Origin of the sequence: Polynucleobacter difficilis (genome assembly GCF_003065365.1) — a bacterium.
GTDB classification, from domain to species: Bacteria; Pseudomonadota; Gammaproteobacteria; order Burkholderiales; family Burkholderiaceae; genus Polynucleobacter; species Polynucleobacter difficilis.
Window position 1 is genome coordinate 1544900 of the sequence record NZ_CP023276.1, and the last position, 57671, is coordinate 1602570.

Here is a 57671-nt window from a genome sequence, read left to right on the forward strand (position 1 = left end):
GATTTGGTAGACCGCTGCATCTTCATTATTCTCATTGCCGGCAAGCAAAGCGGCTGGTAGCGCGCGCAAAGGGGATGCCTTCAGAATGCTGCTTAAGACGCCGGGCGCAATTTTGCAGCCGCAGCCGCCGCCATGCGAGAGGGATGTTAGACGACCGTTATAGTACATACATGGGTAATTTCGAAAAGAAAGGACTTATTTTATGCGGTATCACCCGATAGCCCTAATCTTCAGAAAGAACCTAGCTTGCCGATGGCCACAAAATATAGATAAAAATACCCAACTGCAGCACATTGATCACCACGCTCAGTCCATGTAAAAGGCCAAAATGCTTCTTATCTTTGTTGTCTGACGCTTTATTGATCGCAGGGGTAAGAATGAATTGCGCTATCGCAAAAAGAATAGCGCATAGAAATGTGAGCGTACTAATCAGCGCATCACTTGCCAACAAGGAGGCAGCAATGCAAGTAAAGCATAAAAAAGCGTAGTACTTTGGAAAGAAACTACGCACATACTTACTGGACCATTCGGCTGGTAGCACCTTAAACACGGTGGGCGCTACTGCAATCGTAAAGAACACCATGATGCCGACCATGGCTGCAACAATGTAGAGGCTAATTAAGTTGGTTGACATAGCTGCTTTTCATTAACGGGTTAAAAAGATAAAAAATGGTATCGCAAAAAAGGCTGGCTCTAGGCATTAGTCTGGCTTTTTCAAGTCAATTTGCGCCGTCATCTTGCCGGCAAAAATCATATCCAATTGCACGCCGTCATTTCCTTGTACCACCTGAATGCCTTCTTTCTCAGACGGAGCCGTTTTTTCCACGGTCAGCATATTGCTAGGCCAGTCCACGCGTATTTTTGCTGCCATGGGCAAGTAGCCATCTAAGTAGCGGCGCATCAGAGGGCCAGCATTTAAGCGATATTGACCTGCTCCTACCTGATCCAAGGCTTTGGATTGCAAATCAATGCAAATCGATGCGCCACGCTCAACGTCGGTCAAAACCACTTGATTATTTTTTACTTCCGCTGAAGCCATCTTATCAATGCTTTTGACTGCAATCGCTTGAATACGGCCGGGATTAAAGACAATCACCACCTTACGGATGGGGTCGAGTTGGTAGTGGCATGTTGCAATCTGCACACTACCACTCTCCAAGCTGGCCGCAGTAATCTTGACTCGCGATTCATAGGAATAAGCATTCGGGTCAGGGCGTTCTTTTAAATATTTAATCTGGCCTTCCGTCGCAATATCCGAAAACTCCAACGCAAATACGGACGCACTACAGAACAGCAGAGTGACTAAAGATAGACTTTTAAACATATTAAAAATGATTGTCGATCACCATTTCTGATTTAGGAATGAATCCGGGCTTAGGCCATGCTGCCTGAGTTCCTTTGCCAATGACGAGCATTGCGGCAACTGCATAGTCTTTGGGCAGATGAATGAGCTCAGCAACCTTCTTAAAATCAAAACCGACCATTGGGCATGAGTCGTATCCCATCGCCTTTGCTGCCAACATCATGGTTTGCAATAGGATGCCGGCAGAGCGCATGGCCTCATCGCGTTGCAACTGCTCATTACCCGAATAAAACGGATTAATCCATGGTACCAAGATGTCTTGCGCTGCCTTCGGCGCATTCACCCAATAGCGTGCAGGATCTTTATCCCATGCTTTGATATCAACCGTTACTACGAATAGGAGTGAACCATCGGTAACCTGCGCTTGATCATGGGCTGCTGCGCGCAACTGCACTCGCAATGCTTTGTCTTTCACATTGACTAAGCGCCAGTGCTGAATATTGAAAGATGATGGCGCTTGCATCGCCAGATCAATTAAGGCGTCAGTTTCAGCGGGACTAATCTGGTGCGCAGCATCAAAGTGCTTTACTGCTCTACGCTGGCGAATGGCATCTAGTGTGTTCATACGGCTCCTATTAATTTTCTGGTAACAGCCTACTGTAATAGAAATTACGAAAATAGGACGGCTTCCTCAGGAAATCCCAGGAAAATCAGCGAAGACCGGTTTTGAGGCGTCTGAACAGGCAGATTCAGTAGAATAGCCACTCATGAAAAATACAGGCCATCTTCTATTTTTACTTGCTTTGAGCGTGCTCTTTCGCCCTGCCTTGGCGATTGACCTGCAGCCAGGTGACATTGTCGCCCCGCCACCCAATGTTACCGTGGCAACCCTATCGTACGTCAACAGCCAAAACAACGACTTATTCCAAAATGGCGTCAACACTGGCGCGGATCCCAAGCTCGAAAGCAATTCGGTGTTTTTACGGTTGACGCACACCTACTCGATTGGCTCACTGCCTGCAGTTAGCTTCGTGCAAACCGGAACTGGCGCCCTCTCAACCGATGGATCACTGTCGGCCTTTCCGGGCAGCAAGGGCATGACAGACTCCAGTATCGTGACAGCGATTTGGCCTTACTCTAATCATGCCACTAGAACATACCTTGGGCTTGCGGCTTACCTGTTTTTACCTACCGGCGAATACTCTAATGCCAAAGCCTTCAATTTAGGTAGCAATCGTTATGCACAAGCATTGCAAATGGGCTACCAGCGCCCCGTCACTAAGAATATAGACGCTGCAGTTGCCGTTGATTCCACCTGGTTTGGCGCCAATAGCGCCTGTGCCGCAGCTTGTTTATCTAATCAAAATCTGCAGCTGACACAAAAGCCCCTCTATACCGCCCAAGCCGGACCGATTTACAAGATCAATCAAACCTATACGGTAGGGGCAACTTACGTCTATGTCACTGGTGGTGAAACCGCATGGAATGGAGTTGAGCGAAACAATACCCTCGTTACCCAGCGCTATTTTCTCAGTGGCGTAGCCCACACGCGGGTAGGTCGATTTACCGTGCAATACGGCAACGACATCACCACCATGAATGGCTTTATGGAAAGCAACCGTTTTATAGTGCGTTATGCCAAGGCATTTTAGATGTCCATGCTACGTACTTATACTTTCCTTATTGCGACAATTCAAGTTGCTGTTTGTGAATTATTCCGTTAAGTGGATCACAAAGCACTGAGTCCTCATGAGGTTTAATTGAGACAACATCTATTTAAAATTGCTGCATTAATTACATCGTTACAGCTAATGGCTGGACTTGCTGTTGCATCGGAAGATGAAAACAAGTTTTCATCGCGCTTTGAAAACGTCTCGGAACAATATGCTCGAGATCGCATTTTAGAGTTTTGGGGCTACCATGACTCACAAGGGAGTGATGTCTATAAAAATACCATTCGGCTACGCTATTACCAGCCCCTGAACATTAATCGTTTTAGTGGCACCTTGCGTCTGGATACGTCGTATGTGCGGGAATACGGTGCTGGTATACCCATCACCTCATCCGATCGCTACAGTGAAAGCAACACGATGCTCACCTTCTGGGGAAACCATCCCAACTTCTTACCAAGATGGGGCGCAAATTTAGGCGCTCGGGTCATTTTTCCTTTTGGCAATAACGGCCAGTGGGCAGCTGGACCCCAAGTTGGTGCTAGCTTTAGGCCTAAGGGGAATAACCCCCTGGAGATTACAGACTTCTCGCCCCTAGCGCGCTATATATATGGCTTTGATACGAAAAGCAATTCGTTTCAAGTGAACCCCAATCAACCATCATTGATACGCAATCTCCAGCTCTATCCCACCGTTGGATTTCGATTAAGTGCTAATACACAACTGCGACTGTGGGATGAAAATGGCGCAGTCTATAACTCTGCCGGCGGGGGCTGGTTTGTCCCGATTGATGCGATGATGACACACCGGGTTAACAAACATTTTCTATTTGCTGTCGGCGCAAGTAAGCAGATTATCCAATCGTATCTTCAATACGATTGGTCTGTTTATAGTAAGGTGTCATTCAATTTTTAACCACGTACTACCTACTTAATAAAACCTTACCAAGCCTGTTTCTTACCATCCACCCAGGTTTGTTTAACCTTTATATCCCGAATATCTGCAGCAGGGGTCGTGCGCGGATTTTTTTCTAGCACGACAAAGTCAGCTTGCTTGCCTACCTCGAGACTGCCTACCTTATCGTCAGCAAAAATTTGGTAAGCCGCATCAATGGTGATGGCACGAATGGCGTCATCGACACTAATGACTTGATCCGGGCCCAATACTTTTTTGGGCGGTAACTGCCATACGCGGGTAACTGCTTCGGTTATGTAATTGAGAGGACCCACATTCGAAACTGGAGTATCGCTGTGCAATGTGAATTTTCCACCTAAACGCTTAATTTCAGCAGCGGGATCAATGCGCTTAGCACGGTCTGAGCCAATAATATGATTATCGAATGCCGACCCCCAATAATGCACATGGCCAATCGTAAAGCTGGGTACTACCCCCAGTTGCACGGCCTTCTTGGCCTGAGATGGATTATTTACGGTGAAATGCTCAATCCGCAAACGGCGATCTTGGGGCTTAGAATTGCCCGCGAGTAATTTAGAGTAGCTGTTCAGCGCCTGATCAATTGCCTTGTCCCCATTGGAGTGCGTTGAAATCTGCCAGCCCTGATCAAAGTAGGACTTCATCGAGGCTTGTATATCGGCATCTTTGTAATTGAGGGACCCACTCCACTTTGTGCCCTTGGGATAGCTATATGGCTCATTTAGTGCAGCAGTTAAGCCCTGAGTAGAGCCATCTGCCACGTATTTGATTCCAATAAAACGCAGCATGTCATCGCCATCATTGGGCTTAATCGTTTTATATCCAGGGGGCATGGCTTGGCTGAATAAATAACCACGCACGCGTATAGGAGAGGCATTCTTCGCAAAGATTGCCCTATAGATTGCAATTTCTTTATCCACACCGAAATTGCCGCCGACACTCATTTCTGAGGCTGTTGTTACTCCCGTCGCTGCAAAACGTTTCATTGTTTGCTGGACAGCGCCAAATAATTGCGCTTCGCTTGGAACTGGCATTTTGGCCATAAATGGTAAGTAAGAAGGTGGCTCAACCAATTTACCAGTCAGCTTGCCTTGTGCATCTTTTACATAGATGCCGCCACCAGGAGGATTGGGTGTTTTATTGGTAACGCCCGCAAGCTCAATTGCTTTGTTATTCACGTAACCGATGTGACCCGATTGATTGACGATAAAAATAGGAACGTCTTTGGAAACCTTATCTAAATCATCTGCCGTGAGTTCTGCCATAAATGGGCTAGTACGGGATGGATCAACGCCGAAGCCGAAAAGCCAACCCCCAGGAGGAATGGTTTTGAGGTGCGCCTTCATTTTTGCAATGAGGGTCTCCTTGGTATCGTAGGGCAAGGTAAAGTTACTGAGATTTAATCCTAGACCCTCAAATACTGCGGTGATCATGATGTGAACGTGGGGCTCTACAAACCCAGGCATCAAGGTTTGACCCTTGAGATCAATGACCTGAGTTGTCTTGGATTGCCAGTCTTTGGTAATCGCATCCTTTGTGCCAAGCGCAACAATTTTTCCGCCCTGCACAGCAATCGCTTGCACCTCTTCATTCTTCGCATTCACAGTAACAACCGGGCCACCATAAAAAATCGTATCGGCATTGCCTTTAGCAAGAGCAAATCCACATTGAGCGATTAGGGCGAGTACAAGGAATTTAGAAGTGAATTTCATTATTACCTTTTAGGAAGAAACCATAGACAACTTAGAATACCAAAAAGAACCATTCTAGAAAAGAATAGCTTGGGAGGCTTAATAAGCTATCCTAATCAACCTTAACTGGGTAATTGGGCTGCCTCTGCACAATTATTGGTTGCGGGCTTACCAGCCAAGCGATCTTTAATCCACTCGCGATACAAAGGTCCAGCGGTTCCAGGCGTTGTAAAGTGGCTTTGCGCTCCTGGCAACTGAACACGATTTACATTCGCGCCAGTCTGGCACTTTTGTACTTGATAGAGCTTGCCTTGAATAGGTGGCTGGGTAGTATCTTTGGTGCCCCAATAAATGACTACCGGCGCTACTGGATTCACAGGCGCTACGGAACTCTGAATAAATGCTTGAATCCAAGCTAGGGTATTGGTTGGTTTTGGTTTAAGTAGCTTGGTAAATTCTTTGCCGTATGCAAAAACAATCGTATCCGCTGCAGCATGTACGCATTTATTTGAATAAATTGCTTGAATAACTTTTGCGCCTTCATCTGTCAATATGTCCGTCAACTTGAGGTTGGAGTATGCAGACTGGGTGCCATACAAAGCCATCGAGAAATGCGCAAAGCTCAAAATGTCGGTTGAGAACGAGCTCTGCAATTGGCCCAAAATCTTATCGGCAGTAGCTTGGTCAATCTTGCCTTTAGGCAAACTTGCTGCCATATCGTAGGGAGCTAAGGCCACAAATCCTACAAAACCAATTCCGTCCGCAGCCGTTCCGGCCTGAGAAATATAGTCAGGCAGACTTGCAGCAGCTAAAACCGAGCCCCCGCCTTGAGACCATCCATAGGCAACCGCCTTTTTTCCAGCTCCTGTCTCCTGCATGGAACTAGCAGCACGCACAGAATTAATCAGATCGCGCGACTGTGTCGCTGCAACTGCATATTGGTGAATGCCGCCGCCACCCTGCCCTTGGTAGTCGGTTGCAACTACGACGTGCCCATCTTTAATAAACTCTTCCACGCTAGGAATGCCGTAATCGGTCCACGAATTTCCACCAACCAGGAAGTATTCATTAAGCGGTACTGCTGGGTTCAAAATTTGAGAAGGACCGCAATTTTGGGCAGCTCCTGTTGTGCCATGAGACCAAGCCATGATTGATCTACCCTCTTTCGGTGCAGGGCCCACTGGCGCAACGACTAATCCAGTTGAAATGGTTTTCTTACCCATGACATCCGATGAAATATAGGCTATTCTCCTGGCCTGCGCACCTTTCACGGAAGTCGCAATTTGCTCTTTAGCAATAACTTGCCCCAACTTACCCTCTGGTGCCATCTTCATGACTGAGGCATAAAAAGGTTGCATGGGCGGATTGGCGTGGGATGCTGAAAAACCAAAAAGGATGCTAAGGGTTAAGGTGACGAGTAGTTTATGCATACCAATATCCAAAAAATGTCAGGGTCGTTTTTGAGATCAAAAAAGTTGTTTATTTCAGAATAACTACAGTCGCCGTTGCCCGAGCGCCCCAACCCGATGGGCCGCCAGGAGTATTGCTGACGTAATACATTGGGCCCGCTCCAAACGAAAATGGTACGCCGCCAATCACCATTAATTTAGAGGCTCCAGCGTACAGCGGATTGGAGGTGCGGCGGGTATCGTAGTTATAAAGCGCTTCCATATTGACGGTATAAGTCAACGCCTCTTTCGTAGTGTAGGCAACAAAGGGTTGGCCGTATAAATTGTTTTGCGTACCAAAGGCGGCGTTACCGCCTGCATTCCACGACTGGTAGCCAAGCAAGCCATAAGTCCAAGGACCTGCGCGATTGAGAACAACACCAGTTACACCTAAACCAGTTTGCTGCGACCCAAACTTACCGCTATTACCGGATGGGGATTGTGCATAGGGACCAATACCCCAGATCCAAGAAGAATTAGTGTTTGGCGCATAAAAGGATTCGATGGTGACGTTCGCAATACCGTAACCAGAATAAGGTTGTCCCGTTGCGCCTTGAATATTCACCTCCCTAGCGCCCGCAATAATCGGACGCACGATGAAAGTATCTCCACCACCTAAATTAAACGGCATTACCGGCTGAAATAGCAATGTTTGCTCTGAGCCGCCCTGGGTTGCCCCTACGCCCCGACTGAACTCATACTGCAATGGCACTGAAATCATGTTAGCTATCGGGTTTGCTAATTTTTTTGCAATGCCCACCTTGTCAATATCGCCACCAGCTGCCGATGCGGTAGCGGTCTTTGCCTCTTGTGCGAATGCGGCACTGGTGGAGAGTAGGGCTACCAATACGGTAGCCTTAATGGTGTTAAAGGTGTTCATAAATGAAATGGAAGCGAGAATTAGAATTTAAAGGTGATGGCGACTTGGGGTCCAAGCATGGTGGTCTTTTGCAATACACCACCGTCTTTCATATCGTAATAAAGAGCGCGGTACGTTAGAGAAGCATCCACCACCTTATTAAATGTCTTCCCAATGCCGGCCATGGCCTGCCAGGTTAGATTGGTGGTGCCACCGCCACTGCCAATATCACCATAAAACGGGATATACCAGCTGGAATCGGCAATCCGGTAGCGGCCCTTGGCGCCAATAATCGGATCAACCGTGGAGGTCTTTTTAGAGATGGTTTCTTTGTCGGGTGTGCCCACTAAATTTCCGCTGAGTGTAGCCGTGATATCGATTGCACGAACGCCTAGCAATGCATCAACGTAGGCATCTTTTGTATTAGTAAGTGTGTACGTAAACGCACCCGTTAAGATAGTTTGCTGAAGAGTAACCTTATCTGCGACTGTGGCTGCGCCCTGGGGAGTCATGACCGGAATCGATCCCGAGTTTTGTAAGGTGGCAGAGATAAGGTCTCCCATGATTCCCCAATTACCTTTATGTGCCTCAGCAGCAATCATGCCGCCGGACTTTAGGTCGCTGAGAACATTACTAGATGACATCTCGGCAGACTTAGCCAGGCCATTATTCAGATTGACGGTGCCTCGAATGCCGGTACCCCATAAATAGGGCGTGACCTCAAAACGCCATTCATCTGAAACCTTAGGTATCGGTGAGGCATCAGCACTACCCTGGGCTAAGGTCAATGGGGTTACAAGCGCGATTGGAAGAACACAGAGGATTTTTGTAACTAGTTTCATGGTCTATAGATCTAATTAATAGGTGGGGGTTTTTGGCTTACGATAGGGGCTAGGCAATGTTATCAATTCTATATAGATTCTATAGGGTTATTTTTCCGAACTTGTATTTATCTAAACTGCACACTCAATATCTTAGGCATCCTCAGAGAATTGCTGAAACTATGGACGAACATACAGATCTTTACCATGCTTAATGGTCTTCACAATCTGAATATCCTTAATTTCCTCTGGTTTAACTTTTAATGGATTGCGCTCGAGCAGAACTAGATCAGCCAGTTTTCCGGCCGTAATGCTGCCCTTGGTTGCCTCTTCTTTGTACTGATAAGCAGCTACCGCAGTAAATCCACGCAGGGCAAGATACGGGTCAATTCGCTGATCAGGCCCCAAGGTGGCGCTCGCGTAAGTCTTGCGGTTTACCGCAGTCCAAATCGTAAATAATGCACTTGGGCCCGACGATGGGGTGTCGTTGTGAATGCCGAACTGCATCCCTTTTGCCTTGGCTGAATTGAGTGGCACCATGTTTTTCGCTCTGTCTTCCCCTAGAATCTTTCTATAGACGTCGCCATACATCCAAATGTGATTGGGCATAAATTGGGGAAGAATTTTATTGGCTTTATATTGATCTAATTGATCATCACGAATAAAAAAGGAATGGGCAATGGCGGTCCTACGATCCTCGGTAACGCCCGTCTCTTTAATTGCTTTTGCAATGGCAGAAAGCGTCATATCAATTCCAGCATCGCCATTGGAGTAGCCGTAATACTGGATGTTTTTTTCGTAGGCTAACTTGGCGTAACGATCAACAGTATCTTGAGTGATAACCGCCATACCGCGCCAATCCTTTGGGAGGCCGGTTGTATCGGTATAGGGCTTAGTAAAATAGGCTAAACGTAACTGGGGGGCGCCATCGGTGGATACCAAGATCCCAGCAACCTTAAATCCGCCATCGCCTTTGGTATAGATCCCAAATGGATAGCTTTTATTGCTTGCTAGTAATTGATCAACTACGTCATAGGTTGGCAAGGCAATCAGATCAAGGCTGATCAGCCTACGCTCCACAGCCTCACGCATATTCTGAATATCTTGCGTCGTGGTTTCATAACTTTGCGCAGTGGTAAATCCATTGGATGCATAAATTTCCTCAGCCTTACGGTAAGTCTCTATGGTTAAGTCCTTGGAATAGCTACCAAATACCTTCGCCGTTGCACTGATGTTTGGCTGACCAATCAATTCACCGGTGAGCTTTCCAGTTTTAGGATCAACCGGAATCATGCCTTGCTCTGCTTTAGTGGCTTTAGTAATTCCCAGCTTCTTTAGGCCTGCTGTATTTACGATCCCGGTCAAAGTAGAAATGTTATTCACAAACACGGGTTGATTTGGAAACGCTTTATCCAGCTGGGTAATCGTCAAAGGGCCGTCGGTCAGAAAAGCATCTGCATACTCTGCGCCAATAATCCAGCCATTAAATAGCTTAGCCTCGGCTTTCAAGCGATCGATGAGCTGCTTAGTTGTAGTCGGTGGATTCTTTGAAAAGTAGCCCAGATTAACGGCAAGCGTGTTCTGCGCTATCAAGGTGAAGTGCCCCCAGGCATCAATAAAGCCTGGCAACAAAGTCCGCCCTTTTAAATCATGCATCGCTGGGTTGGCGCCGGCTCCATTTAGAGCATCTCGCAAACTACCGGTAAAGGTGATCTTCTTACCCTTCACTACAACCGCTTCAACGTACTGTGGCTTGGCACCCTCCATCGTCAGGATGTCGCCATTGAAATAGATACTGGCAGTATCAGCAAATACTTGGGTGGTCAGCAAAAGGAGGCATGCGGCTAAATGCAGTTTGAGGATTTTCATGAGTAAATTAATTTTCCCTTGGTAGATCTGGGTTGCAATAGTGAAATTATGAACTTAAGCAATCAGCTACTCTGGCTCATTACCCTAACTCAAGCCAAAACAATAAAAAAGACCTAGGCACTTCTTCCTAAGTCCTTGATATTACTGACGAGCTAACAAGGGCTTGGGTCAAGGACTAAAGGGTTATGAGAGTAAGTATTAAAAAACCACCCGAAGGTGGTTTAGTGAGCTTCCTTATTTTAAGAACTCTGCCGTTAAGTCATTCTTGGGATACGGCATCTTATCAACCTGCCAAGTCTTTGATTTTCCGGACTTAAATACCTCATTCAGATTAATTTCAATGAAGTTCGTACGATTTGCATAATTTGCTATTCTCATCCGATTATTCTTTAAGTCCTTGAGATTGACCCACTGCGTGTAATCAGAAACAACCTGCTTGCCATCCGAAGAGCGAGCTACGCCAACCGGAATATCAACGTTGTTCAAAATATGGCCAACTGTTTGTATCGCTTCTGCGCTATTACTTGGCTGATAGGTGAACTGCTTTAGATAAGCCGCCCTAACGAAGCGCGATGGTGGGGTGTAATCTGCGGGTAAACCGAGTAAGCCACCGCCCTGACCTAATTCAGTAACGTTGGTATTACCTACCGCTACCGAAGCCGTTGCTGTGGTTGTGAGAGACAAATAATTACGCACATTATTCAGGTGCCAGTCATAGGTAGGTGCATTGGTCAAAACCCCTGCAATATTGTCATGGACCCTCATTTGACCTTTAACAAACTCGACAATAATACTGTCGCCTCCCCGATCCGTTAATACAAGATGCAACCAGGGTGGGGTTGGCAATCCTTTGACTTCGCTGGGATCAAACCACACCTTGTATTTAGGGAGCTCGCTACGTAATTCTTTCACCGTGCCGAACATGCCTAAAATAAAACCACCCAAGTTCAAGATAGAAACGTAGTTCTTATCTTGCGGTGTAACAGTTTGATATTCAGTAAAACCGGGTAAAAAATTTCCACTAATCGCAAGGCCTGCTTCATTTTGACCCTCAAGATAAGCGGGAGGGCCCGCTAAAACGCCAGGCGCAACTGCGACAAAAGCATATTTACTGGATAGGCTTGTTGCGGGCAACTTAAGGGAACTTGGGGCGCTGAGGGTAATGGGGGTGCCCTTCGGATTTGCGGTGAGCTGCCACTTCATATCAAAAGCCCATTCCATGGTTCTTCCCGCCACAACCGAGCCATCTTTTGCGACGATATTCACGGCGGTACACGCATGACTTGCCATCGGGGCAATTACCAGGGTGATAGAAACGGATGCAGCGACTATTTTTTTAATCATGGGCTGTTTCACGGAGATTCCTTAGGTCAGGTTCATTTAACGTGCATAGCATAGCATTCACAGGAGGCGATAGCTGCCGCCTCCCTAAGAATCATAAAATTTAATTCGGTATAGGGCTGCGCAATCGCCACTTAGTAAGAAGATTGAATCTACTGACCTACTGATAACTCAGTTCGCGTGCCTTACCCCAAAATACTCGGTACGAGTAGAAGGTATAAATCAAAATCGTGGGCAATACCACAATCGCACCCCAAAAAATGACATATAGCGATTCAGTGGCTGCAGCTGCTTGCCATAAGGTCATTTTTCCTACAATGACGTATGGAAAAATACTGTACGCAATGCCAAAAAAAGATAGCCAAAAAATGGCTACTACCGCTACAAACGGAACCCACTCTTTTTTGCTGGTACCGCTTTGTAATGCACTAACTGATTTCAGTACCACGAGAAATAATGCTGCAGTTAGTAATGGAATGGGTGATAGCCATAGGATGTTTGGCATCACAAACCATTTATTCATAATTTCTGGGCTGAAATACGGCGTGGCAATGGATACCAAGCCAACACCTCCGGCTGTCAGCCACAGGCTAACCTTAGCCCACCCCATTGCCTGCTTTTGCAATTCACCTTCTGTCTTTAGGATCAACCAGGTAGAGCCTAGTAAGGCATAGCCGGCAGGCAAACAAATGCCCACTAAGAAAGCAAAAACCCAACCCAAGAAACCAGATTCAAAGCCAACAATCAAGCGGCCGATCATGACTCCTTGCGCAACCGATGCAATTAAGCTGCCTAAATAAAATAGAAAGTTCCACAAGGGTTTTTGACTCGTATTGACTTTCACCCTGAAATCAAATGAAACGCCCCGCAGAATGAGTCCAATCAGCATGGCAGTCACCGGCAGATACAGTTCGGTGAGCACAACTCCATGTGCCAACGGAAATGCAACCAATAGCAAGCCAACGCCCAATACAATCCACGTCTCATTGGCATCCCAAAAAGGGCCAATGGAGGCAATCATCATGTCTTTGTTGTGATCCGCGGTGCGGTTAAGTAATAAACCGACGCCTAAGTCATAGCCATCCAATACAACGTAGGACAAAACAGCGATGCCCATGGCCACAAAGAAAAACAAGGGAAGCCATGCTGCGGGAGCAGTCAGATCAGGTGGCATTATTGGGCTCCTAATGGGTTTGTGGTGCTAGCCGATACAGGGATGATGCTTGGCTGAGCAATCGATTTATCGTCCACTTTGCGTGTTAAGTAAAACACCACCCAAATATAGGCAAACAGTAAGCCCACATAAACCGCAAGATACGCCAATAGACTGCTAAGTACCATACCCGTTGGCAATTTAGTAACCGCTTCTGCCGTAGTGAGAACGCCGGTCACTAAATAGGGTTGACGTCCAATTTCCGTGACATACCAGCCGGCGAGAACGCCAATCCATCCGGAAAATGTCATGAGTACAAGACCTTTTGCCATCCAGCGGGGTAACTCACGGCCGCCGCGGAGTTGCCAACGCCCCAGCCAAGAAGTGAGCAACATAAGTAGGCCAACGCCCACCATGATTCGAAATGCGAAAAACACAGGGGCTACAGGCGGAATCTTATCGCCGAAGTCATTTAAACCTTTGACCTCTCCATTCCAGTCATGCGTTAGATAGAAAGAAGCTAATTTAGGAATGCTGACTTCATATCGATTGGATTGCGTCTTTGGATCAGGTATGCCAATAAGAACCGCAGGAACACCTTTGCCGCCCTCCCAGATGCCCTCCATTGCGGCTAACTTAGCGGGTTGATGCTCTAGGGTATTAAGGCCATGCAGGTCACCCAACACAATTTGTACCGGCGTCAAAATCATGGCGGCGGTTAATGCCAGCTTTAATACCGCATGATTGGCACTCGCCCGGCAACCACGTAAATAACGATACGCCGATAAACCCGCCAGGAGAAAGGAGACCGTTAGGAATGAGGCGACCATCATGTGCAATAGTCGATATGGCATGGATGGATTAAAGATAATCGCAAACCAGTCGTCAGCAAACGCGCGGCCATCAACCATGCTGAAGCCTTGTGGGGTGTGCATCCATGAATTTAAGGCAATAATCCAAAATGCCGACAAGGTTGTGCCAAAGGCAACCAAGAAAATAGACATGGTGTGAACGCGTTGCGAAACGCGCTTGGCACCAAAGAGCATGACACCTAAAAAAGTGGCCTCAAGGAAGAAAGCGGTCAATACCTCGTATGCCAATAATGGGCCCGCAATATTACCAACGACCTCCATATAGCCTGGCCAATTGGTGCCGAACTGAAAGCTCATGGTAATACCACTTACAACACCTAGCGCAAACGTAAGGGCAAAGATTTTTACCCAAAACTGGTAGGCGTCTTGCCATGAAGGATCGCCCGTTTTGTTGTGCTGTAACTTGAAGTACAGCAAGAACCAACCGAGTGCAATTGATATGGTGGGGAACAGAATATGAAAGGAAATATTGGCGCCAAATTGAATTCGGCTGAGCAGGAGGGTATCGATCATGAACGGCCCTTTAAGTAAAACGATAGTTGGTGGTTATGAATGCATGCACACATTTAATAGTATGTACCTTTATTTTGAAAACAGTACTTTAGTAATAGCTGTAGAGCTAAAATAATATTATTTAATTATACATTATATTTTACAGTATATTATTAATAGCATGCGTGAATAATCAACACTTTGCAAACCATTAGGATTTCAAGAGCTTACATCTCCTAAACATCGGTGTGGTGATTGGTTTAGTAAAATATAAGATCATTCAAGAAATAGGCTCTTACCCTTTGGTTTTAAAAAACCACAGGTTGTTTAGAGCAATCCTCTAATACTTCGTTGCTCCAAACAGCCTTATATGCGGTTGGTAGGCATTACTTAAGGTGGCGCTTAAATGACCAATTCTCACCTTTTATCTCAAAACAAGTTTTTTAAAATTAGGTGAGTTTGGGTTCTCTCTGGTTATGAGTACCCTGCATTAATCAGCCTAGTCAGGGCCCCTATATAAATTAGGCTTTTTAAGGCATTCGTTGCAATAAAGAATTTAACCTTTAATCAACTGTCATTTTGGAAGTTTGAATCACCTTACCCCAGCGATCCAATTCTTTGCGGGTAAAGTCACCCAGCTCAGCAGGCGTCATCGTTTGAATGGTTGTTCCAGCGCCGTCCGCTCTAGCTTTAGCTTCTGGCGAGTTCAAAGCCGATCCAAGTGCTAGGTTCAGTTTTTGAATGATCTCTGGATTAGTGCCAGCAGGCGCAAACATAGCAAACCACGAATCTAATTCATAATTTGGCAAGCCCGCTTCATCTGTTGTTGGCATCTGTGGCAAAGCGCCAAGGCGCTTCTTTCCAGTGACGGCTAAACCACGCAACCGTCCAGCTTGAATTTGACTGACAACACCAGCTGGGGTTGTAATAAACATATCAACCTGCCCGCCCATTAAATCTTGAACTGCAGGGCCCGATCCGCGATACGGAATATGGGTAATGAATGTTCCGGTTTGTTGCTTAAAGAGTTCGCCTGCAATGTGCTGAATCGAGCCAGACCCTGAGGAAGCGTAATTTAACTTACCCGGATTCTTCTTTGCATACGCAATCAGTTCCTTCAAATTATTAATCGGTAGCTTGGGGTTAATTGCGATTACTTGCGGAGCCACCGTCATCATGCCGACTGGAGCAAAATCCCGAATCGGATCCCAGCCCGCCTGCTTAAACAAATGGGGGTTTCCAACATGGTAGCCGCTGTAACTCACGAGCAAGGTGTAGCCATCTGGCTTGGATCGTGCAACGAATTGATTGCCAATGTTTCCAGATCCTCCTGGTTTATTTTCAACCAATACCGGCACTCCTAGAGTCTTACTCATGGACTCCGCTACCAACCGCGCAGAAAAATCCGTGGTCCCTCCGGGCGCTGTTGGCACAACCAGGGTAATTGGCTTATTAGGCCAGCTTTGGGCGTGCACGCCAGCAGATGCGATAAAAATACAGATGAGGTTGATTGCAATTAGTTTGATATTTTTGAACATGGTATCTAGCCCTTATTTGATTAATTCGGAGATCTCAATCAAGTTCTGATCGGGGTCGCGTACGTAAACGGAATTGATTTTTTGAGTAGCGCCTGTCCGCATGACTGGTCCCTCAATAATTGGCCACTGCGCTTGATTCAGATTGGCTATCACCTCATTCAGCGGTCGATCAGCAATAAAACATAAATCCAAGGACCCCGGTGTTGGGATATCCGCTTTGGGCTCAAACTCTTTACCCTTAATGTGTAGGTTGATTTTTTGATTACCAAAGCGAAAGGCTTTACGCTCCACTGGCGGCGTTCCGCCAATAAAAGATTCCAACTGCATGCCGAGTACCCGCGTGTAAAAATCAATGCAGGCAGTTTCTTTTGCAGTTGTTAAAACCAGATGGTCTAAGTGATCAATCATAGCGCTCCCCCTATTGGCAAGGCGGCTCTGGATGCAAATCGTGAATGCGTCCGGCTTTAGCAACTTGACCTGGGACATCATGACCCACAATCTGCGGGAGTCTTTTTGCAATCGCCAGCAGCGCATCCACATCAATACCGGTATCGTACCCCATTGCATCCACCATATGAATGGCATCTTCACTGCATACGTTGCCGCTCGCTCCAGGAGCATAAGGGCAACCGCCTAAGCCGCCTAATGAGCCGTCAAAGCGCGTAATCCCAGACTGCACGGAAGCCAGTATGTTTGCCAAACCCATACCCCTCGTATTGTGAAAATGCATGGTGAGTTGCAAGTGTTTAAATTGCTTGTGAAGAGCGTCGATCATTTTTGTCACCTGTACCGGTTGAGCCATTCCCGTTGTGTCGCAAATGGTGACGCCACGAACGCCTAAATTATCAAAACGGCTTACGTAATCAATCACAACATCCTGGGGAACATCTCCCTCCATCGGGCAGCCAAATGCGGTGGATAAAGAGACGTTAATTGGAATTCTGCCGTTGATGAATTCAATCACCTCGCGCAAAGCCGAGAAGCTCTCTTCGCGTCCCATCCGCAAATTACTGCGGTTATGGGTTTCTGAAGTCGACATGACTAAATTCAGCTCATCCGCTTTTGAATCCAAAGCGCGCTGTGCACCCCGTAAATTAGGTACCAATACTGAATACTCTACTTTGGGATTGCGCTGAATTCGGCTCATGACCTCTTCAGCATCTTTCAGCATCGGAATTGCTTTGGGCGATGTAAAGGAAGTGACCTCGACCTTTGCATATCCGCATTGGCTTAAGGTGTCGATCAATTCGACCTTTTGATCGGTTGGGATAAAGTTTGGCTCAATTTGAAAGCCATCCCGCGTAGCAACTTCATTAAAGTAAATTCGGTTCATATTTATCTCAGTGCGTAAATGCAATGCCTTTCTCTTTTAACGCAGCAATCTGCTGGCTAGTGAGCCCAATCTCGCTCAAGATTTGATCGGTTTGCTCGCCCACCTCCGGTGCCAGTGATTTGATCGAGCCTGGTGTTCGCGATAACTTAGGAACAATACCCGGAACCTGCAAAGCACTCCCATCCTTCATATGGATTGTTTCAATCATTCCACGGGCGTGGTAGTGGGGGTCCTTGGCAATATCTTCAACCGTAAATATCTTGCCTGCAGGAACACTGGCCCGATCCAGTGCCTCTAGAACCTGTTCCGCAGTCATTTGACTAGCCCAAATGCCAATTGCCTGATCCAATTCACCAACCCGTTTTACTCGCCCGTCATTGCTGCCGAGTCCGGCGTCTTGACCCAGATCTTCCCGTCCTATGACTTGCATAAGGCGCTTAAAAATACTATCGCCATTACCCGCAATCAAAACGTACTTTCCGTCCCGGCACTGATATGCATTGGATGGCGCAATACCCGGTAATGCACTGCCGGCCGCTTGCCTTACTTCACCAAAGGCGCTGTACTCCGGCAGCAGACTCTCCATGCAGTTAAAGACTGCTTCGTAAAGTGCAATATCGATGACTTGCCCTTTGCCGCTGGTATGCCGCTCCTGCAATGCAAGCAAAATTCCAATAACGCCATGTAGCGAGGCGAGTGTGTCTCCAATGCTGATGCCGACTCGCACTGGAGTTCGCCCTGGCTCGGCGGTTAAGTGCCGCAAACCACCCATGGCTTCCGCTACTACGCCAAATCCAGGCTTATCGCGGTAAGGGCCTGTTTGACCATAGCCACTGATGCGCAGCACGATTAACTCGGGGTTGATCTTTAGTAAATCATTTGGATCAAGACCCCAGGACTCTAAGGTGCCTGGGCGAAAATTTTCGATCAGGATATCTGCCTCTTGAATTAAGGCCCTTACAATCTCTTGCGCCTCCAAGAGCTTTAAGTCTAAGGAAAGTGAACGCTTATTACGTGACTGAACCTGCCACCAAACGGATGTACCGTCTTTTAGCAAACGCCATTTGCGTAGCGCATCTCCAACGATTGGCGCCTCGATCTTAATGACATCCGCACCAAAGTCACCCAATGTCTTAGCCGCAAAAGGACCGGCAATGAGCTGACCCATTTCAATTACTTTGAGATTTGCTAAAGGCTCCATAGTCGTACTATTCTCAAAAAAATGATTTCAAGGATCTCAGGCAATCTATCCGGTATTTCTAAGCCCGGCTGCGATTCCATTGATGGCAATATGAATACCCCTCTGTACCCTATCATCATGCTTGCCTGCTCGATAGCGTCTTGCTAACTCGATCTGTAAATGATGCAGTGGGTCGATATAAGGAAAGCGGGTTCGTATCGATCTTGCTAGGGATGGATTATTAGCGAGACGTACTTTTTCTCCAGTAACTAAGTTCAGGGCATCTACTGTTTTATTCCACTCAGCTTCAATAGCGGTAAATATTTTCTTGCGTAGCTTCACATCAGGGACTAGTTCGCTATAACGAGAGGCCAATGCTAAATCACTCTTGGCTAGAGCCATATCCATATTCGATAACAAGGTCCTAAAAAATGGCCAATCCTTATACATCTTTTGCAAAAGAGCGAGTGCCGCTTTCTTATCTGCAGCCTTAGGGTGATTTAAGAACTCGTCAACCGCAGATCCAAAGCCAAACCAACCCGGAAGGGTCAAACGGCATTGACCCCAGCTAAATCCCCATGGAATCGCCCTTAAATCTTCGATTTTCTGATTAGCCTTACGACTCGCTGGCCTAGAACCAATATTGAGCTTTGCAATCTCTCGAATCGGCGTTGCATCAAAGAAATATTCAGCAAACCCTGGAGTCTCATACACAAGAGCTCGGTAAGCACGCATACTATCTTGCGAGATTTTCGCGGCAGCCTCTAAAAATGCTTTACTCGCCGGCTTAGTTGGCTTTAGCAAAGTGGCCTCTAGCGTTGCGGCTACTAATGTTTCTAAATTGCGTCTACCAATCTCAGGATTGGCGTACTTTGACCCAATCACTTCGCCCTGCTCGGTTAACCGAATTTGTCCACGGACCGTACCAGGAGGCTGAGCCAAGATTGCCTCGTAACTTGGGCCCCCGCCACGACCAACGGTACCGCCTCTGCCATGGAACAAGCGGAGCTTCACACCATGCTTTTCCTCCAGCGGCTGGAATACATTAACTAAGGCAAGCTCCGCACAATATAACTCCCAATTGCTTGTGACAATCCCGCCATCTTTATTCGAGTCAGAATAGCCCAACATAATGTCTTGCTCAGCACCAGAGCGCTTTACTAAATCTAAGATTCCCGGCAAGGCATAGAAATCGTGCATGATTGGGGCGGCATTACGCAAATCTTCAATTGTCTCGAATAATGGAACAACAATGAGGTCGGCTGTGGATTTCTTACCTAAGGTTTCATGCATTAAGCCCACTTCTTTTTGGAGCAGCAGAACCTCTAGTAGGTCGCTGACAGTCTCAGTGTGACTGATGATGTAGTGGCGAATAGTGTCATTACCAAAGAGATGGCGCGTTTTCTTGGCCATTTCAAAAATGGCGATTTCAGAAAGTGCGAATTCAGAGTATTGATGGCCAACCACACGAAGTGGTCTTGGGTCTTTTAAGAGAGATAGCAAAAGCTCGCGTCTTTGCTCTTCAGAAAGACTTGAATAATCCACCTGAATGGATGCCACTTTAAGTAGTTCAGCCAAAACAGCTTCATGCATATCTGAGCTTTGACGCAAGTCCACCGTAGCCAAATGAAAACCAAAGACCTCAACCGCTCTAATCAAGCCATGTAAGCGGCGATTTGCCAGCGCTTTTGCACCTTGCAACACAAGTGAAGCTTCGATTGTCTTGAGATCCGATAAAAAATCGTGTGAACTACTGTAGGGGTTTTGCGGCGCCACAGCATGACGAACGGCATCTGTTCCAGTCAATGTCTTTAAAGTAGCTGCCAGCCGAGAATAAATACCAGTGAGCGCTCTGCGATAGGGCTCATCCTGACGATGCTCATTGGTATCTGGGGAGCTGGCTGCAAGCGCTTGCATCTTTTTCGGGAATTGTAGGAGCAGCGCGGATACGGATAACTCTCTGCCCAAGTAATGCACTTCAGTTAAATAGTGCCGTAATACCATTTCAGCTTGCCTAGACACTGCGTACTCCAGTGTCTTAGCGGTGACATTGGGGTTGCCATCACGATCGCCGCCAATCCACTGACCCATCTTGAGAAAGCTAGCTACGGGATTTCCGGCAAGGGAACCCTCTATTTCAGCGTAGATCTTGGGAATTTCTCTTAAAAAAGTAGTTTCATAGTACGTTAGCGCATTCTCAATTTCGTCAGCAACTGTTAGCTTAGTAAATCGCAATAAACGGGTATGCCAAAGCTGCAATACACGAGCCCGAATTTGCTCCTCATTGGCTTTCAGATCTTTATTAAGCAGGGCGTCCTTTTCTGGATTATTTGCTTTTGATGATTCTTTAATCTGATCACGTGCAGCCAAGAGATTGGCAATATCCCGCTCAGCTTCCAAAATACTGGTTCTTTGCACTTCAGTAGGATGGGCTGTCAGCACCGGGGAGATCAAACTCTCTTCCAGCGTCTTGGAGATCAGCTTATTTGTTACGCCGGCAGCATGCAGTTTTTTCATGGTCATAGAAACGCTGCCATCTTGATAGCCGCCAATACGTTCGTGCTCTATACGAAGACGAATGTCATGCCTATCTTCAGCTAAATTTGCTAAATGACTAAAGTAAGTAAAAGCACGAAGGACTTTTACCGCATTGTCACTAGTGAGCCCTTTAAGAAGTTTGCTCAGTTCGTGATTGGCTTTCTGATTGGCATCACGATGAAAGGCCACAGATAATTTTCTGATCTGCTCTACCAAGGCATAGACAATATCGCCCTCCTGCTCGCGAATGATGTCGCCTAGAATTTTTCCTAATAGTCGGATGTCATCTATTAACGGTAGTTCGGTATTTTTCAAATGAGACTCCACCTATAGGCATTAAGATAATGAGCAGTAGATTATTGGTATTAAGGCGTAGTTTGATTAATGATTCATTTTAATCATTCAATTTCGCTTTTATGAAATTAGCCTAAAGTTATGCCTTGGTAGCCATGCCCCGCAATCTACATATAGTTCATTACTCCATTTACTGACCTATATCTATTGGGCTGAATGCGGGAGATGTATAGAGACTGCCTACACACACGGCAGAGCAGAAAGAAAAACGGCCTAGGGATCTCTCCCTAAGTCTTTGATATTGCTGGTGGGCCCACCAGGACTTGAACCTGGGACCAAAGGATTATGAGAGCAGATATCCAAAGAAAACCACTAGGATTTCAAGAGCTTACGTCGCCTGTTTATCGGTGTGTGAGTATTTGTGTGACTAATTTAAACAGAGCAGAAGAAACACTGACTCACTCTTTGGTTTTCTAAACCACAGGATTTTTGGAGCAACCATCTAACACCTCGTTGCTCCAAAGTACTTTTTGAGTGGTTAATAAGCGTTACTTAAAGTAACGCTTGATTAGCCAATGACCGCCATCGACCCAAAGGCGGACCTTGGCGGAACATGGCTCCACCAATCAACGATAGCAATCCGATTACTTCACAACAACCCAATCTATAGGCTAGATTGAGGTGATTTAACTTATAAATTAAATCTTGCTGTAATCACTTTCGCCTTTATCTTGATAACTGCTATGGCCTTAGCACCCTTGGGAATAGCGAAATTACCTTTCACTTCCAATTTCCCTTCATTAGGCAGTAGCTCATAATCTTTTTTATCTGATCCAATTAAGACTGTCAGCTTTGCGGTCCCACCATCTATAGGTATCGGTTTACCGTGGTCCGTCAAATACAGCGACAAGCTATCAGGCTTTGCAACCAATTCAATATCAATGTCCTTAGCCTCTACTATGACACCGCCATGCATTGGTTTTAATTCATGGCCAGCTCCAGCTTGAACTAAGCCAGTAAAACTGATGAGCAAGGTTGCAATCAACATCATTGATTTCATATAAACCCCTTTAAATTAAAATACTTCGTTAGTTTTCATATTGCTCAAGGCTATTTCAGATGCTTTTTTCCCGTAAAGCCAAAACATGGCTGGCGTTAAAAAAGTATCCAATAAGGTAGAACTGAGGAGCCCGGAGAAAATAACAACTGCTACTGGATGCAATATCTCTGTACCAGGACGCTCTGCTTCAAATAACAATGGCGCCAAGGCAAAAGCTGTGACCAAAGCTGTCATTAGTACAGGACTTAAGCGCTCAATTGATCCGCGAATAATCATTGCCAGGCTAAACGATTCACCCTCTGACTGCATCAAATTCAGGTAATGACTAATTTTTAAGATTCCGTTACGCACAGATATTCCTGCTAGCGTGATAAATCCTATTAATGCAGCAATCGAGAGTGGCTGGCCTGAAATCCATAAACCAATCACTGCTCCGACCATAGCCAATGGAATGTTAGACATAATCATTAAAGATAAGCGTATGGACTTATAGCGATTATTTAAAACCGCAAACATCAAAAGAAATGATCCAATTGATAGCAAACCAATTACTTTAGATGCCTCTTCTTGCGCTTTAAATTGGCCATCTAGAGTAATGAAGTACCCCTCTGGAAGAGTCTGATTAGAGATCACAGTTCTAATATCAGCCACGATATCTGACAAGGCACGCTTGGAGGCATTAGCCGATAAGACAATTCTTCGCTTACCGCCGTCTCTGCTAATTTGATTTGGGCCATCCCCATCCTCAATGCTGGCAATTTTTGAGAGTGGGATTTTTCCATTTGGCGTATCAATCAAGATATCAGCAAGACCTTCTAAATTTCTTGCTGAGTCTGGTAGCTTGATCACTAAGGCAAACCGTCGATTACCCTCAATAATTTGCGAGAGTCTCTCCCCCTCAACCATGCCCTGCAAGGTGGCCATAATCTGAGAAGTTGAAACTCCGTATTGCGCTGCTTTATCGTAATCAATTCGCACCTTAATTTGTGGTGCTAAAACCTGCTTTTCTATTTCTAAATCAACTAAGCCTTCAATGCCCGCTAATTTGGATCTCAAAAGATCGGCTTGGCTACGCAGCACGTCTAAATCATCTCCAAAAATCTTAATCGCAATTTGTGACCGAACTCCTGAAAGCATGTGATCTATTCGATGTGAGATTGGCTGACCGATTGCAATTGCAGCGGGTAAGTTAACTAATCTTGACCTAATATCTGCCTGTATCTCAGACATGGAGCGATCTAAATCTCCCGCAGGCTTTAAACCAACATCTAACTCACTCACATGTACACCTTCTGCATGCTCATCCAATTCTGCGCGGCCACTCCTGCGTCCAACATAAGTCACTTCAGGAACCTGCCTGACTAACTTTTCTGCTTGGCTGGCTAGGCCTGCCGATTCAGAGAGTGAGACACCAGGATTTAAACGCAGCCCGATCAGTAAAGTCCCTTCGTTAAAGGGCGGTAAAAATGAGCTCGCCATAAAGGGAACACTGGCAGCAGCTACGATGACGGATGCAAAAGCATACATCAGAGGCTTTTTAGGCGCCGCTAACAACCTTGATAACTGAAACTCATAATGGCTTTTAAGCCAAGTGACAATCTTTGTATCGTGATCCCTCAGGGACTGCATTGAGGGCAGCAGATAAAAGCAGAGTACTGGTGTGATAGTCACTGAAACTAAAAGTGATGCAAGAGTAGAGACTATAAATGCAATACCCAAAGGCACAAATAGTCGCCCCTCTATACCTGGTAATGCAAATAATGGGATGAATACCAAAACGATGATGGCTGTAGCGTAGATAATGCCGGTCCTTACCTCAAGCGAGGCGGCTCTCACAATCGCTAGTGGACTTAATTGATCTAAAGATGCTTTATCTAGATTTGCTCTAAGGCGACGAATCACGTTTTCCACATCAACTACTGCATCATCAACTAGGCCGCCGATTGCAATGGCTAGGCCTCCTAAGGTCATCGTATTAATTGATAAACCAAAGTACTTAAAAACCAGGGCAGTTAAGAGAATTGAAACTGGAATTGCTGTTAATGAGATGAGGACCGGGCGAATTGTTCCTAAAAAGAAATACAGCACTACAGCAACAAAGATTGATGCGCCGATGAGCTTACCCTCTAAAGTGCTAATGGATGCATCAATAAAGCTCGCCTGCCTAAATGTTACTTTTGGAGCTTCCATGCCAGTTGGCAAGCCCTGCTTTAATTCTGCAATAGCTGATTCAATCTTTTTTGTTAGCACTACCGTATCTGCTGAAGGTTGTTTTTGTACACCTAGAATGACTGCTGGCCCACCTTCATAACCGGCATCACCTCGCTTAACTGCTGGTGCAAAAGTAATATCTGCAACTTGTCTTAAAAGTATTGTTTGTCCATTGCGGTTCGATACGGCAATGTTCTTTAAATCTTCAAGGCTAGAAGTTCGCCCTATATGACGAATGAGATACTCACGATTATTAGACTCAAGAAATCCACCAGACGTATTTGCAGAGTAGCCCCGCAATGCATCTTCAATCTGCAATATGCTAAGGCCTAGCTCCGCCATACGACGAGTATTAGGTTGTACTTGAAACTGCCTAACTTGCCCGCCAATAGGAATGACTTGCGCTACCCCGGGGATAGCCATCAATCTGGGTCGCAAAACCCAATCAGCATACTCGCGAACCTGCATGGATGAAATCTTAGATTCATCAATCGGAATGGCAATTTGCATAACCTCACCCATGATCGAACTAATGGGCCCCATACGCGAAACAATGCCATCCGGAATTGCTCCGTCCATAGATGAGAGTCTTTCTGAAACCATTTGCCTAGCGCGATAGATGTCTACAGACCAGTCAAAAGTAACGTATATAAAAGAGAGGCCGGCGCTAGATACTGAGCGAATGGCTTCTACTCCTGGTAAACCATTCATGGCCGTTTCGAGTGGGAATGTAATGAGTTGTTCAACTTCTTCTGAAGCCATTCCGCCAGCCTCAGTCATGATGGTGACAGTAGGCTTATTCAGATCGGGAAAGACATCCACAGGCATCTTGCTTAAGGTGTAAGCACCATAGACCATAGATATAGCACTGAGCAAAATCACTATCATGCGATTTTTTAAGCTGAAATCTAATAACCAAGTAAACATGTCTTAGTCCTTAACGAATTTGATTGATGAGGGATGCCCCATCAGTAATGACTCGTTCACCATCTTTAATACCGCTAGTGATAACAATGTTCTGACCATCTAAAGGCTCATATATAACTGTTCTGGGCTCAAATATTTCTGGGGACTTTTTAATCCAGACAATTGTTTGGTTCGAGCTGCTTTTGACTAATGATTTTGAGGGCGCCTTTACTCCAGTGACCTTGCTATCGGTATTTACAAATACTCGAATGGGCTGACCTATGGGTAAAAATTGGAGATCATCCGATTTAGCAGAAAAAGTAAGAGGCAAGGCTTGCTCTCTGAGGGTCTGTCCACCACCGAGATACTTGAGCTCAATCACTTTGCCATTGACATCCACTTTGCCATCAGCAATGTTCTTACTCAGATTTGAGTCGTAGGCAAGCGCTTCTATTAATAGCTTGGATGGATTAACAACCTCAAAGATTAGATCTCTTGCTTGTACTACTTGGCCAGACACGACACCCGTAGTAGAAATAATTCCGCTGACTGGGGCTCTTAATTCTTCATTAGCAACCGCGGCTTCTGCCTCTTCAATAGTCTTACGTGGAACCGTATCGCTAAGATCTCGCAAACGCTTTAGTCGACTTTCCGCAAGTGATCTTGATTTTCCTGGGCCAGCCTCTGGCGTTACATACGCCAAGACATCGCCTTTACTAATCTTCTGTCCGGGCAATGGAAAACCAGCTGGTCCCGGCGTAATACGGCCAGCAACAATCGCTTGCACCTTACCGCCAAAGTTAGGATCCATGATGACTTTTCCAGCTAAATCATAGGTTTTGGCATATTCCCCGAACTGGCCAGGAGTTGTCATCACGTGTAACTGGCGTTGCGCAGGCTTGGGAATAAAAAGACTGCCGTCCGACTGTCTTTTCGGAGCGTCGCCTTGAACTTGGGATACTTCCGACTCACCATGACCCGGCCCAGCATGAACCTTAAAAGCAAATAGCGCCACAGATAAACCAATAAGGATAAAGGGGCGAAATACAAAATCTCTATGTTTGCGATTCATACCCGCTCCTTGATTTGTTTGATTAATTTTTTTGCATGCGTCATCAACACCTCTTTCTTGCGATAAGAAAAATAGGCAATTGCCATCAAGAGGCTGAAATAAAGCAAGATTTTTATTGCTGATTTCCAAGAGATCAATGAGGAGTGCTCAAAGGAACTTAGATCGATAGTGGCTGCTAGTATGTCGGTAACATCATCATTAATCGTGATGGTGATCGCAGTAGGCTGATCCTTAATTTTATTTTTTAGGCGAAAGAGATACTCTCCATCACCATGAGGCTCTGAACTAATTTTAGAGCCCTCAAGCTCAATTTCAACCTTAGCTCCTTTGACCAATTCATTGGAGGAGTAGCGATCTAGGTAGAGCGTGATTTCCTTACCATTGATCACTCCTACCGCCTCATAGAGATCAGATTCAGCATAAAAGCGAGGTGATGTTTGAGTTTGTGCAGTGGTGGGTTTTTCCTCCCCATGACCAGGGCCTGCATAAGCTGCCGATGCAATTGTCAGAGATAGCGCAATTAATAGTTTTGACGCCAACTGACTATATTTGTTCAATAAATTCATAGTTAAAGTGACCTTACTCTGGTAACAGGCCAAGGGCCTGTCGTAAATTTGAAACTGAGACTGCGTAATTGATTTTTGCAATCGCAGCCTGTCTATTTGCATCCACTGCTTCTAGCTCAATACGTAGTCTTGTGGGCAAATCGGTTTCACCAAAGCGAAATGATTTGTCAAAAAATTGACGTGTTTCATTGGCTAGGTTAGACCTCTTATCTGCAGCGCCAAGCTTCATTTTTGCCGACTTCACCAAAGCCACATTTGATTCCACATTACTTAATGCAGACTCTCGCTCATAGGACAATCGAACCTCTGAATCGACCATCTCAGCTGTAGCGCTGGCCAATCTATTGGTATTGCGAGCATCAGAGCCAAAAGGAATTCTTAATCCAACAGCAACTGATTGCTGATAGGGAACGCCATAGACTTCACGGCCCTTAGTAGTCCATACTTGCAATTGTGGGGATGCCCGAGTTTGAGACTTTGCTAAGTCAACCGCTTTTTTAGCAACCTCTAACTGGTCTACAAGTGCTGCAACGATTGGCAAACTAGAATCTAGTCCTGACAGGTTTTCAGGAACCTTGGGTAACGGTTCAATATTTTTAGCAATGTCACCGAATTGAATTTTCTTGAGATACTCACTTCCCAATAAAGAACGCACCCTTTGCTCAGCATTAATGACGTTGGCCTGCGCTTCGACCAAAAAAGCTTCTGATGATGCGAGAGCCCCATTAGCCTGATGAAGATCTGCGCGAGATAAGTCTCCAGCCTTAAATCTCTTTTCAACATCAAGAGCTAAGCTCTTTGCATTCTCATTTCTGCGTAGCGCTAAATCAGACTCAATTTTTGATTTCTGGTAATTCCAATAGGCATCCCTTACTTCGGCCGCAACTCTCAATTGGGATAGATAGTATTGAGACAAAAGCTTTTTATATTCTGCATCCGCTAAATTAATTGAGCTTGACCGCTCATTCCATAACCAAAGGGGGATATCTAAACCCAGTATGGTTTCACTAGCGCCTTGATTACTGTTAGTTCTATCGGTCTTTTGCGACACTTCCACCGAAGCTGGGCTTACCAAAAGGCTGCTAGCAATTTTTTGCTTAGCAAGCGCGGCCTCTACTCGATACTGATAGGACTTATAGTCAGGTTGGCGCTCCCATGAAGATTCATAGAAGGACTTTAAGGCCGACTCGGCTTTGCGCTCGCCATTAGCCAGCGCTATTGGCGACCCCAATATAAAAACCAATCCAGTAAATTGAATGACGCAGCGACGAACTACGCCCGAATACTCTCGCAACATAAAAACTCCATTTGTTTGTTCAAAACAGAGTTAGCGAGAGAAGAAGAATTAGGTTAAGGCTCTCGCTAACTTAGGCGAGAGCGAGCCAATTGGGTTTTTCAGGAGGGGGAGGAGAAATATTGACTAAAAACTCCACTCGAGCATCTTCATAATGAAAGATGGTAGTGGCAATTGAAATGGTAAAAGTGGAATGTAATGCTGGAGAATGCGCCAAATGACAGACCCCACAATCAGAATCGTAGCTTGCAGAATCGCTAGCTGAGGCAATACTGACTGGCTTCTCATGCTCGTGATGTGAAACATGAGAAGCTGCTGCCTGCTCTTCTTGGCAGTAAGCAGAAACCGTAGCATAGGAGGTTTGTATCGATAAAGCTAGCAGGGCCAGAATTATCAGGATTTTTCTCATGTTTCTATTACAGCATATTTCTTAGTATTTTGCATTATGAGCTTTCTCAAAACGCTTAATGGATTAGCTTTGGATAAAGATGTTACCAACAGCTCATACCAGTAAAACACCTACGCAGGACGATTTTAGTGTTTCTTGGCGGTCCGGGGCGGAATCAAAAAAGGGCTTAGGATATCTGACTCTGCTTTAGACTATTCCACAACTATTTCTTCCTAAGGCTCAAATGGCTTGGATCATTACCAAATACTTACTCACTGCAGGAATGGTTGTATTCATTTCTGAGATAGCTAAGCGGAGCGATAGGTTAGGTGGCTTTATAGCAGCTCTGCCACTGATGACTTTACTAACACTTACTTGGCTATATATTGAAAACCAATCTGAAGAGAAGATAGCAAACCATGCCTATTACACCTTTTGGTATGTAATACCTACCTTACCAATGTTCTTACTGTTTCCATACCTACTTCCAAAGCTAGGCTTCTGGATGACCATGGCCACGTGTGTAGTAGCGGCAGTTATCTGTTTTGGCTTATTTTCCTTAGTGATGAAAAGCGTTGGGATTGAGCTGCTGTAGAAAATGTGCAGTAATTGCCTACACACTTTCTAGCATCCCCAACCGTTACTTAAAGTAACGCCTACAACTCCAAACCCAACCTTTAGTCTCAAAAGCTAGCTTTTTGTGACGTTTAGGTCTAGTTTAGGTTCTCTGGTTATGAGAGCAGACATCCAAAGAAAACCACTAGGATTTCAAGAGGTTACAGCGTCTCATTATCGGTGTGTGAGTATTTGTGTGACTAGATTAACAAGATCACAGCAAACACTTGCTCACTCTTTGGTTTTCAAAACCATAGGATCTTTGGAGCAACCGTTTAACACTTCGTTGCTCCAAGGTGGTTTTTGGTGAGTAAGCGTTACATAAAGTAACTACAGCCTCCCCTCATGATTATTCTGAGAATCGATACTAGACGCTTAGATATGTTAGCACTAGGAATTTGAATAATTGCAGTATGCTTAAGTGCATGTCTACGCGATCAGGTTAAGATCACTTTAAGCTAGCAGCGTCACTAAAAAGAGGTATTGCATGCATAAAATTAAACTTAGCTCTCTTAATGAATTAAAAAACTGGGTTGGTAAACAGCTCCCGCCCTCGGATTGGCAAACAATTACTCAAGAGCGTATTGATTTATTTGCCGAAGCCGGAGGCGATGACCAGTGGATACACGTAGACCCAGCAAGAGCAGCTAAAGATTCCCCTTTTGGAGTCACAATAGCCCACGGCTTCTTAACGCTCTCTCTCATAAGTAGATTTTTTACAGATACTGTTCTCATTGATGGCGTTACTTTATCTATCAATTATGGCGTTAATAAGGTTCGATTTACTGATCCGGTTTTGGTAAATGCTAAAGTGCGCGCTCATTTCACCCTAGCATCTCTCGAGGCATTTAAAGGCGGAGTGCAAATTATTTGGAATGTATCCATGGAACAAGAAGGCAAGGAACGGCCATGCCTCATCGCAGAATGGGTAAGCCGACGTTATGGGGAATTTGACGATGAAGCGTCGCAATAAAATTTCCTACTATGACTAAAGGAGCGCTATGGTCGCTGCGCCCAAGCACATTGGTCGCCAAAAGATATAAAGTGTTACTGGATATCAGCCACCCCTTTAAAGCAACTTCTAACTAAGCTTTACTTTAGCTTGAGGCCTGACTAAATCCGTAATGTCAAAACAGCTTCAAAGGCTATAAGCAATTTTCCTGAAATAATGCATTACTACTGACTAACATTGACCAGTACTCGCCCCCGGACACTTCCAGATAAAATTTCGTGAGCTACATCAATTGCTTTTTCAAGTGGTACTGTTTTAACAATCTCATTTATTTTAGGAAGGAGGGACATTTCTGAAAGATTTTTCCAGGCATCTTCACGAAGCTTTTTATTAGCCATCACACTATCAATACCAATGAGTTTTACTGCCCTTAATATGAATGGAGCAACGGTTAGTGGTAAATCCATACCCTGGGCCAAGCCACAGGCAGTAACAACACCACCATATTTAGTAGACGCACAGGCATTGGCAAGCGTTGTGGACCCTACAGTATCAATCACTCCTGCCCAACGCTCCTTCTGCAAGGGCTTTCCTTGATCAGAAAGCAGTTTTCGATCAATGACTTCCTTTGCACCCAAACCCATTAAATACTCTTTTTCATTTAACTTACCGGTTGAGGCAACTACTGCGTAACCAAGCCCCGCGAGAATTGCGACAGCAAAAGACCCAACGCCACCAGAGGCCCCAGTAACCAATATTTCGCCTGAATTAGGAGCTATTTCATGCTTTTGTAATGCCATGACACACAGCATGGCAGTGTAACCAGCAGTTCCAATGCTCATTGCATCTCTAGAGGTTAAGTTAGCAGGTTTCTTAATGAGCCAGTCTCCTGAAACTCTTGCAAGTTGAGCTAAGCCACCCCAATGCGATTCACCTACGCCCCATCCATTTAAGATAACCTGATCTCCTTTTACCCAATTAGCATGATTACTCTCAAGTACCGTGCCACTTAAATCAATACCAGGCACCATTGGGAACTTTCTAACAACAGGTGACTTACCCGTTATCGCTAAACCATCTTTATAATTTATAGTGGAATAATCAACTTTGACAAGCACGCCGCCTTCATCAAATTCAGGCAGAGCAGATTCCTCTAAGTTTTCAACCCTTGCCTCTGTTAATCCATCATTATTTTTGGTTAAGTAAATGGCTTTAAACATTTTTTCCTTATTTTTTTCTTGGATAGTTTTTTGGCTTAAGCATTTCATTCAGAAATAAATCGCCAACGTTTTTTAATGGCTTAACAGACTGTTCAAGTTTTGAGCACAACACAGCCCCCTCCCACGAACTCCAAAAGAAACTGGATAGCTCAGCAGAAGGAACTTTAGTTAAAATTTCACCCGCCTGCTTTGACTCTTCAATGCATTCTGAAAATTGGTTACGCCAATCCTTTATTACCTCAAGAAGTTGGGTTCTAAAACCATCCTCAATACTTGCCATTTCTTGCCCCAGATTTCCAATCAAACAACCTCTTTTGTATTCATACTTTTTTACCCCATTGGAAGCCTCTTTCACAAATTCCCTAAGCCTATCTAGCGGGCTATTCATTTCATTGCCTAAGATTCGACTTAGTTTTTTTGAAAAATATTTTCCATAATTTATGATTACTTCCAAGGCGAATTCTTCCTTACTATCAAAGTAATAATAAAAAGACCCTTTCGGAATTCCTGCAATGGAAACAATCTCGTCCAGGCTGGTAATAGTAAAACCTTTTTGAGTAAATATTTCGGTTCCAATATTTACAAGCTGTTGACGTTTTTTACTTCCTTTGCTCTGGGGGAGCTCTGTCGCCGAGGATCTTAAATCCAGCATTAAATTTATTTCCTTCAAATAAGGTTTTAAAAATTTGATTTTTTTGATTCTTTGTAATAAATTTAAAACTGAAATAGACGAACAGTCAACTTTAATTATCTTTTGCAATGCACCATTTATTTTGAATCTGAGGAGAGCAATATGAATAGACGGCAATTCATCCAAGCAAGTTCGATGACGGCATTATTTCCAGCATCACTTGCTTGGGGGCAGGGTAATTTTCCTAATCGCCCCATCAAGACTGTCTCTCCATATGCAGCTGGAGGGGGTCCAGATATACAACTTCGCCAAGCTGCCCCTCATCTAGGAGAAGCATTTAAACAATCCATTGTTGTGGAAAACAAAGTCGGTGCAGCCGGCGTCCTAGCTGCCCAGTTTGTCGCACAATCCAATCCCGATGGATACACATTGTTGCTCGGTTCTAATATTCAATTAATTCAAAAGATCCTAAAACCTGAACTTTCATTTGATCCAATGAAGGACTTTGCTCCTATTTGTAATATGTATTCCTCCCCTACCGTTATGGTTGTTAGTAGTGAATCGCCCTATAAGACGGTAGATGATGTAATTGCTGCGGCAAAGGCAAGTCCTGGAAAAATGAATTACGGCTCCGGCGGAATTGGTACATCAGCTCATATCGCAGGCGCAACATTTATTGCTTTGAATAAGTTAAATCTAGTACACATTCCACTCAAAGGATCAGTTGAGATTGCTGCTTCGCTTTTGCGGGGAGATACTCAATTTGCTTTTCCCATCGCTGGCACGGGCGTTCCTCTGGTTACTGGAGGAAAATTTAGAGCTTTAGCGGTTACCAGTAGAAATCGTTTGTCCCAGCTACCTGATGTACCAACGTTAAATGAGATCATGAAAAATGACCTCACTATTCAAGAATCTTGGTTTGGGATGTGGGCACCAGTGAAAACACCCTCGGATGTCATCAGCACTTTATTTTCAGGAATTTCAAAGGCACTCACTAGCGCCTCCCTAGCGCAGAGTTACGAATCTTCGGGAAATATAATTACACCAAGCCAAAGTCCTCAAGCTTTTACTAACTACATGATTAGTGAGAATAAGAAATGGGCTGAGATTATTAAACTTACCGGGATCACTGCTTAATGTCGGAGCCACTAAAGGGGGTCAAAGTAATCGACATGTCTCATGTCATTGCTGGCCCCTTTGCATCCCATTATTTATCGCAACTAGGCGCCGAAGTTATTAAAATTGAAAAGCCTGGAGTCGGTGATGTTATGCGGGCAAGCAAAAAGGCAACCGAGCCTGATTCAATTGCATTTACCGCTTTTAACGCTGGAAAAAAATCACTCGCAATTGATATTCGGACTGAAGAAGGCGCAAATATTATTCGCTCCCTTGCAAAAGAATCCAATATTTTTATAGAGAATTTTCGACCAGGTGTAGTAAAAAAATATGGCTTAGATTATGAGTCAATAAAAAAGATTAATCCTCAAATCATTTACTGCTCAATCTCTGGATATGGTCAAGGGGGCTCGTGGTCTAGTAGAGGGGGGTATGATCAAGTAATACAAGCTCTTACAGGGATGATGATGATGTCTGGCCCTGAAGATAGTAGCGAGCCAATTAAAATTGGATTTCCAGTAATAGATATCGCAGTAGGTATGTTGGGGGCTATTGCAATAAGCTCTGCCCTCTATCAGCAGAAAACGGCAAATATTGGCCAACATATCGAAACATCTTTAATTCAGGCTTCGCTGATGCTCATGTATCCATACATAACTGATTACCTGACGAATAAAGAGGTTCACAAACGAATCGGTAATCGCGGATATTCGGGCAGCCCAGGCTCTGATACATTTAAATGCAAAGATGGTTGGTTGGCCACTGCAGCAAATACCCCAAGTCAATTTAAAAAAATGATGGCTCTCCTAGGCATGGATGAAATTTGTAGTGATCCAAATGCCATTGACGTAAAAGCATTTAATGCAATTAATGGTGGATTTGTAAAGGCTAAAGATTCAACTTTAATTAAGCAAAAGATAGAAAAGGCTTTATCTGGAAAATCGGCCTATGAAATCGAAGAGGCTCTAAATAATGCAGGAGTGCCGGCTGCAAAGGTTTCAACACTGAGTGAATTTCTCGAAAGGGCTTTAAACGGAAATTGCATCAATTTACCGATCACTGATTTTGTAAGCACTACATCATCAGTTAAGACGCCTGGCCTTGGATTTACCTTTAACAATAACAACAGAAAAACCTTAAAAGGTGCACCAAGCTTAGGAGAAAATACTGAAGAGGTACTTAAAAAGTTAGGTCTCACCCAACAACAAATTCAGGGTTTAATTGAGCGTGACCTTCTAAAGTAATAATTTTTTTGAAGCATCTTATTGAATGCTATTACTTATTGAAGAATCGATCAAAAAAATACCAACCCGTAGGTTGGTATTTTCATTTCTGGTGGGCCCACCAGGACTTGAACCTGGGACCAAAGGATTATGAGAGCAGAAACCCAAGATAGACCCTTATAAAAAGAGGCTCTGCGGGTGGTCAATGTCGGTGTGTAAGTAAATGTGTAAGCAAATTCGTGGATTTAAAAGAAGTGTGGAGTCACTCTTTGGTTTTCAAAACCAAAGGATTTTTGGAGCAACCATCTAGCACTTCGTTTCTCCAAAGTTCTTTTTTTGAAGATTGATAAGCGTTTCTTTAAGTAACGCTTAAGAGGTATGCTTCTTGGAGAGAAATCAAAATCCGTTGCCCCAATTTCTAAAAAATTACTGTCACATTGTGTTGAATAGGTAGCCATGATGACTCCTAGTATTATTCGACTTAACAACTTCGGTACATCGCATGTTTATTAACTACGCTTTGAAAGTCGATTCAGAAAAATGAGCCCCAACACAGGGCCCGGCAGCAATAGCCAGGTGATGTATTGATTCATGAATGGTAAGACTACGGTACTGATTTGAATTGAGATCATCGTTATCGTAAAGCCAATCGCATTTTGAATAGTAAGTGCAGTACCGACGATTTCGGGTGGGCATGCTTGTGCTGATAGCGCTGAAAATTGTGGCGAATCAGCAACGACACTCATTCCCCAAATAGCCCAAAAGAGAATTTGTGCCCATAACGGCAATCCAGAAATCCATGGATACAGTAGACAACAAATGCCCGATAGCGCCAAAGCTGTTGAGGCAACTTTCACTCCCCCAATAGATTTGCTAAATTGCCCTCCAAGAAAGCAGCCAATTGCACCAATCCCGATTACAGAGAATGCTAGCCCCGATAAATGAATGGGATTTTGAATTGAATAGGTGCTAGCAATCAGAAATGGCACAAGTGCCCAGAATGCATAGAGCTCCCACATGTGACCGAAATATCCCAAAGCAGATCGACGATATTCTGAAATTGCAAAGAGTTCACGAAAGCCGCTTAGCTTGACTCGTGAAGCACTACCTAATTTAAGGTGGGGGCCATCTCCGAGCCAGAAAATCATCACCATTGCAACCAGAGCGAAGAAGGAAGACAAAAGAATGACCTCTTGCCAAGGCCAATCGACACCGAAGTAACGGGTAGCATGCGGAATTGCTGTTCCCAGCGTTAGCATTCCAACCAATTGAGCAATGCGCGAGCTCGCTTTTTGGGGGTCCCAGGTCATTATGAGCTTCATACCAATTGGATAGATACCGGCCAAACAAATTCCAACTAAAAAGCGTAAGCAAGAACCTACCAAAACACTGTCAGCCCAGACAGCAAATGCAGCGTTAAACAATGCCCCAAGCAGAGCACATGCAGCAAAAAGATGACTGGGCTTGTACCGATCTGCTATCCCACTTAAGGCAAAGACCAAAGTACCTGCCACAAAACCGAGTTGCACAGCATTGGTAAGTATGCCTATGCCTGCAAGATTAGTGCTCCACGAATCTATTAAATTGTCAGCCACTCCATTGATAGAAAACCACAAAGAGGTACCCATCAACTCCGCAATCACAATCAATAGCGAGGCTAAATTAGGACTTATGGGTCGAGAAGTTGTCGTATTAGTCAAATGAGGATAAAAAAATTAGGGGCAGTCGAAGCACCTTCATTATATTACGACCTAATTCCCAATACTAAAAAATATTTAACAATCTTTATTTAGATTTTCAATATCACGCTATTGATCTTAAAGCCATTAAGGCGTGCATTATTTGATCCAAACTAACAATCATTTGAGGCCTAAATACTCTCCTCGACCCGACGAATATTGAGAACATGAGCATCAAGCATCGCTTGTAGCTGAGAGCGAATATTCGGCTCTTGAATTCTTGGAATTAATTTTTCTAGACGTCGTGCTACCCATCCCTGCCCTCGATTCAAAAAAAGCAAGCGTTCCTTGAGATCTTCAATGGAGATCGCTTTTTCATAAAATTCACCCGTGGCAGTTGATGGCGAAAAACCGAGTGATCCAATAATTCCGAGCAACATCTTGCACCAGCGCACTTCATCGTGTTGAATATCGGTGACTAACGGAGCTAATTCGTGACTCTTTATTTGATTGGCTGTTTCCAAGGTTACTCGAGCGCCAGCCCTTTCCGCCTCCAGCAATTCATTTAGCGCAGCAATCAGTTCATCGCCGCTAATTGGATTTAATGCTGATAAATCATGCATATGTTGACCTCTTGTGAATGGGGTGCTTATTTCCTGGCAATATCTCATGTATTTGTGACCATTCTAGGGCGATTTGCTCATACTGCATATGAAAACAGCCAAACTTACCAAAATTGGGAGAGTGTCATGGCTCGGGACAGAATCGACCAGGGAAAAGGGTTCTTGACTCTAGCTCTGGACTGTCGTTTAAAACGACACGAATTGATAATGATTTAATTCTCTTTTCTATCTGATTGCTTTTTCAATTAACCGATTAAGGCGAATTAATTGCTTAAAGTCCTCAACCACCGATGACACCAAGTTTGAAGATGTGAATTTTGTGTCACTGAGTGTCTTTACAACTAAGAAGTTTTTGAGCATAAGCCAATCCATATCCGGATGGTTTGGATCAAAACCGCGTGGAGGGCGAGAGGCTACGTTCTCTCGAGAAAAATTTGTCTTAAAGCGTGACTTGAAAGCTGGGTCAGCAAATAAGGCATGGAAAGGCCGAGCATCTTTTGCTATCGCCTCCCTCATCTTTTTTAATTGGGGGCCAGATGGCATAAAGAGCCCACCGGCGACAACTACCCCCATGTATGGAGGGATATTGTGAAGAATGCCAAAGAATAAGTGTGGGTTTCTTTCAAAACGAGACTCAGAAGGTTTCGCAATCGAAATAGATAACCAGCTTTTATAGCAGGTACTGCCACGCACAATTTTATTGGCATTCTTTTTAATCCTACCAATTCCTTTTGTAGGAAAGTGATAATCTGGAACGCTACTTTGTAACGAAGTCTTAAGTCGCTCCGCTAAATCAATAAAAGGCTGCCTTACGAGTGTTTCGTAGCTTTCTTGATTCTTATCGAGCCAAGTTGGATCTGTTTGTTTACCAGCCTCAGTCATGAAAGGAAGAGTCTGCTTTGAAAATTTAATGCTCATAGCTTTTCCAATCTTGTATTGAATTAATCTAAATAAAACATGTTTCTCTTATTAGCTTCATTCTACTTAAAGGGGGCAGGTAATACGTGGAAGACACCAACCAACACAGAAACAAAAAAACCACCCGAAGGTGGTTTATAGAATCTTGGTGGCCCGGGACTGAATCGAACCACCGACACAAGGATTTTCGACCCTCTGCTCTACCGTCCGCTATTGGCCGCTTTAAGCGTGGCTTGTTACAGCTGCGCTGTCGGTTTCAGGAAGAAATCCATTGCCAACGCAACCACTGACGGCTCGATGCGGTGCGGGCCTTTGAATTCCAAGGAGGTTAAGTCATAACCTGCGGCCTTAAGTTTGGCTACGTGAGGACGGGCACTAGTTTCAATTGGCAGCTGCTCATCTTCCAAACCGTGAGCGATGAAGATGCGGGGTGTACCATTTTGCTGAAAGACTGACATAAAGCCTGCGGAAAATGCGATCACGTGGCTAACGACGTCGCCGTTGGTCACGCCTACTGAAAGCGCATAGCTGCCTCCGTCTGAAAACCCAGCAAACCCCAGGCGGCATGGATCGATAGAAAAACGTGACGCCACTTCGTGTAATGCTTTGTCCAGCCGCTCTAGGTCTGGGCCGTTACCACCCACGACCAAGTCCCAAGTCGGAAACTGAGACTGCGGCAGCAAAAGCAAAAAGCCATGCTGATACGCATGGTCGATCACGAATGGCAGCACTTTGTCGGCGCTGCCACCGGCGCCATGAAACATCACCAGCAGAGGGACTGGAACTCCAGGCTGCAGGCCGTCCGGCACGATCAATACAGCGTCGCGCTCACTAGCAATACCCAGGTCGTGACGACCAGCGGGCAAGGCTTGCTTGTCGGGTACGGTGCCGGATCGAAAACTGAGCCGGCCTAGTAGCGAATCACCCAGGAAGGACGTGTCAAACGGTATCATCTTAGACGAGTTTACCGATGCTGCGGAAAGCCGCGCACTGAGCAAAGACTTCCTCACTGAGCGACAAATTCCTGCCCTTGCAAAACTTGAGCGTCAGCTTGAGTAACTCTTTAATATCGCGGCCGCTGGCATCAGCGTAGGTTATTGCTAAGCACTCAACTAGGCCGTCGGGTAGTTCGGTATTGAACTGTTGCGCTAGTGATTTCCATAGTTGTTTTGCCTGCTCTTGAGTTGGTATCTCAAACTGGATGATGGCGATGCAGCGCGACAAGACGGCATCATCAATGTCGGCTACGCGGTTAGTAGTCATGAACAGCAAGCCATTGAAATACTCAAGGGTACGCAAGAACTCAGCCACGATAGCGTTATGCTGCAGATCGTTGTCGCGGCGGCGAATGTAGACGTCGGCCTCGTCGAGCAACAGCACCGAATCCCAGCGCGCCGCGCGGCGCAGGATTTTCGAAAGGTTGGCTTCCACTGAGCTTGCTGTCACGCCAAGTTGACCAGAATGCACGCGGTATAGTGGTTTCTCGACGACCTCGGCATAGACCTCTGCTGTCAGCGTCTTACCTAGGCCAGGCGCGCCTTTGCACAGGATAGTTGTGCCGCCCGACTTACCCTCCACAATGTCCTCCATCAGGAAGTTACGATCAGCGGTCAAGATATCAATCAAGTCGCGATGAGCATGCGGCAAAACCAGCTTGTCACGTAATTCCGGCTTGTAACGATACGCACTAACATTTTGTACATGCGCCCATATGTGGCGGTGGTAATCCAGGTGGAATAGGTGTAGATAGCAATGTTGGGGAATCCGTTCAAAACCCTCACTGATACCGCTTCCGCGCCAGAAGGTTGCATCGGCGGTGGTGTCAAAGTGACGTTCCAGCAGCTCTTCGTCATTTACGCAACGCGCCGTTGTGCCTGCCTGCAGCCGCATGCATTCGAGTTGTGGACGAGGCCCTTCGCTGGACATCCAGACATTGCCAAAAACAGTAAACTGCGCACCAAACTTTGGTTGCATCTGCATGAAACGCTTTGAGTGTGTCTCGTATTCATTTTTGAATTCTGCACATTCTTTGAAGTAACCATGACCCGTCATCAATTCGGGAATCGTGAAATCCAAAATATCCTCGGCATGAAAGCTAATGCTATTGGTCATGGCGGTGTACCTTAGCCTCGGATCGGCGACCGGCCCCCGTCCCGCAGCCTGCAAGGTATTGGCCAGCAGGCCGATGATGACGTAAGCTGCGCTATCGGCAGGCTGCACATGGCGCATAGAATGGACCAACCAAGGCTGTAACACACCGTCCTTGCCGAGCTTATAGAGCCAGCCATCGATCATGTCACGCGACAGCCAAGCGATCAGACCGGGGATTAGATGCTCTAAGCTGGGGATTTTTCGGGCAGCCGGTGCGGCATGGATATTGTCCAGCGCCAGCATTTGGAACATCAGCTCACGCTCGTTGGCCGTACGACACAGGTCGTAGAGTGTGTTAAGTGAGGTGGCATCGAAAAGGTGGCTGGGCACCACACGTTTGCCTCGGGAAAGGCCGTACTCGCTCAGCCGCTTAGCAAGCAGCGAATCTTCATTGATCGTTCCAAGTAGCGCATTGGCCAGGGTTTCTGGTATTTCGAATTCCATGGTTCTTTTTACTCTTTTAATAAATCATAGAAAGCTATATCTGAAACATGCTTGACTGCAGTCAATGCAAGCCAAAATAGGATCCATTTTGGGGGGACGGTATGCGCCTGAACCGGCTAAATCAAGCAGTTGAAAGCGCGGAAATACAAGGATGCCAATAGTAATATTATGCATAGGATTAACACTCTACAGAGCAAGCTAATTAAGCGCCATAACTGAATTAAATGATGCCCACATATGAAAATATTGTGCCGTATTTACACTCTAATATGGCTTAAATTGTCTGAACAGTAGAAAATAGACACAAATAGTTAGCTCATAAGACAACCATTACTTAAAATCACGTTTAAAAGACAAAACCCCCACCATTGCTGATGAGGGTTTGCTTTGCTGGTGGGCCCACCAGGACTTGAACCTGGGACCAAAGGATTGTGAGAATCAAGAGGTAAAATTAGTCGCGCTGGCATTCCCCCATTCTATGTATCAAATCATAACGCAATGAATCTTTGCTTTAGACTCAAAAAAATTGATCCCTCCGGATTAATGAGTTCATCAAATATCGTATAGTGGTTTGATTCCTTTAACACTTGAAAAAAACCGAACTGATTCGAGGTCTTTCTATATTCGGCGAAAGTCTGTGATTGACGTATCAACTCAGGTAATTCAGCGTCACCAACAAATAAATCTAAATCTTTCCCAAAATGATTAGACAAAAGAATTGGTGAGTTTTGTAATGAGGCCTCCGATGTTAAATTTAATTTGTCATTAATATAAGAAAGTCTCATGGGTTCTAAATCATAAATACCACTGATTCCTGTGCCGCCAATAACGCATGGCTCATTTAAAGCCATGGTGATAAGGTGGGCTCCCGCAGACCAACCTATAAGCCACATACCACTATGTTTTTTATAGTTTATTCCTGCTGATCTATGTATAGCGCGAATCCCACTTCTAACGTCGTTCACAATTTGGTCGATGGTGGCAAATGGAGCGAGGGTATATCCCAAAACAGCTACACTAAAACCCGCCTTAACTAAAGTAGGCGCTATAAAACTAAAATCATTTTTAGATCGATTTTGCCAAAAACCACCATGTACAAATACAATTAATGGCGCGTTATTACCAGCCAAAAATAAATCGTATGATTGATAATCACCTTGACCATAGGGAACCCCAATTAGTCCGCCTAATTCATTTCTAGCCAGCTGACTATTGAATGACCATGCCGCGATAAGATCAGCGCTATTAGGAACGGCAAGGGAATTGTTATAGGCCCTATCTAAATCAGTCTTAGAAAATCCATTCCACATAATTATCTTTCTGATATTAACAAATCAAAACTCAATAACAGAACGGATTTCTTTACCCTCTTTAAGCCTAGCAAGGCCTAAATTGATGTCCTTTAATCGAATGCGATTAGTGATGTACTCATCTAACATTAAGTTGCCATCAAGATAACTCTGGGCCAAAAACGGAAAGTCAACTAGGGGATTGGCCCCACCATAACTAGAGCGATGTATTTTCTTTTCACCCATAAGCGATCCCCAACGAAACTCAACCATTTTTTGTGTGGCAACCTTACCCAACCAAACAACTTGACCTCCCGGTCTCACCATTTCTAAACTCAAGCGAAATGCTGACTCACTACCAGCTGACTCAATCACATAATCAAGACCAATTCCACCGGTTAGCTGCATTATTTCCTCAATGATATCGTCATTAGCTAGAATCAAATCGGTAGCACCAAATTGCTTTGCAAATGCAAGCTTTTTTTCATCTCGATCAATAGCAAAAATGCGTTCCACCCCAGCAATTTTTGCGCCTTGAATTGATGAAACGCCAACGGCTCCGCATCCGATCACTCCGAATGTGGAACCTTTTGTAACCTGAGCAATATTGATGACGGCACCAACGCCTGTCATGACGCCACACCCAATCAAACAAGCTACATCAAAAGGAATTTCTTTTGAAATTCGTACCGCGCAGTCTTCCGTAACAACAGCGTATTCAGCAAAACTTCCTGCATACATCAACTGATGAATTGCAGTATTTTCTAAAAAGATTCTTGGTTTACCGTCAAAATGAAATGATTGGGTCACATTACTTCGGTACTGACTACAAATAATAGGCTGTTTTTTTTGGCAAAAGTAACACTTGCCACAAAACGGGTTCCAGGACACGATGACATGATCGCCTTTCTTAAGGGCGCTTACATCATCACCGATCCATTCGACAACTCCAGCAGCTTCGTGCCCAGGAATAAATGGGAGCGGAGTCCCCAAGGACCCCTCAACGGCCTCTAGGTCTGTGTGGCAAAGGCTAGTTGCTTTGATCTTAATCACAACATCGTTTAACGCAAGATTTCCAATACTTAATTTCTGCACTTGTAAGGGATCACCAATTGCACTCAAAACAGCACCGTCAAATTTCATGAGTTGGGGTCTTTTCTCGCGTGGTCAAAATGATTGATAGTCAACATCCATACATCTAATATACTGCATATATATATGTAAAAAGTCAACCCATCCTCATCGATGACTGACAGTGAATTGACAAGCACTACACTATCCAATAATCTAGTTGAAAGAATTTAAATAGGTGAAACTTATGCAGACTTTAGCCACAGAACCAATCAGCCCCCTGCGTGACTTTATTGTTGCGATGACAAAGCTAGTCGAAAAGGAACGCGATGAAAATAAATTAATAGCGGAGTCAAAAAAATACCTTAAAACGCTCATTTCTACAGACACATGGCTGCCTGAATTTTGTACTGTTCCACACCCCGATTACTACCAACAATACCTTTTACATACAGATCCATTAGAGCGATTCTCGGTAGTTAGTTTTGTTTGGGGCCCAGGCCAAAAAACCCCGATTCACGACCATACTGTATGGGGTCTCATTGGGATGCTGCGCGGCGCAGAAAAAGGCCAACGTTATACCCAGGATGCTAGTGGCGAGTTAGTTGCCGTAGGCAGTGAAGCCGTCCTTAAGCAAGGTGATATCGAGGTGGTTAGCCCAACTCTAGGCGATATTCACATTGTTAAAAATGCCTTTGACGATCAAACGTCTATTAGTATCCATGTTTATGGCGCAAATATTGGGGCGGTTACCCGTCACGTGTATGAAGAGGGTAGTAATAAAGTGAAAAAATTCGTTTCGGGCTATTCGTCCACACAAGTGCCGAACTTGTGGGACCGATCAGCATCTGTACGAGCTACCATAACTTAAAATGACTCTGCGATTTTTATACTTATTGATGCTTTCGTTTTTCCACCATATTTAGAAATTTTTCATATTCTTTTTCATCAACCGAATAGCTATGGTCATCATCTGGAAATGCACTACTCTTGACCTCGGAGATATACTTTTTAATACCTTCAACAGCAACCTCAGTTAAGTTAGCATACCGCTTTGTAAATTTTGGCTTGAAATCAGAAAAAATACCAAGTAAATCATGGCATAAAAGAATTTGACCATCAGTACCTACACCAGCGCCAATCCCAATAGTTGGGATCTCAAGCTGCTGCGAAATCACCGTTGCAATTTTCGCCGGCACCGCCTCAAACTCAAGCATGAAACAGCCTGCATCCTGAATTGCAAACGCATCTTCAAGGATTTTCATAGCGGCATCCGCCGTTCTTCCCTGAATTCGAAACCCACCGAATACTGCTACCGTATGTGGAGTCATGCCAATATGAGAAGCTGTAGGTATACCAGCATCTACTAACGCCCTTAATATATGCGCTTGTGATTTTCCACCCTGAGGTTTCACTGCATCAGTACCGGCTTCTTGCATGAATCGAGTTGCGTTTTGTAAAGCACGATCAACTGTGTTGTAGCTTTGATAGGGCATGCAGCCAAGCACGAAGGTATTCGGCGCACCCCTTCTAATGGATGTGGCATGCATTACCATCATATCCATTGTTGCTGGTATGGTATTTGAATGGCCGTGAGCAATCATTGCAAGGCTATCGCCCACAACAGCCACATCAACTCCCGCACTCTCAGCCCACTTCGCTGATGTGTAATCAGGAACCGACATGTACACCATTTTTTCCCCAGTTTTTTTAGAGGCATGAATCTCTTGAATCGTTCTTTTTTTTTGCTCGACTGGCTGCTGATCGATCATATTACTCCCTCTATCAATTTAAACTTTTGCATTACATCGCATACGTAGCTTTAGCAGATTCCCCATTTGTCTCTTTTTGCTGCAATGAGAAAATGGACGTGTAGCCTTCAGACCAGTCGGGCGGAATATGGCAGGGCGTTGCATCATGATGTGCATAAAGCGCCCGTTCACCGCTTAGAATAGCCTGATCATGGATTGGCTTCAATGGATTTATCGTATACGGAAATGCATCAGCAGATGTAAGGGTATAAAGCAGCAAAGGCCTACCTAAATCAGATTGATTTTTGGGTGACCCATGAATTGTTCGGCAATTATGCAAAGTAAGTGATCCAGCTGGGCCGGTTAAGTAGACCGCCTTAGAGGATTCAACTGCTTTTTTTGCGTCCGTCTCCGAAAGACAGCCCACCCAGTTACCGCTCGAATCGTATTGTGAAGGCATAGGCTCTATTAAATGACTTCGTGGTATGACCCCCAAAGGCCCTTGATCCACTCCACAATCGTAAAGATAGGTGCCAATCGTTAACGGCGAATAATTCGTATGTGGCCAAAATGAAATATCGTAATGCCACTTCACCTCTTCACCGCCTTTGGACCACTTGAAGTTTAACTTGGAGTGGTGAAATTTAACGCTTGGGCCTACCAAGTCGGCAACCGCATCTAGCATTGGGGACTTTGATACGTACTCCCAAAAAACAGGGTGATGCTCCGTTGGATTAGATACTCTTCTCAATCTTGGGCTATCCGCATTGTGATCTTTTTCAAGATCAAAGACGGCATCAGACTTACTGACCTTTTTGCTACGCTCAACCAGCTCTGAAGTGGCATCACGTAATTTTTTTAACCATGCATCATCAATAAACTTCTCCAAAAGAATATATCCATCAGCAAAATATGACTCTCGTTGCGCTTGACTTAATACTCTAGGCTTAATAGCAAGAATTTGGTCTGGGGTCATAACACACTCCTTATTTGAAGTTCAACATTATTGATGGAAGCCACGTTACCAAGCTTGGGAACGCAATCACAATAAACAAAGTAATAGTTTGCAAAATAATGAACGGCACAACACCCTTGTACATATGCATGATGTTGATCTCTTCTGGCGCAACGGCACGCAGGTAAAAAATAGCCGGTGCCATTGGGGGCGTCAAATAAGAAGTCTGAATCATGATTAAGAACAAAATACAGAACCAAACTGGATCAAAGCCTGCGCCTACAATTAACGGCGTAAATAGTGGCACGAATATCAACACAATCGATATCCAATCAAGAAAAAATCCAGCGATGAATATGATTAACATCATCAAGCCCAATAAAAACCATGGGCTTAATTGCATTTGGCCGATCAGCTGATTTGCGGTGTTAATTCCGCCTCCACCAATAAACACGCCAGTAAATAATGAACCCGCCAACAGGACGGCCATAATCATTGCGGTGATTAACACGGTCTTTATAAGTGAATCGTACAGCCCCTTCCACGTAAAATTTTTGTATAAGACAGTTAGCAAAACAGAGGCAATTGCTCCGATTGCTGCTGCCTCAGTTGGAGATGCTAAACCAAGCAAAATAGAGCCCAGTACCGCAACAATCATCATCAAGGGTGGTACTAGATTTTTAGTTGAAATCCAAAGCTTTTCTTTGAAAGTAGGGTCTCCTGGCTCTGGAGGAATTCTTGGTCCCTTTTCAGGGTAAATCGTACACAATACGATGATGTATACAAGATACAGACTGGCCATTATTAGTCCAGGGAACAGCATCCCATAGAGCAAATCACCCACTGAAACATTGGCCAAGGGACCCATCACAACAGCGACTACAGATGGCGGGATAATAGTACCCAAAGATCCACCGGCACAAATTGACCCAGAAATCATACTTTTGTCATACTTATAGCGAAGCATGATGGGGATTGTCAAAAGCCCTACCACCGACTCAGTGGCGCCGATAACCCCACTAGATGCTGCAAAAATAATACACATGGTGATGGTTGCAACGGCTAAACCACCAGGTAGCCTTCTAGTCCAAATATGAATTGCCTCAAATAATTTATCGGCAATGCCGGATTTTTCTAATACTGCCCCCATAAAAACAAACAGAGGTATTGCTGCAAAAACAAAGTTCGAAGATATATCCTCAATTTTTTCAATAAACTGAAAAACAACGCGATCACCAAAAATGAATAGGCCAAATAAAACGGCTGTAATCATCATAGAAAATGCAACCTGTATTCCCAAAAACATCAGCACAAATGCTACTGGGAGCATAAAAAAAGGTAGGTAATCGATCATTTTTTTAGTTCTTTATATTGTTTTAATGATTTAATAATTTCAGCCAATACCTGCAGCGCTAGAAGCACAAATGCAACCATAAATACAACCCGAAATGGCCAGACTGGCATATTCAATGCGGATTGGCCGCTGCGCTCCCCCTTCATAAACCCAGCAATTAAGTGACCAAGCAATCCATAGCTGATCCAGATCATTAGCGGAAACACTACGGAGTAGCCAATCAAATCAATTAGCGCTCTCATTTTGGAACTCATCGATTGACTAAAGATATCAATTCGGATGAACTGCCCTTTTTGGAGCGTATAGGCCATACCCAATAAAAAATGAGAGCCCGTTAATACATAACCAACCTCATAAGCCCAGACAGTTGGGGCCTCAAAAGCATATCGCGCAACCACCTCATAGGTTGTAGCAAGAACTAAAGGAACTAGCAAAAAAGATGCCAATATTCCTATGTCGCCAGTAATTCGTTCGATATTTTTTACAAAAGTAGACATCACCGATCCTCAAAAAAGGGCTCTCGAAAAGAGAGCCCTTTACTACAGATTACTTAACGCCTGTTTTAACAGAACGCCAACCCGTTGCACCTGCCCATAGTTTGTTGAGCTCTTGCTGACTGTCAAATACAGAGGCAAAGAATGGATACTTATTCTCTTTAGCAGTTTTAGTGGCCCAGTTAATACCAATTTTGTAAGCAGCTTGCTGCACCTCAGGTGATAACTCAATAACGGTATTGCCGGCTTTTCTATAAAAATCTAAAGCCTTTGCATCTTCCTGACCTACAATCAGCCAGCTTTCAAGGGTGACCAATTTAGCAACTGATTCAACTAATTTTTTATCAGGCTCAGGCAATTTGTTCCAAACATCTTTATTAATAACAAGCTCAAAAGGCGCTGTTGGCTGATGAACTCCTGGATAAATAATGTACTTGGCTACTTTATGGAATCCCATCGGAATGTTTTCATACAAAGTACCCCACTCCGTAGCATCAATGGCGCCGCGCTCCAACATGGGATAAACATCTCCACCCGCAGTAGTTACTGGAGCAGCACCAAGCTCTTTCGACATTTCAAGCCAAGCGCCAGCAGTCCTTAGTTTTAAACCCTTCAGATCAGCCAATGTTTTGACTGGTTTTCTTGAATGGAGAAAAGCCTCAGCAGTCCGAATAAACAGAGGCATAGAGATAACTCCATCGGTTTCATCGCGGAATTTTTTTTGCATCTCTGTGCCGCCAGCTGCATATAGCCAATGCAACATTCGCTCAGAATCAAAAGACCCGGCATAACCACCAAATAAAACGGTGGTAGGATCCTTGCCCCAGTCATAGCCCATCCAGGTATGGCCCAATTCTGCTAGACCATTTTTAACCGTCTCAGGCACCTTTAAGGCATTACCTAAAGCACCACCAGGAAAGGTTTGAATCTTGAATCGCCCGCCACTAAATTGCTCCATTCGGGCTGCAAAAGCCTTTGCACCTAAATCCATTAATGGGCCGCCAGACCATCCCGTTGCCATCTTCCAATTGTAGCTAGCCCCTTGCGCTTGGACGGTCAGTGGAAACGCCATGGCAGCTGCTGCAGTGCCACCTACTTTTAAAAAATCACGCTTTTTCATACCCAGTCTCCTATGTTCAATCAATGAGTCAGTTGCATTAACAGATAAACATCAAAATAAATAAAACAAAAAAGGTGCTGCTTTTACCCGACAACCATTACTCGGAAGAGATTAATGTCTTCTTAGTAAATTCTTCTACGTAATCAACCAGCTTATCCAATGCTTTCCCAGCTTCGAGCTCCTTACCTTTGCTAATGGCCTCGGCAACAGCGGCATGCAAAGTTGCAATATCTGAAATATTTTCAATGTGTTGAAAATTGCCAAACCAGAAACGACGCGACATGCCATGCAAAGAAGCCATTGCAGCGCCTGCGTATTCATTTTTTGCAGCAATAACAGTTAAGTCATTTAATTCTTTATCCACTTTGAGAAAAAGCTTTTCATTCCTCTCCTTCTGGGCCCTTCTAAAATCCTTTGCTATTCGCTCAAACTCTTTCCGCTCGTCTGGAGTGGCGCGTTTTGCTGCTTTTTTACAAATCAGGCGTTCCAATTCCCTTCTTGCCTCAAGGACCCTTAATTGTTTTTGGGGATTCAAATCAGCAATAAAAATTCCTCTTTTTGGCATGATCGAAACCAGATGCTCGCGACTTAAGCGTTGCATAGCCTCACGAATTGGTGTTCTACCAATATTGAGCATCGTCGATAATTTAGCCTCAGAAACTGGCGAGCCTGGCTCCAGTGACATTGTGACAATTAATTCTTCAATTTTTTCGTAAGCCTGATTAGATAAAGACTCATCATCAATTTTCGACGCCAAAGGGGATTTTGAATTTTTTTTGATGGCCATATTTTTAAATAAATTGTTGAGGCGCTTGGGCGCGATTAAACATACCGTAATCCCTCACCACAGCAAAGCAGCGAATGTCAAATAATTCATTACTTGAATGCTTTACTAAATGAAGGGGTTGGTTTTTGCTGAATTCGACCAACGCAATACCACGCATTGGATCGATTACACCCTGAAAAAGCCGAGAAGTAAGTTCAGGTATTTTAATCTGCGAAACTGCATATTCAATTGCATCAAAATTACCGATGTATGCGGTAATGCGCTCCGATTCACTAAATTCTGCAGAACCAGTTTCAGCACTCACTTCAGATGCAACTCGCAATCGATAGTCTTCTAAAATTAAGCTGCGTCCGCAGACTTGAGCGCTTGAATGATCTGGCTGGCATCTCCAACCCGCCAAAGACTCTTCGTTTGCCCAATTAGAAAAAGAAAGATACCAATCTGGGCGCTGAAGATTTTTAAATCGCTCTACCGAAATAAAGCCTGAATTTTGCTCAACAATTGCTCGCAAGCCCGTGGCCATTGCAAAGTAAGCATCCACAAATCCACTTTTGGGCAATACATCGAAGAATACAGCTTGCGTCATGATTAAGCTTTAATCCTTTAGGGCCGAGGACTCGTCTTTTGTTAGCACCGGCCCCTCAAGCGTGACGCGCTCCTCCTGAGTCTTACCATCTCTGAACTTTTCGACAATGGTCTTAATCTTTGGGTCAATATGAGACTGATCAAAACCATTAAATAATGTACCAAATAAGCCACGCTTTAAGTCACTTGTTCCCATAATCCAGTCTGCAATTGGGAAAGTAAGGTTCATGTTTTTGTGCATCATGATCCCAAGATTGTGATGAGCAGCATGATGTCTGCGTATCGTATTTACGAACGGCATATTGCGCACAAACCAATTCTCATGTACGTGACAGCAGTAATGAAAGGTTTCATAAATCAAATAATGACCAATCATGGTGATAAAAAGGATGTATCCCACATTTGGGTTAAATATCATTGATGCCAGAAAACCTAGGGCCGATCCCGAAACAATCAAAACCGTTAATACCCTCCATGGAAAAAATACAATCCGGAATTCACGCGTTGTATCGATGGTGTACTCGGTATCGGTAAAGTACTGATGATGCTGCCGAGTATGGCGGTCATAAATAGCCCTTAAAGCAAATACATCAATCAAGCGATGCATTACATACTTATGCATCGCCCACTCAACAAAATTACCAGCGATAGCAACTGGTATAACCGTAAGCCAAGCCCAGCCTGCATCTTGCAGATGGGTTAAACAGTAATAAATCAAACCAGCCCCTACCGTGTACATCACCGCAATATGGAGCAAGCCATTGTAAAAAGGACTGATATCTGATTTGTATGACTCTCTGAACTTGCGCTGACGCTCAGTCATGAACATCTTTTGAAAAGCAATAGACATATGACACTCCCTATTAATCTTATGTATGCAACTGATATGTTAGTAACATACTAGTCGATTTAATGGGAAGTACACCTAGGGGTTTCCCTAGTGGCAATCACAGCTTCAGATTGATGACTAAACCCTCTTTTGGTGCAACTCAATGTAACCCTGAGCCTGCTTGTAAGGCCTTAGTTGGGATAAAGTTAGCACGCTAAATGTTAAGGGTCAAAACTATGGAATGGAGATCTATTTTGAGATACGCTATTTAAATAACAGACAAAACCTCAGTCAGCGACTTTCCCTCGTAAGTAGGTCTTTCGCCAATCTCCTCAAAGGGGTGACCCATGCGGTTGACCCAAAAAACGTCGAACCCGAACCATTTAGCAGCAAGAGCATCCCAAGCATTACTCGAAACAAATAACACCTCTTTTTTCTGAAATGGAAATTCCTGAAGCAATAAAGCATAGGCTTGTGGTGCAGTTTTAAATAATCTTACTTCCTCTACAGTAATTACTTTATTTAAATAAGGCTTTAGTCCATTACTTTCTACAACCGTAGCAAGCATATCGCTACTACCATTTGAAAGAATTGCTGTATTGATGCTTTTTTCACCCAATACTTTCAATACACTTAAGCTATCTTCAAAGCTAGCTAATTGTTCATAGTGATGCATTAGGCTCACTTCAATTTCATTAGTTAATTCGAGATTTAACCGCTTGCAAACATACCTTAATGACCGCAATGTTATTTCCCAAAAAGGTAGGTAATATTTACTACCATGTGGATTTGGATCGCTCATTGTAGTGAGTCGGGTATATTCAATCTGTCGATCACGCCACATTAGTGCAAAAGCTTGTCCGTTTACAGCGTAAAAATTTTCTACGAGCTGACCCATAGAGAAAACATCGAAAAGGGTTCCATATGCATCGAATGCTACTAATTTATACATTTTTGTATTGATGAGAATTTCAGGGGTAGAAAAAAGGGCCACTTGGGCCCTTTTTTTGCATTAAGTAGGTTGAGTACTTAAATTAAAACGCACAGGTAGATTTTTAGCCAAATCCTCCTTAGATACCTTTTTCTTAACTTCAAACTTACCACCCTCAATACGGCTGATATAGTGATCGGTAATACCACTATGATCTTCTTTGCGCAGTATCTTATCGCCTTCTGGGTGCCCCAACGAGTTTTTCATCTGCAAGCCCTCTAATGCTTGGATTGCTCCAGGCATATCTTTACGTGATTTGTATCCGGAAGCCTCAATAGCAGCCTTGAGTGCAAAGATGTTTTCCCATGCTTGCCAGCAATGGGATTTAGCCATCACACGGTTTGAATTCTTTTCACGCGCATAAACATCATCAATTTCTAAAATTCGATTAAATTCTTTATGGGGTGCATCATCTTTGTACTTTGTATTACGTGGGAAGTTTTCAAGAATGTAAACACCCTCAGCCGCACCACTCAAAGCATCTGGATCAATGGCCTCAATCGTTCCAGAAATCGAATAGAGCTTAGCTCTCTTGTCTACACCCATGGATTTAGCTTGAGTAAAGTAAGCCACCGCCAAAGGTCCAAAGAAGATAGAAAAGACTACATCTGTATCTGGTGGAATTTGAGTCAAATATGGAACTAAATCTTTGGCATCCAGTGGAACAGGAATTCCCTTTGTAATGGTTCCGCCCATTCGCTCAACTACCGCTTTTGCTTCAGCAAAATGGCTCTGCCCCCATGCGTAATCGGCATAAACGACACACCATTTTTTTCCTAAATTTTCCATTGCCCATGGAACACCTGCAGCTGCAAGGGAATAAGTATCACTGCCGGTTCTAAAGCTATAACGAGTCCCCTTTGAGCCAGTAGCCTCGGTTGCTTCGCCAGTTGAGAAGTAAGGTATTTTCAGTTCGGTAGCAATTGGAATAGAGGCTAACATAACTCCAGAGTGAACAGAGCCGGTTACGAATTCTGCATTCATTCGCTGAATTAGATTTCGTAACTTTCTGGCTCCTGTTGCTGGATTGGATTCGGTATCTTCTGTTACTAATTCCACCTTGCGGTTGGCTATACCGCCTTGTGCATTAATAATTTCAACGGCTTTACGCGCACATTTATCATGCCAATATCCCCATGATGAGAAACCGCCAGTAAGCTCAGCATGATGGCCAATAATGATGGGGCCGGCTGATTGTGCAAATAGGTTACTAACAATAGTCATATTTGCCAAGCCTGCAGCGACCCCGCCCTTTAAGGCATAGTCCATCAATGTGCGGCGGCCTGGATTAACAATATCAATATTACTTTTAATTTTTTTCATTTGAAGCTCCCTTAGTTATTAAGAAACTACTAAACATGCATTCCTAAATGTTCATGAAGAATTTCAGGATTACTTCGTACGTCATCCGTTTTTGTTTCAAAAACTATACTTCCTTTATCCATAACCAAAATACGACTACATAAGCGAATTGCTGTTTGAACGTTTTGCTCCACAAGTAAAATTCCGATTCCCGCTCCATTTATCCTTTTGATTTCTTCTCTTATTTCAGACACCAAAATGGGCATAATTCCTTCGGTAGGCTCATCTAGCAAAATAATTTTTGGATGCATCAGCAATATTCTTGCTATTGATAGCATTTGCTGTTCCCCGCCGGACAAAGTCCCGGCTTGCTGATTAAGCCGCTCTTTTAGCCTGGAGAATCGTTCAAAAATATAATCGGATAGATCTGGGGATCCCTCTTTTTTGTATCCTAAATACAGGTTTTCTTTAACGGTCAGGTTAGGGAACAGCCCCCTACCTTGAGGGACATAACCAACACCCATTCTTGGTATTTGATAAGGCGAAATCGTATTGATTGACTTCCCTTCAAATTGAATTGTTCCAGACTGGCATTTCAGTAAGCCCATGATGGTCTTTAAGGTAGATGTTTTACCAACGCCATTCCTACCTAGAATAGCTAAGGACTCTCCTTGATAAAGCCTAAAAGAAAGATCACGTAAAACATTCACTTTTCCATATGATGATTTGACATCATTTAGCTCAAGCAAAATCTCATTTGATGTCATGACAATTCCAATTCATCGCTACCAAAGTAGATTTCCTTAACACCAGCGTTGCTAGCAATTTCTTCGGGGGTTCCTGCAGCAAACACTTTCCCAAATGCCATTACTGTTATGTGGTCAGCCATTTTGAACACCACTTCCATGTCATGTTCAATAATGACCACATGCACATCCTTTGATAATTCGATAATGCGCTCAACCACCTTTTCAGTCTCGGCTGGGCTCATACCGCAAACAGGCTCATCGAAGAGTATTAGTTTTGGCTCTGCAATCATTGCCATGCCAATTTCTAAAACCGCTACATCGCCATACGAAAGTGAACCAGCCTGCAGATGTGCAATCCGCTCTAAGTTAAGCTTTTCAATGATGGCCGCAACGCGATCATCAATTCCTTTGAATACTGAAGCATCGGCAAATGGATGTAAATTTTTAGTATGCGCATTTGCTGTAACCCACAAATTATCGTAGGTAGTCATAGATGGAAAAATGCTCTTAATTTGAAGTGTTCGCTTAATGCCAATACGTGAAATTTCAAATGGCTTTAAGTTGGTAATTTCTTGACCTTCAAATTGGATAGATCCTGAATCCGACTCAATAAACCCAGTAATTAAATTAAACAAAGTTGTCTTGCCAGCTCCGTTCGGGCCAATAATTGCATTGATTCCGCCTGGCTTGAAACGTAAGCTAACGTCATTTACAGCCAATAGCCCACCAAACGCCTTCGTAATATTATTTATTTCAAGATAAGGCGCCACACTCATTTTTTATCGCCTTCACTCTTTTTTAACAAAATTTGATTCCACATCCCTACTATCCCCTTGGGCGCGTAAATGACGACCAATATCGCGACCGCACCCACAATCAGTGCGTAGTGTTGCCAATAGCTTGAGATAACCTCTCTAATAAGAATGAAGAGGGCTGTTCCTATAAATGGACCAGCTAAAGTACCAGCTCCTCCAAGAATTGCCCACACGACGCCTTCACCCGATACGTGATAGAACATATAGGAAACCGATGCATACCGGCCAAATAGAGCAAATAGTGCTCCTGAAATTCCCGCAAAAATACCTGAAATCACAAATGCCGTCAGTTTTAATCGGTAAACATTTAAGCCAATTAAAGCGGCTCGGGTTTCGTTATCCCTGACTGCCATTAGCGATTTTCCCAATGGACTTGAAACTAACCGCTTAAATATAAAAAACAGCAATGCAACTACAGCAAGAATAAAAAAGTATTGGGTCGTAGGATTTGAAATCGTCAGCGTTAAATCCCCAAGTTTAATAATTTCAGGGGCCGCAAAATTTATCCCATCATCGCCACCAGTAATTGGCTTGATGGTTAATGCGATGAAGTAGAAAATGAGGGAAAAAACGACTGTAATAATTGCAAAATAATGCCAAGTTAGTCGAACTGCTAGGGCTCCCGTAATTAAAGCCATTAGTCCGGCCGATGACACCCCCAAAAGAAAAGAACCCCAAAAGCCTAAGCCCAGCATTGTTAATCCCAGCGCTACCCCGTACATCCCAAATCCAAAGTAGAGAGCTTGTCCGAAAGAAAGCAGGCCAACATATCCAAATAGAAAATTGATACTTGCGGCAAAACAAGACCAAATTAATATCTCTGTAAGAATGCTCATCCAAAAAGCATCTCCAATTACTGGGATTACCCAGGGCGCCGCTAAAAGAGAGGCGAACAGTAAATGTGTGAGGGTTTTATTAACCATGAGTAGCTTCATTTTGCCAGCCCCTTAAAAAGCCCCTGTGGTCGAAACAACAAAACAGCACTCATTAATACAAGCGAAAAAATTCGGGCAATTGTTGGGTCAGTAAAGCCTGAAATAACGCCCTCTAGGAATGAAAGTAGCACTGCTGCTGCTGCGGTTCCCGGCAAGTTTCCAAGGCCGCCAATAATTACTGCCATGAAGCAAAAAGGAAGAACGTCTACCCCAGCACGAAAATCAACAGTCGTGATTGGAGCAGCAACAATTCCACCTAAGGTTGCCATTGCAAACCCAAGGCCAAACGTAATCCAAAAAATGGATTGCGTTGGAATCCCCAAAGCTGTAGCACTATTCCTATCGTGTCTTACAGCGCGCATCCATGTGCCAAGCTTGGTCTTATTAAGAAACAAGAAGAAGAATGTAATAGCCGCGGCTGATATTAGTGCTGCAACAATTCTATAGATGTCATATTCGACACCCAAAAGATTAAAAGTACCCTGGATTGGCGAAACTAAACGCTTTGGGGCGGCGCCAAAAGTCATGCGCACAACTTCTTGGATGATCATAGACAAACCAAATGTGGCAACAATCGATAGCTCAGCCGCATTTCTAAGTCTTTCCATCACCAACTTTTGAATAAGCGCCCCAAGCAAGAAGCCTATTAGTGGAACCAATATAAATGCCGGCCAGAAGAGCCCGGACATCGTAAAAATGACGTAAGTAAGTACCGTACCCACCATAAAGAAATCACCGTGGGCAAGATTAATGACATCGAGCAATCCAAAGATAATGGATAACCCTAACGCTATAAGTGCAATGATTAGACCAAATACAAGACCATTAATGGCCAAGACGGCAATTGTGCTGCTCATGATACTCGGTAGTTTTTTGTCATAGACTCAATTTATTACACAAAAATGAATTCTTACAGGTGAAATTTTGCAACATGCTTTGCACTTTTAAGCATACTCTTGATAACAAACGCTTCATGAATTATTGAGCACTCAACATAGCAGCAAATGCATTTCTTTTTGTAAATAAACTGCCCTTAATCAGTGCATGACATTGCATTTCTGTGCAGATTTTTGCAATCAAAAAAAATTTTCACCTCTTAGTAGAAACCCCACTGTAGGCAAAATTGCAAACAAAGGTGTAAATATGCCGATTCAATAAAAAAAATTATCAACATAGAATGGACTGAAAACAAAGAGGGTCCACAATGGAAAATAATTTAATCACTAAAGTAGCCGTATCCCATGTTGCGCCTGTTTTTATGAACAGAACTCAAACAGTTGCAAAAGCGGTTTCATTTATTGAAGAAGCGGCGAAGAATGGGGCCCAATTGGTAACTTTTCCAGAGTCATTTATTCCTGGCTTTCCAATATGGTTAGCTCTTTGGGCTCCAATTGATAATCATGACCTATTTAAAAGAATAGTTGAAGAGAGCATCTATATAGATGGCCCAGAAATTAAAGCCCTATCTGCGGCTGCAAAGAAAAACAATATATTTGTTTCGGTAGGTATTAGCGAAAAAAGCCACTCAAGCGTTGGCTGCGTATGGAATTCCAATGTACTTTTTGATGATCAAGGGCAAATTCTGAATCATCATCGCAAATTAATGCCTACCTTTTACGAAAAACTCATTTGGGCGCCTGGTGATGGCGCTGGACTGAAGGTGTCAAAGACACGCATAGGCAACATTGGAAATTTAATATGTGGAGAAAACACTAATCCATTGGCTCGCTATACGCTAATGACTCAAAGCGAACAAATTCATATTTCTAGCTGGCCTCCGATTTGGCCAACAAAAAGACCGGCAAGTGGCGACAACTACGACAACCTTGCTGCAAATAAAATCAGGGCATCAGCACATTCCTTTGAAGCAAAGGCATTTGGAATAGTTTCCGCTAGCGTCTTAGATGCTTACACACGTGATTTTTTAATTAGCCGAGATGCTTCGGTTGCTGATATCCTTGATAAAACACCAAAGGCCGCATCCTTCTTTGTAGATCCTACCGGAGCAGTAACAGGCGAATTTGCACAGGATGAAGAAAAAATTATTTATGCTGAATTTGATCTCAGTAAATGCGTTGAGCCAAAACAGTTCCATGATGTAGTTGGATACTACAACCGTTTTGATGTATTTGATCTTCGCGTTTCCAATAAACGAATTGAACCGATTAGCTGGGTTACAGAATCGAGTCAGTCACACGAACAAGATAGCGCAAATATTGATCGAGCGGCTCTCAGCAATG

55 protein-coding genes (2 of these 55 running past the window's edge) are annotated in these 57671 nt (G+C 44.2%); 8 read left to right on the forward strand and 47 right to left on the reverse strand.

Annotated elements, in window-relative coordinates:
• The 4 genes from selD to AOC34_RS07915 form a co-directional block, all read right to left on the reverse strand.
• Positions 1–168: the start of a selenide, water dikinase SelD gene (gene selD / locus AOC34_RS07900; protein WP_108469552.1), read on the reverse strand. The gene continues 873 nt to the left of window position 1, outside the view; only the first 168 of its 1041 coding nucleotides appear in the window; the start codon lies at positions 166–168; the stop codon falls past the left edge of the window.
• Positions 169–241: 73 nt separating this feature from the next.
• On the reverse strand, positions 242–634 hold the full coding sequence (locus AOC34_RS07905) for a DUF4149 domain-containing protein (RefSeq protein ID WP_108469553.1): 393 nt from the start codon (positions 632–634) through the stop codon (positions 242–244).
• A gap of 66 nt (positions 635–700) precedes the next feature.
• Positions 701–1324, reverse strand: coding sequence for a hypothetical protein (locus AOC34_RS07910; RefSeq protein ID WP_108469554.1), 624 nt, complete (start codon positions 1322–1324; stop codon positions 701–703).
• Position 1325: 1 nt separating this feature from the next.
• Positions 1326–1928 carry a nitroreductase family protein gene (locus tag AOC34_RS07915; RefSeq protein ID WP_108469555.1) on the reverse strand — a complete coding sequence of 201 codons (603 nt, stop codon included), beginning with the start codon at positions 1926–1928 and terminating at the stop codon, positions 1326–1328.
• A 142-nt stretch (positions 1929–2070) separates the two neighbouring features.
• On the opposite strand from AOC34_RS07915, the gene AOC34_RS07920 reads away from it, so the two are divergent.
• Together AOC34_RS07920 and AOC34_RS07925 are read left to right on the forward strand one after the other, a co-directional pair.
• A complete protein-coding gene (locus AOC34_RS07920; RefSeq protein ID WP_108469556.1) occupies positions 2071–2955 on the forward strand; it encodes a transporter in 885 nt (294 codons plus the stop codon).
• Positions 2956–3114: 159 nt separating this feature from the next.
• Positions 3115–3888, forward strand: a complete 774-nt coding sequence (locus AOC34_RS07925) for a hypothetical protein (RefSeq protein ID WP_108469557.1) — start codon at positions 3115–3117, stop codon at positions 3886–3888.
• Positions 3889–3914: 26 nt separating this feature from the next.
• Here the strand turns inward: AOC34_RS07925 and AOC34_RS07930 are convergent, their stop codons facing one another.
• From AOC34_RS07930 to AOC34_RS08020, 19 genes are all read right to left on the reverse strand, one after another.
• Positions 3915–5618, reverse strand: coding sequence for an amidohydrolase (locus tag AOC34_RS07930; protein WP_108469558.1), 1704 nt, complete (start codon positions 5616–5618; stop codon positions 3915–3917).
• Positions 5619–5719: 101 nt separating this feature from the next.
• Complete coding sequence (locus tag AOC34_RS07935; RefSeq protein ID WP_108469559.1) at positions 5720–7027, reverse strand: lipase family protein; 1308 nt, start codon at positions 7025–7027, stop codon at positions 5720–5722.
• 49 nt (positions 7028–7076) lie between these two features.
• Positions 7077–7925 (reverse strand): hypothetical protein, encoded by an 849-nt coding sequence (locus AOC34_RS07940; protein WP_108469560.1) that lies wholly within the window; start codon positions 7923–7925, stop codon positions 7077–7079.
• Between the two features lie 20 nt (positions 7926–7945).
• Positions 7946–8746, reverse strand: coding sequence for a hypothetical protein (locus AOC34_RS07945; RefSeq protein WP_199908283.1), 801 nt, complete (start codon positions 8744–8746; stop codon positions 7946–7948).
• A 159-nt stretch (positions 8747–8905) separates the two neighbouring features.
• Positions 8906–10594: an amidohydrolase gene (locus AOC34_RS07950; RefSeq protein ID WP_108469561.1), complete on the reverse strand. Its 1689-nt coding sequence runs from the start codon at positions 10592–10594 to the stop codon at positions 8906–8908.
• 234 nt (positions 10595–10828) lie between these two features.
• Entirely contained in the window at positions 10829–11950 is a 1122-nt protein-coding gene (locus AOC34_RS07955; protein WP_199908284.1) for a choloylglycine hydrolase family protein, read from the reverse strand.
• A gap of 145 nt (positions 11951–12095) precedes the next feature.
• Positions 12096–13109, reverse strand: coding sequence for a cytochrome d ubiquinol oxidase subunit II (locus AOC34_RS07960; RefSeq protein WP_108469563.1), 1014 nt, complete (start codon positions 13107–13109; stop codon positions 12096–12098).
• On the reverse strand, positions 13109–14473 hold the full coding sequence (locus AOC34_RS07965) for a cytochrome ubiquinol oxidase subunit I (protein WP_108469564.1): 1365 nt from the start codon (positions 14471–14473) through the stop codon (positions 13109–13111). Before AOC34_RS07965 ends, AOC34_RS07960 begins: the two co-directional genes overlap by 1 nt.
• A 542-nt stretch (positions 14474–15015) precedes the next feature.
• The gene (locus AOC34_RS07970; RefSeq protein ID WP_108469565.1) at positions 15016–15990 is read right to left on the reverse strand and encodes a Bug family tripartite tricarboxylate transporter substrate binding protein; all 975 of its coding nucleotides are present in this window, start codon (positions 15988–15990) and stop codon (positions 15016–15018) included.
• Positions 15991–16002: 12 nt separating this feature from the next.
• Positions 16003–16398: a VOC family protein gene (locus AOC34_RS07975; protein ID WP_108469566.1), complete on the reverse strand. Its 396-nt coding sequence runs from the start codon at positions 16396–16398 to the stop codon at positions 16003–16005.
• Between the two features lie 10 nt (positions 16399–16408).
• A complete protein-coding gene (locus AOC34_RS07980; protein WP_108469567.1) occupies positions 16409–17323 on the reverse strand; it encodes a hydroxymethylglutaryl-CoA lyase in 915 nt (304 codons plus the stop codon).
• 7 nt (positions 17324–17330) lie between these two features.
• Positions 17331–18524 carry a CaiB/BaiF CoA transferase family protein gene (locus AOC34_RS07985; RefSeq protein ID WP_108469568.1) on the reverse strand — a complete coding sequence of 398 codons (1194 nt, stop codon included), beginning with the start codon at positions 18522–18524 and terminating at the stop codon, positions 17331–17333.
• A 45-nt stretch (positions 18525–18569) separates the two neighbouring features.
• Positions 18570–21356 carry a phosphoenolpyruvate carboxylase gene (gene ppc / locus AOC34_RS07990; RefSeq protein ID WP_234408080.1) on the reverse strand — a complete coding sequence of 929 codons (2787 nt, stop codon included), beginning with the start codon at positions 21354–21356 and terminating at the stop codon, positions 18570–18572.
• Positions 21357–22026: 670 nt separating this feature from the next.
• Positions 22027–22395 (reverse strand): hypothetical protein, encoded by a 369-nt coding sequence (locus tag AOC34_RS07995; RefSeq protein ID WP_108469570.1) that lies wholly within the window; start codon positions 22393–22395, stop codon positions 22027–22029.
• A 15-nt stretch (positions 22396–22410) separates the two neighbouring features.
• A complete protein-coding gene (locus AOC34_RS08000) occupies positions 22411–25533 on the reverse strand; it encodes an efflux RND transporter permease subunit (RefSeq protein ID WP_108469571.1) in 3123 nt (1040 codons plus the stop codon).
• 10 nt (positions 25534–25543) lie between these two features.
• Positions 25544–26584, reverse strand: a complete 1041-nt coding sequence (locus AOC34_RS08005) for an efflux RND transporter periplasmic adaptor subunit (RefSeq protein ID WP_108469572.1) — start codon at positions 26582–26584, stop codon at positions 25544–25546.
• The gene (locus AOC34_RS08010) at positions 26581–27150 is read right to left on the reverse strand and encodes a hypothetical protein (RefSeq protein ID WP_108469573.1); all 570 of its coding nucleotides are present in this window, start codon (positions 27148–27150) and stop codon (positions 26581–26583) included. The genes AOC34_RS08005 and AOC34_RS08010 overlap by 4 nt, the downstream gene beginning before the upstream one ends.
• Before the next feature lie 13 nt (positions 27151–27163).
• The gene (locus tag AOC34_RS08015) at positions 27164–28447 is read right to left on the reverse strand and encodes a TolC family protein (RefSeq protein ID WP_108469574.1); all 1284 of its coding nucleotides are present in this window, start codon (positions 28445–28447) and stop codon (positions 27164–27166) included.
• A gap of 70 nt (positions 28448–28517) precedes the next feature.
• Positions 28518–28853 carry a hypothetical protein gene (locus AOC34_RS08020; protein ID WP_159074842.1) on the reverse strand — a complete coding sequence of 112 codons (336 nt, stop codon included), beginning with the start codon at positions 28851–28853 and terminating at the stop codon, positions 28518–28520.
• Between the two features lie 223 nt (positions 28854–29076).
• Here AOC34_RS08020 and AOC34_RS08025 point away from each other — a divergent pair, with 223 nt between their 5' ends.
• Together AOC34_RS08025 and AOC34_RS08030 are read left to right on the forward strand one after the other, a co-directional pair.
• On the forward strand, positions 29077–29427 hold the full coding sequence (locus AOC34_RS08025) for a DUF3147 family protein (RefSeq protein WP_108469576.1): 351 nt from the start codon (positions 29077–29079) through the stop codon (positions 29425–29427).
• 507 nt (positions 29428–29934) lie between these two features.
• Positions 29935–30420, forward strand: a complete 486-nt coding sequence (locus AOC34_RS08030) for a MaoC family dehydratase (RefSeq protein ID WP_108469577.1) — start codon at positions 29935–29937, stop codon at positions 30418–30420.
• A 203-nt stretch (positions 30421–30623) separates the two neighbouring features.
• On the opposite strand, the gene acuI is transcribed toward AOC34_RS08030, so the two are convergent.
• Positions 30624–31619, reverse strand: coding sequence for an acrylyl-CoA reductase (NADPH) (gene acuI, locus AOC34_RS08035; protein ID WP_108470120.1), 996 nt, complete (start codon positions 31617–31619; stop codon positions 30624–30626).
• A 7-nt stretch (positions 31620–31626) separates the two neighbouring features.
• Positions 31627–32436, reverse strand: a complete 810-nt coding sequence (locus tag AOC34_RS08040) for a TetR/AcrR family transcriptional regulator (protein ID WP_159074843.1) — start codon at positions 32434–32436, stop codon at positions 31627–31629.
• On the opposite strand from AOC34_RS08040, the gene AOC34_RS08045 reads away from it, so the two are divergent.
• Together AOC34_RS08045 and AOC34_RS08050 are read left to right on the forward strand one after the other, a co-directional pair.
• Positions 32413–33387 (forward strand): Bug family tripartite tricarboxylate transporter substrate binding protein, encoded by a 975-nt coding sequence (locus AOC34_RS08045; RefSeq protein ID WP_108469579.1) that lies wholly within the window; start codon positions 32413–32415, stop codon positions 33385–33387. The two genes, AOC34_RS08040 and AOC34_RS08045, sit on opposite strands and share 24 nt — an antisense overlap.
• Positions 33387–34610 carry a CaiB/BaiF CoA transferase family protein gene (locus tag AOC34_RS08050; protein WP_108469580.1) on the forward strand — a complete coding sequence of 408 codons (1224 nt, stop codon included), beginning with the start codon at positions 33387–33389 and terminating at the stop codon, positions 34608–34610. The genes AOC34_RS08045 and AOC34_RS08050 overlap by 1 nt, the downstream gene beginning before the upstream one ends.
• 224 nt (positions 34611–34834) lie before the next feature.
• Here the strand turns inward: AOC34_RS08050 and AOC34_RS10265 are convergent, their stop codons facing one another.
• The 8 genes from AOC34_RS10265 to AOC34_RS08090 form a co-directional block, all read right to left on the reverse strand.
• Complete coding sequence (locus AOC34_RS10265; protein WP_159074844.1) at positions 34835–35047, reverse strand: hypothetical protein; 213 nt, start codon at positions 35045–35047, stop codon at positions 34835–34837.
• A 51-nt stretch (positions 35048–35098) separates the two neighbouring features.
• Positions 35099–36217 carry an MFS transporter gene (locus AOC34_RS08055; RefSeq protein WP_108470121.1) on the reverse strand — a complete coding sequence of 373 codons (1119 nt, stop codon included), beginning with the start codon at positions 36215–36217 and terminating at the stop codon, positions 35099–35101.
• 242 nt (positions 36218–36459) lie between these two features.
• Positions 36460–36891 carry a DUF6306 domain-containing protein gene (locus AOC34_RS08060; protein ID WP_234408082.1) on the reverse strand — a complete coding sequence of 144 codons (432 nt, stop codon included), beginning with the start codon at positions 36889–36891 and terminating at the stop codon, positions 36460–36462.
• A 225-nt stretch (positions 36892–37116) separates the two neighbouring features.
• On the reverse strand, positions 37117–37809 hold the full coding sequence (locus tag AOC34_RS08070) for a DUF2461 family protein (protein ID WP_108469582.1): 693 nt from the start codon (positions 37807–37809) through the stop codon (positions 37117–37119).
• A 236-nt stretch (positions 37810–38045) separates the two neighbouring features.
• Positions 38046–38762 carry an alpha/beta hydrolase gene (locus tag AOC34_RS08075; RefSeq protein WP_108469583.1) on the reverse strand — a complete coding sequence of 239 codons (717 nt, stop codon included), beginning with the start codon at positions 38760–38762 and terminating at the stop codon, positions 38046–38048.
• A gap of 1 nt (position 38763) precedes the next feature.
• The gene (locus AOC34_RS08080; protein ID WP_108469584.1) at positions 38764–40404 is read right to left on the reverse strand and encodes an ATP-binding protein; all 1641 of its coding nucleotides are present in this window, start codon (positions 40402–40404) and stop codon (positions 38764–38766) included.
• Positions 40405–40892: 488 nt separating this feature from the next.
• Entirely contained in the window at positions 40893–41714 is an 822-nt protein-coding gene (locus tag AOC34_RS08085; RefSeq protein ID WP_108469585.1) for an alpha/beta hydrolase, read from the reverse strand.
• A 24-nt stretch (positions 41715–41738) separates the two neighbouring features.
• Complete coding sequence (locus AOC34_RS08090) at positions 41739–42836, reverse strand: Zn-dependent alcohol dehydrogenase (RefSeq protein ID WP_108469586.1); 1098 nt, start codon at positions 42834–42836, stop codon at positions 41739–41741.
• Positions 42837–43011: 175 nt separating this feature from the next.
• Between AOC34_RS08090 and AOC34_RS08095 the strand changes: the two genes are divergently transcribed.
• The gene (locus AOC34_RS08095) at positions 43012–43635 is read left to right on the forward strand and encodes a cysteine dioxygenase family protein (RefSeq protein WP_108469587.1); all 624 of its coding nucleotides are present in this window, start codon (positions 43012–43014) and stop codon (positions 43633–43635) included.
• Between the two features lie 22 nt (positions 43636–43657).
• Here AOC34_RS08095 and panB read toward each other — a convergent pair whose 3' ends face one another.
• The 14 genes from panB to AOC34_RS08165 form a co-directional block, all read right to left on the reverse strand.
• Positions 43658–44536, reverse strand: coding sequence for a 3-methyl-2-oxobutanoate hydroxymethyltransferase (gene panB, locus AOC34_RS08100; RefSeq protein ID WP_108469588.1), 879 nt, complete (start codon positions 44534–44536; stop codon positions 43658–43660).
• 31 nt (positions 44537–44567) lie between these two features.
• Entirely contained in the window at positions 44568–45491 is a 924-nt protein-coding gene (locus AOC34_RS08105) for a phytanoyl-CoA dioxygenase family protein (RefSeq protein ID WP_108469589.1), read from the reverse strand.
• Positions 45492–45501: 10 nt separating this feature from the next.
• Positions 45502–46824, reverse strand: coding sequence for a TRAP transporter large permease (locus AOC34_RS08110; RefSeq protein WP_108469590.1), 1323 nt, complete (start codon positions 46822–46824; stop codon positions 45502–45504).
• A complete protein-coding gene (locus AOC34_RS08115) occupies positions 46821–47321 on the reverse strand; it encodes a TRAP transporter small permease subunit (RefSeq protein WP_108469591.1) in 501 nt (166 codons plus the stop codon). The genes AOC34_RS08110 and AOC34_RS08115 overlap by 4 nt, the downstream gene beginning before the upstream one ends.
• Positions 47322–47370: 49 nt before the next feature.
• Positions 47371–48438: a TRAP transporter substrate-binding protein DctP gene (gene dctP, locus AOC34_RS08120; RefSeq protein ID WP_108469592.1), complete on the reverse strand. Its 1068-nt coding sequence runs from the start codon at positions 48436–48438 to the stop codon at positions 47371–47373.
• Positions 48439–48535: 97 nt separating this feature from the next.
• The gene (locus AOC34_RS08125) at positions 48536–49225 is read right to left on the reverse strand and encodes a GntR family transcriptional regulator (protein ID WP_108469593.1); all 690 of its coding nucleotides are present in this window, start codon (positions 49223–49225) and stop codon (positions 48536–48538) included.
• Positions 49226–49229: 4 nt separating this feature from the next.
• Positions 49230–49811 (reverse strand): antibiotic biosynthesis monooxygenase family protein, encoded by a 582-nt coding sequence (locus tag AOC34_RS08130; protein WP_108469594.1) that lies wholly within the window; start codon positions 49809–49811, stop codon positions 49230–49232.
• Positions 49812–49820: 9 nt separating this feature from the next.
• Entirely contained in the window at positions 49821–50660 is an 840-nt protein-coding gene (locus tag AOC34_RS08135; RefSeq protein WP_234408083.1) for a sterol desaturase family protein, read from the reverse strand.
• Positions 50661–50907: 247 nt separating this feature from the next.
• Positions 50908–51633 (reverse strand): haloacid dehalogenase type II, encoded by a 726-nt coding sequence (locus AOC34_RS08140; RefSeq protein ID WP_234408084.1) that lies wholly within the window; start codon positions 51631–51633, stop codon positions 50908–50910.
• Between the two features lie 18 nt (positions 51634–51651).
• Positions 51652–52953, reverse strand: coding sequence for an ABC transporter substrate-binding protein (locus tag AOC34_RS08145; RefSeq protein ID WP_108469595.1), 1302 nt, complete (start codon positions 52951–52953; stop codon positions 51652–51654).
• 29 nt (positions 52954–52982) lie between these two features.
• On the reverse strand, positions 52983–53699 hold the full coding sequence (locus AOC34_RS08150) for an ABC transporter ATP-binding protein (RefSeq protein ID WP_108469596.1): 717 nt from the start codon (positions 53697–53699) through the stop codon (positions 52983–52985).
• Positions 53696–54457, reverse strand: a complete 762-nt coding sequence (locus AOC34_RS08155; RefSeq protein ID WP_199908285.1) for an ABC transporter ATP-binding protein — start codon at positions 54455–54457, stop codon at positions 53696–53698. The genes AOC34_RS08150 and AOC34_RS08155 overlap by 4 nt, the downstream gene beginning before the upstream one ends.
• Positions 54454–55431, reverse strand: coding sequence for a branched-chain amino acid ABC transporter permease (locus tag AOC34_RS08160; RefSeq protein WP_108469597.1), 978 nt, complete (start codon positions 55429–55431; stop codon positions 54454–54456). Before AOC34_RS08160 ends, AOC34_RS08155 begins: the two co-directional genes overlap by 4 nt.
• Positions 55428–56288 (reverse strand): branched-chain amino acid ABC transporter permease, encoded by an 861-nt coding sequence (locus AOC34_RS08165; protein ID WP_108469598.1) that lies wholly within the window; start codon positions 56286–56288, stop codon positions 55428–55430. Before AOC34_RS08165 ends, AOC34_RS08160 begins: the two co-directional genes overlap by 4 nt.
• 347 nt (positions 56289–56635) lie before the next feature.
• Between AOC34_RS08165 and AOC34_RS08170 the strand changes: the two genes are divergently transcribed.
• On the forward strand, positions 56636–57671 hold the 5' portion of the coding sequence (locus tag AOC34_RS08170) for a carbon-nitrogen hydrolase family protein (protein WP_108469599.1). The gene runs 8 nt beyond the window's last position; the window shows 1036 of its 1044 coding nt (coding positions 1–1036); its start codon is at positions 56636–56638; the stop codon falls past the right edge of the window.

Coding starts and splice junctions, on each gene's coding strand:
- AOC34_RS07905 (WP_108469553.1), bottom strand. CDS start 634: ATGTCAACCAACTTAATTAGCCTCTACATTGTTGCAGCCATGGTCGGC.
- AOC34_RS07910 (WP_108469554.1), bottom strand. CDS start 1,324: ATGTTTAAAAGTCTATCTTTAGTCACTCTGCTGTTCTGTAGTGCGTCC.
- AOC34_RS07915 (WP_108469555.1), bottom strand. CDS start 1,928: ATGAACACACTAGATGCCATTCGCCAGCGTAGAGCAGTAAAGCACTTT.
- AOC34_RS07920 (WP_108469556.1), top strand. CDS start 2,071: ATGAAAAATACAGGCCATCTTCTATTTTTACTTGCTTTGAGCGTGCTC.
- AOC34_RS07925 (WP_108469557.1), top strand. CDS start 3,115: ATGGCTGGACTTGCTGTTGCATCGGAAGATGAAAACAAGTTTTCATCG.
- AOC34_RS07930 (WP_108469558.1), bottom strand. CDS start 5,618: ATGAAATTCACTTCTAAATTCCTTGTACTCGCCCTAATCGCTCAATGT.
- AOC34_RS07935 (WP_108469559.1), bottom strand. CDS start 7,027: ATGCATAAACTACTCGTCACCTTAACCCTTAGCATCCTTTTTGGTTTT.
- AOC34_RS07940 (WP_108469560.1), bottom strand. CDS start 7,925: ATGAACACCTTTAACACCATTAAGGCTACCGTATTGGTAGCCCTACTC.
- AOC34_RS07945 (WP_199908283.1), bottom strand. CDS start 8,746: ATGAAACTAGTTACAAAAATCCTCTGTGTTCTTCCAATCGCGCTTGTA.
- AOC34_RS07950 (WP_108469561.1), bottom strand. CDS start 10,594: ATGAAAATCCTCAAACTGCATTTAGCCGCATGCCTCCTTTTGCTGACC.
- AOC34_RS07960 (WP_108469563.1), bottom strand. CDS start 13,109: ATGCCACCTGATCTGACTGCTCCCGCAGCATGGCTTCCCTTGTTTTTC.
- AOC34_RS07965 (WP_108469564.1), bottom strand. CDS start 14,473: ATGATCGATACCCTCCTGCTCAGCCGAATTCAATTTGGCGCCAATATT.
- AOC34_RS07970 (WP_108469565.1), bottom strand. CDS start 15,990: ATGTTCAAAAATATCAAACTAATTGCAATCAACCTCATCTGTATTTTT.
- AOC34_RS07975 (WP_108469566.1), bottom strand. CDS start 16,398: ATGATTGATCACTTAGACCATCTGGTTTTAACAACTGCAAAAGAAACT.
- AOC34_RS07980 (WP_108469567.1), bottom strand. CDS start 17,323: ATGAACCGAATTTACTTTAATGAAGTTGCTACGCGGGATGGCTTTCAA.
- AOC34_RS07985 (WP_108469568.1), bottom strand. CDS start 18,524: ATGGAGCCTTTAGCAAATCTCAAAGTAATTGAAATGGGTCAGCTCATT.
- AOC34_RS07995 (WP_108469570.1), bottom strand. CDS start 22,395: ATGAAATCAATGATGTTGATTGCAACCTTGCTCATCAGTTTTACTGGC.
- AOC34_RS08000 (WP_108469571.1), bottom strand. CDS start 25,533: ATGTTTACTTGGTTATTAGATTTCAGCTTAAAAAATCGCATGATAGTG.
- AOC34_RS08005 (WP_108469572.1), bottom strand. CDS start 26,584: ATGAATCGCAAACATAGAGATTTTGTATTTCGCCCCTTTATCCTTATT.
- AOC34_RS08010 (WP_108469573.1), bottom strand. CDS start 27,150: ATGAATTTATTGAACAAATATAGTCAGTTGGCGTCAAAACTATTAATT.
- AOC34_RS08015 (WP_108469574.1), bottom strand. CDS start 28,447: ATGTTGCGAGAGTATTCGGGCGTAGTTCGTCGCTGCGTCATTCAATTT.
- AOC34_RS08020 (WP_159074842.1), bottom strand. CDS start 28,853: ATGAGAAAAATCCTGATAATTCTGGCCCTGCTAGCTTTATCGATACAA.
- AOC34_RS08025 (WP_108469576.1), top strand. CDS start 29,077: ATGGCTTGGATCATTACCAAATACTTACTCACTGCAGGAATGGTTGTA.
- AOC34_RS08030 (WP_108469577.1), top strand. CDS start 29,935: ATGCATAAAATTAAACTTAGCTCTCTTAATGAATTAAAAAACTGGGTT.
- acuI (WP_108470120.1), bottom strand. CDS start 31,619: ATGTTTAAAGCCATTTACTTAACCAAAAATAATGATGGATTAACAGAG.
- AOC34_RS08045 (WP_108469579.1), top strand. CDS start 32,413: ATGAATAGACGGCAATTCATCCAAGCAAGTTCGATGACGGCATTATTT.
- AOC34_RS08050 (WP_108469580.1), top strand. CDS start 33,387: ATGTCGGAGCCACTAAAGGGGGTCAAAGTAATCGACATGTCTCATGTC.
- AOC34_RS10265 (WP_159074844.1), bottom strand. CDS start 35,047: ATGGCTACCTATTCAACACAATGTGACAGTAATTTTTTAGAAATTGGG.
- AOC34_RS08055 (WP_108470121.1), bottom strand. CDS start 36,217: ATGGGTACCTCTTTGTGGTTTTCTATCAATGGAGTGGCTGACAATTTA.
- AOC34_RS08060 (WP_234408082.1), bottom strand. CDS start 36,891: ATGCATGATTTATCAGCATTAAATCCAATTAGCGGCGATGAACTGATT.
- AOC34_RS08070 (WP_108469582.1), bottom strand. CDS start 37,809: ATGAGCATTAAATTTTCAAAGCAGACTCTTCCTTTCATGACTGAGGCT.
- AOC34_RS08075 (WP_108469583.1), bottom strand. CDS start 38,762: ATGATACCGTTTGACACGTCCTTCCTGGGTGATTCGCTACTAGGCCGG.
- AOC34_RS08080 (WP_108469584.1), bottom strand. CDS start 40,404: ATGGAATTCGAAATACCAGAAACCCTGGCCAATGCGCTACTTGGAACG.
- AOC34_RS08085 (WP_108469585.1), bottom strand. CDS start 41,714: ATGTGGAATGGATTTTCTAAGACTGATTTAGATAGGGCCTATAACAAT.
- AOC34_RS08090 (WP_108469586.1), bottom strand. CDS start 42,836: ATGAAATTTGACGGTGCTGTTTTGAGTGCAATTGGTGATCCCTTACAA.
- AOC34_RS08095 (WP_108469587.1), top strand. CDS start 43,012: ATGCAGACTTTAGCCACAGAACCAATCAGCCCCCTGCGTGACTTTATT.
- panB (WP_108469588.1), bottom strand. CDS start 44,536: ATGATCGATCAGCAGCCAGTCGAGCAAAAAAAAAGAACGATTCAAGAG.
- AOC34_RS08105 (WP_108469589.1), bottom strand. CDS start 45,491: ATGACCCCAGACCAAATTCTTGCTATTAAGCCTAGAGTATTAAGTCAA.
- AOC34_RS08110 (WP_108469590.1), bottom strand. CDS start 46,824: ATGATCGATTACCTACCTTTTTTTATGCTCCCAGTAGCATTTGTGCTG.
- AOC34_RS08115 (WP_108469591.1), bottom strand. CDS start 47,321: ATGTCTACTTTTGTAAAAAATATCGAACGAATTACTGGCGACATAGGA.
- dctP (WP_108469592.1), bottom strand. CDS start 48,438: ATGAAAAAGCGTGATTTTTTAAAAGTAGGTGGCACTGCAGCAGCTGCC.
- AOC34_RS08125 (WP_108469593.1), bottom strand. CDS start 49,225: ATGGCCATCAAAAAAAATTCAAAATCCCCTTTGGCGTCGAAAATTGAT.
- AOC34_RS08130 (WP_108469594.1), bottom strand. CDS start 49,811: ATGACGCAAGCTGTATTCTTCGATGTATTGCCCAAAAGTGGATTTGTG.
- AOC34_RS08135 (WP_234408083.1), bottom strand. CDS start 50,660: ATGTCTATTGCTTTTCAAAAGATGTTCATGACTGAGCGTCAGCGCAAG.
- AOC34_RS08145 (WP_108469595.1), bottom strand. CDS start 52,953: ATGAAAAAAATTAAAAGTAATATTGATATTGTTAATCCAGGCCGCCGC.
- AOC34_RS08150 (WP_108469596.1), bottom strand. CDS start 53,699: ATGACATCAAATGAGATTTTGCTTGAGCTAAATGATGTCAAATCATCA.
- AOC34_RS08155 (WP_199908285.1), bottom strand. CDS start 54,457: ATGAGTGTGGCGCCTTATCTTGAAATAAATAATATTACGAAGGCGTTT.
- AOC34_RS08160 (WP_108469597.1), bottom strand. CDS start 55,431: ATGAAGCTACTCATGGTTAATAAAACCCTCACACATTTACTGTTCGCC.
- AOC34_RS08165 (WP_108469598.1), bottom strand. CDS start 56,288: ATGAGCAGCACAATTGCCGTCTTGGCCATTAATGGTCTTGTATTTGGT.